This is a genomic window from Hymenobacter crusticola (assembly GCF_002154225.1).
In the GTDB taxonomy this organism is placed as follows: Bacteria; Bacteroidota; Bacteroidia; order Cytophagales; family Hymenobacteraceae; genus Hymenobacter; species Hymenobacter crusticola.
Genome location: NZ_MTSE01000004.1, coordinates 173,015 through 230,685 on the forward strand (window position 1 = coordinate 173,015; position 57,671 = coordinate 230,685).

General features: G+C 56.9%; 42 protein-coding genes and 1 pseudogene (2 of these 43 running past the window's edge). 21 read left to right on the top strand and 22 right to left on the bottom strand.

Annotation, left to right across the window (positions count from 1 at the left end; all coding sequences use genetic code 11):
* A protein-coding gene (locus BXP70_RS09985; protein WP_143436442.1) for a hypothetical protein crosses the window boundary here: on the top strand, window positions 1-264 show its final stretch. The gene continues 1,485 nt to the left of window position 1, outside the view; 264 of the gene's 1,749 nt are visible here — the last part of the coding sequence; its start codon lies off the left edge, out of view; the stop codon is at window positions 262-264.
* 42 nt (window positions 265-306) lie between these two features.
* Window positions 307-434, top strand: a pseudogene (locus tag BXP70_RS31030) (deoxyhypusine synthase family protein); the annotation flags it as partial.
* An 85-nt stretch (window positions 435-519) separates the two neighbouring features.
* On the opposite strand, the gene BXP70_RS09990 reads toward BXP70_RS31030, so the two are convergent.
* The 3 genes from BXP70_RS09990 to BXP70_RS10000 all read right to left on the bottom strand — a co-directional run bounded on the left by BXP70_RS09990 (window position 520) and on the right by BXP70_RS10000 (window position 3,453).
* The gene (locus BXP70_RS09990) at window positions 520-1,368 is read right to left on the bottom strand and encodes an SDR family NAD(P)-dependent oxidoreductase (RefSeq protein ID WP_086593925.1); all 849 of its coding nucleotides are present in this window, start codon (window positions 1,366-1,368) and stop codon (window positions 520-522) included.
* 261 nt (window positions 1,369-1,629) lie between these two features.
* Window positions 1,630-2,469, bottom strand: coding sequence for an SDR family NAD(P)-dependent oxidoreductase (locus BXP70_RS09995; protein WP_086593926.1), 840 nt, complete (start codon window positions 2,467-2,469; stop codon window positions 1,630-1,632).
* 81 nt (window positions 2,470-2,550) lie between these two features.
* The gene (locus BXP70_RS10000) at window positions 2,551-3,453 is read right to left on the bottom strand and encodes a helix-turn-helix domain-containing protein (RefSeq protein WP_086593927.1); all 903 of its coding nucleotides are present in this window, start codon (window positions 3,451-3,453) and stop codon (window positions 2,551-2,553) included.
* 102 nt (window positions 3,454-3,555) lie between these two features.
* Between BXP70_RS10000 and BXP70_RS10005 the strand changes: the two genes are divergently transcribed.
* Both BXP70_RS10005 and BXP70_RS10010 read left to right on the top strand, forming a co-directional pair.
* The gene (locus tag BXP70_RS10005; protein WP_086593928.1) at window positions 3,556-3,981 is read left to right on the top strand and encodes a helix-turn-helix domain-containing protein; all 426 of its coding nucleotides are present in this window, start codon (window positions 3,556-3,558) and stop codon (window positions 3,979-3,981) included.
* A gap of 66 nt (window positions 3,982-4,047) precedes the next feature.
* Window positions 4,048-4,809: an SDR family oxidoreductase gene (locus BXP70_RS10010; protein ID WP_086593929.1), complete on the top strand. Its 762-nt coding sequence runs from the start codon at window positions 4,048-4,050 to the stop codon at window positions 4,807-4,809.
* A gap of 66 nt (window positions 4,810-4,875) precedes the next feature.
* Here the strand turns inward: BXP70_RS10010 and BXP70_RS10015 are convergent, their stop codons facing one another.
* Entirely contained in the window at window positions 4,876-6,738 is a 1,863-nt protein-coding gene (locus BXP70_RS10015; protein WP_086593930.1) for a histidine kinase dimerization/phosphoacceptor domain -containing protein, read from the bottom strand.
* A 99-nt stretch (window positions 6,739-6,837) separates the two neighbouring features.
* On the bottom strand, window positions 6,838-7,632 hold the full coding sequence (locus BXP70_RS10020; protein ID WP_086593931.1) for a response regulator: 795 nt from the start codon (window positions 7,630-7,632) through the stop codon (window positions 6,838-6,840).
* A 333-nt stretch (window positions 7,633-7,965) separates the two neighbouring features.
* On the opposite strand from BXP70_RS10020, the gene BXP70_RS10025 reads away from it, so the two are divergent.
* The 3 genes from BXP70_RS10025 to BXP70_RS10035 are packed head-to-tail and all read left to right on the top strand — an operon-like array spanning window position 7,966 to window position 11,857.
* Complete coding sequence (locus tag BXP70_RS10025; RefSeq protein WP_086593932.1) at window positions 7,966-8,469, top strand: T9SS type A sorting domain-containing protein; 504 nt, start codon at window positions 7,966-7,968, stop codon at window positions 8,467-8,469.
* Between the two features lie 31 nt (window positions 8,470-8,500).
* The gene (locus BXP70_RS10030; protein WP_086593933.1) at window positions 8,501-10,816 is read left to right on the top strand and encodes a hypothetical protein; all 2,316 of its coding nucleotides are present in this window, start codon (window positions 8,501-8,503) and stop codon (window positions 10,814-10,816) included.
* A 51-nt stretch (window positions 10,817-10,867) separates the two neighbouring features.
* Window positions 10,868-11,857 carry an RHS repeat domain-containing protein gene (locus BXP70_RS10035; RefSeq protein WP_086593934.1) on the top strand — a complete coding sequence of 330 codons (990 nt, stop codon included), beginning with the start codon at window positions 10,868-10,870 and terminating at the stop codon, window positions 11,855-11,857.
* A 558-nt stretch (window positions 11,858-12,415) separates the two neighbouring features.
* Here BXP70_RS10035 and BXP70_RS10040 read toward each other — a convergent pair.
* From BXP70_RS10040 to BXP70_RS10050, 3 genes are all read right to left on the bottom strand, one after another.
* Window positions 12,416-12,880, bottom strand: a complete 465-nt coding sequence (locus BXP70_RS10040) for a hypothetical protein (protein ID WP_086593935.1) — start codon at window positions 12,878-12,880, stop codon at window positions 12,416-12,418.
* Between the two features lie 77 nt (window positions 12,881-12,957).
* Entirely contained in the window at window positions 12,958-13,509 is a 552-nt protein-coding gene (locus tag BXP70_RS10045; RefSeq protein ID WP_086593936.1) for a 2'-5' RNA ligase family protein, read from the bottom strand.
* A 21-nt stretch (window positions 13,510-13,530) separates the two neighbouring features.
* On the bottom strand, window positions 13,531-14,088 hold the full coding sequence (locus BXP70_RS10050) for a DUF1572 family protein (RefSeq protein ID WP_086593937.1): 558 nt from the start codon (window positions 14,086-14,088) through the stop codon (window positions 13,531-13,533).
* Window positions 14,089-14,338: 250 nt separating this feature from the next.
* Here BXP70_RS10050 and BXP70_RS10055 point away from each other — a divergent pair, with 250 nt between their 5' ends.
* Entirely contained in the window at window positions 14,339-16,483 is a 2,145-nt protein-coding gene (locus BXP70_RS10055) for a hypothetical protein (protein ID WP_086593938.1), read from the top strand.
* Between the two features lie 11 nt (window positions 16,484-16,494).
* Here the strand turns inward: BXP70_RS10055 and BXP70_RS10060 are convergent, their stop codons facing one another.
* The gene (locus tag BXP70_RS10060; RefSeq protein ID WP_086593939.1) at window positions 16,495-17,529 is read right to left on the bottom strand and encodes a hypothetical protein; all 1,035 of its coding nucleotides are present in this window, start codon (window positions 17,527-17,529) and stop codon (window positions 16,495-16,497) included.
* A 79-nt stretch (window positions 17,530-17,608) separates the two neighbouring features.
* Here BXP70_RS10060 and BXP70_RS29900 point away from each other — a divergent pair, with 79 nt between their 5' ends.
* The 3 genes from BXP70_RS29900 to BXP70_RS10070 all read left to right on the top strand — a co-directional run bounded on the left by BXP70_RS29900 (window position 17,609) and on the right by BXP70_RS10070 (window position 20,315).
* The gene (locus BXP70_RS29900; RefSeq protein WP_179197650.1) at window positions 17,609-17,773 is read left to right on the top strand and encodes a hypothetical protein; all 165 of its coding nucleotides are present in this window, start codon (window positions 17,609-17,611) and stop codon (window positions 17,771-17,773) included.
* A gap of 70 nt (window positions 17,774-17,843) precedes the next feature.
* Window positions 17,844-19,475, top strand: coding sequence for an amidase (locus tag BXP70_RS10065; protein WP_086593940.1), 1,632 nt, complete (start codon window positions 17,844-17,846; stop codon window positions 19,473-19,475).
* 219 nt (window positions 19,476-19,694) lie between these two features.
* A complete protein-coding gene (locus BXP70_RS10070) occupies window positions 19,695-20,315 on the top strand; it encodes a DNA-3-methyladenine glycosylase I (protein ID WP_179197651.1) in 621 nt (206 codons plus the stop codon).
* 24 nt (window positions 20,316-20,339) lie between these two features.
* Here the strand turns inward: BXP70_RS10070 and BXP70_RS10075 are convergent, their stop codons facing one another.
* The 3 genes from BXP70_RS10075 to BXP70_RS29905 form a co-directional block, all read right to left on the bottom strand.
* On the bottom strand, window positions 20,340-20,765 hold the full coding sequence (locus tag BXP70_RS10075; RefSeq protein ID WP_143436443.1) for a hypothetical protein: 426 nt from the start codon (window positions 20,763-20,765) through the stop codon (window positions 20,340-20,342).
* 240 nt (window positions 20,766-21,005) lie between these two features.
* The gene (locus BXP70_RS10080) at window positions 21,006-21,425 is read right to left on the bottom strand and encodes a hypothetical protein (RefSeq protein ID WP_086593943.1); all 420 of its coding nucleotides are present in this window, start codon (window positions 21,423-21,425) and stop codon (window positions 21,006-21,008) included.
* A 169-nt stretch (window positions 21,426-21,594) separates the two neighbouring features.
* Window positions 21,595-21,747: a hypothetical protein gene (locus tag BXP70_RS29905; protein WP_179197652.1), complete on the bottom strand. Its 153-nt coding sequence runs from the start codon at window positions 21,745-21,747 to the stop codon at window positions 21,595-21,597.
* A gap of 550 nt (window positions 21,748-22,297) precedes the next feature.
* Here BXP70_RS29905 and BXP70_RS10085 point away from each other — a divergent pair.
* From BXP70_RS10085 to BXP70_RS10095, 3 genes are all read left to right on the top strand, one after another.
* Complete coding sequence (locus BXP70_RS10085; protein WP_086593944.1) at window positions 22,298-24,850, top strand: outer membrane beta-barrel family protein; 2,553 nt, start codon at window positions 22,298-22,300, stop codon at window positions 24,848-24,850.
* A 227-nt stretch (window positions 24,851-25,077) separates the two neighbouring features.
* On the top strand, window positions 25,078-26,190 hold the full coding sequence (locus BXP70_RS10090; protein WP_086593945.1) for a sensor histidine kinase: 1,113 nt from the start codon (window positions 25,078-25,080) through the stop codon (window positions 26,188-26,190).
* Window positions 26,187-26,945, top strand: a complete 759-nt coding sequence (locus BXP70_RS10095) for a LytR/AlgR family response regulator transcription factor (RefSeq protein ID WP_086593946.1) — start codon at window positions 26,187-26,189, stop codon at window positions 26,943-26,945. The genes BXP70_RS10090 and BXP70_RS10095 overlap by 4 nt, the downstream gene beginning before the upstream one ends.
* A 94-nt stretch (window positions 26,946-27,039) precedes the next feature.
* Here BXP70_RS10095 and BXP70_RS10100 read toward each other — a convergent pair whose 3' ends face one another.
* From BXP70_RS10100 to BXP70_RS10120, 5 genes are all read right to left on the bottom strand, one after another.
* Complete coding sequence (locus tag BXP70_RS10100) at window positions 27,040-28,377, bottom strand: RagB/SusD family nutrient uptake outer membrane protein (protein ID WP_143436444.1); 1,338 nt, start codon at window positions 28,375-28,377, stop codon at window positions 27,040-27,042.
* Between the two features lie 30 nt (window positions 28,378-28,407).
* The gene (locus tag BXP70_RS10105; RefSeq protein ID WP_086593947.1) at window positions 28,408-31,476 is read right to left on the bottom strand and encodes a SusC/RagA family TonB-linked outer membrane protein; all 3,069 of its coding nucleotides are present in this window, start codon (window positions 31,474-31,476) and stop codon (window positions 28,408-28,410) included.
* Between the two features lie 263 nt (window positions 31,477-31,739).
* Window positions 31,740-32,591, bottom strand: a complete 852-nt coding sequence (locus BXP70_RS10110; protein ID WP_086593948.1) for an endonuclease/exonuclease/phosphatase family protein — start codon at window positions 32,589-32,591, stop codon at window positions 31,740-31,742.
* A gap of 226 nt (window positions 32,592-32,817) precedes the next feature.
* Complete coding sequence (locus tag BXP70_RS10115) at window positions 32,818-34,590, bottom strand: RagB/SusD family nutrient uptake outer membrane protein (RefSeq protein ID WP_086594184.1); 1,773 nt, start codon at window positions 34,588-34,590, stop codon at window positions 32,818-32,820.
* Window positions 34,591-34,690: 100 nt separating this feature from the next.
* Window positions 34,691-37,981 (bottom strand): SusC/RagA family TonB-linked outer membrane protein, encoded by a 3,291-nt coding sequence (locus BXP70_RS10120; protein ID WP_086593949.1) that lies wholly within the window; start codon window positions 37,979-37,981, stop codon window positions 34,691-34,693.
* 689 nt (window positions 37,982-38,670) lie between these two features.
* Between BXP70_RS10120 and BXP70_RS29450 the strand changes: the two genes are divergently transcribed.
* The 4 genes from BXP70_RS29450 (at window position 38,671) to BXP70_RS10135 (ending at window position 44,837) form a co-directional block, all read left to right on the top strand.
* Window positions 38,671-38,889: a hypothetical protein gene (locus BXP70_RS29450; RefSeq protein ID WP_143436445.1), complete on the top strand. Its 219-nt coding sequence runs from the start codon at window positions 38,671-38,673 to the stop codon at window positions 38,887-38,889.
* A gap of 342 nt (window positions 38,890-39,231) precedes the next feature.
* Window positions 39,232-42,084 (top strand): TonB-dependent receptor, encoded by a 2,853-nt coding sequence (locus tag BXP70_RS10125; protein ID WP_086593950.1) that lies wholly within the window; start codon window positions 39,232-39,234, stop codon window positions 42,082-42,084.
* A 50-nt stretch (window positions 42,085-42,134) separates the two neighbouring features.
* A complete protein-coding gene (locus BXP70_RS10130; RefSeq protein ID WP_086593951.1) occupies window positions 42,135-43,661 on the top strand; it encodes a hypothetical protein in 1,527 nt (508 codons plus the stop codon).
* A 135-nt stretch (window positions 43,662-43,796) separates the two neighbouring features.
* Complete coding sequence (locus BXP70_RS10135) at window positions 43,797-44,837, top strand: type IV toxin-antitoxin system AbiEi family antitoxin (RefSeq protein ID WP_086593952.1); 1,041 nt, start codon at window positions 43,797-43,799, stop codon at window positions 44,835-44,837.
* Window positions 44,838-44,923: 86 nt separating this feature from the next.
* On the opposite strand, the gene BXP70_RS10140 is transcribed toward BXP70_RS10135, so the two are convergent.
* The gene (locus BXP70_RS10140) at window positions 44,924-45,343 is read right to left on the bottom strand and encodes a hypothetical protein (protein ID WP_086593953.1); all 420 of its coding nucleotides are present in this window, start codon (window positions 45,341-45,343) and stop codon (window positions 44,924-44,926) included.
* 365 nt (window positions 45,344-45,708) lie between these two features.
* Here BXP70_RS10140 and BXP70_RS10145 point away from each other — a divergent pair, with 365 nt between their 5' ends.
* Both BXP70_RS10145 and BXP70_RS10150 read left to right on the top strand, forming a co-directional pair.
* Window positions 45,709-48,879: a SusC/RagA family TonB-linked outer membrane protein gene (locus BXP70_RS10145; RefSeq protein ID WP_086593954.1), complete on the top strand. Its 3,171-nt coding sequence runs from the start codon at window positions 45,709-45,711 to the stop codon at window positions 48,877-48,879.
* 20 nt (window positions 48,880-48,899) lie between these two features.
* Entirely contained in the window at window positions 48,900-50,372 is a 1,473-nt protein-coding gene (locus BXP70_RS10150; RefSeq protein ID WP_086593955.1) for a RagB/SusD family nutrient uptake outer membrane protein, read from the top strand.
* Between the two features lie 98 nt (window positions 50,373-50,470).
* Here BXP70_RS10150 and BXP70_RS10155 read toward each other — a convergent pair whose 3' ends face one another.
* Window positions 50,471-51,049: a Crp/Fnr family transcriptional regulator gene (locus tag BXP70_RS10155; RefSeq protein WP_086593956.1), complete on the bottom strand. Its 579-nt coding sequence runs from the start codon at window positions 51,047-51,049 to the stop codon at window positions 50,471-50,473.
* Window positions 51,050-51,269: 220 nt separating this feature from the next.
* The gene (locus BXP70_RS10160) at window positions 51,270-51,485 is read right to left on the bottom strand and encodes a hypothetical protein (protein ID WP_086593957.1); all 216 of its coding nucleotides are present in this window, start codon (window positions 51,483-51,485) and stop codon (window positions 51,270-51,272) included.
* Between the two features lie 120 nt (window positions 51,486-51,605).
* On the opposite strand from BXP70_RS10160, the gene BXP70_RS10165 reads away from it, so the two are divergent.
* On the top strand, window positions 51,606-52,478 hold the full coding sequence (locus BXP70_RS10165; RefSeq protein ID WP_245849592.1) for a YitT family protein: 873 nt from the start codon (window positions 51,606-51,608) through the stop codon (window positions 52,476-52,478).
* Window positions 52,479-52,583: 105 nt separating this feature from the next.
* Here the strand turns inward: BXP70_RS10165 and BXP70_RS10170 are convergent, their stop codons facing one another.
* Window positions 52,584-54,629, bottom strand: coding sequence for a HelD family protein (locus tag BXP70_RS10170; RefSeq protein ID WP_086593958.1), 2,046 nt, complete (start codon window positions 54,627-54,629; stop codon window positions 52,584-52,586).
* A gap of 137 nt (window positions 54,630-54,766) precedes the next feature.
* Window positions 54,767-57,671: the 3' portion of a DUF7619 domain-containing protein gene (locus BXP70_RS10175; RefSeq protein WP_179197653.1), read on the bottom strand. Its footprint extends 743 nt past the window's final position; only the last 2,905 of its 3,648 coding nucleotides appear in the window; the start codon falls outside the window, past its right edge — the gene reads right to left on this strand; it ends in the stop codon at window positions 54,767-54,769.

Below are 57,671 nucleotides of genomic sequence, written 5' to 3' on the forward strand. Positions count from 1 at the left end.
TACGCAGCCGTGCAGCAGCGCCTGAGTGCCCTGCCCGATCGTTGGGCATCGGTCGCATTCTTAGAGGAAAGCTTTTACCCATACTGGATGTATGTGCGCGATGGAGGCGTAGCTCCTCATCCTGCGCAACGCCCCACACCAGCCGCCGATTACTTCATAACAGCGCCCAATGACCGATTGCCAGGTGGTTTTATTCAACAGTATGCCCCAGTAGATACCGTAAATGGGTACCGACTTTTTCGCAGGCGCACGCTTAACCAGTAAGACTTCTAGAACTTAGACCCTCATGACGTACCATTGTGAGGTTACTCCAGCGCCGTGCCTAACGAGAAAACCGCTGGGGTAAACTAGGAGAGGACACGCCCAAGTTTATCATCGAATCGGACGCCACCATTGTTGCGCCGCTGATTTTTGCGGTAGTGCTGGGGCAATAAGTAGCCTAGGTTATATAACGAAAAAGCCCGCCGCTGATTTTCAGCGGCGGGCTTTTTTGTCACTGCTTAAATTGGTAGGTGAGCTTTACGCCTGCACAAACCCCGTCGCTGTAGCGGCTCCCTGCCACTGCTGCATGTCGTGGTGTACCGTCTCAATTTTGCGTTCAGCCATTTGGTAGGCGTCTTCTCCTAGAAGCAGATGCACGGGTGGATTTTCACTCTCGCTCACCTGAATCAGAAGTTCAGCGGCTTTTTGGGGGTCGCCGGGCTGGTTGCCGTTGATTTGTTGCTCGTGTGCCGTTTGCGAGTCGCGCACAGATTGGTAGGCGTCGATAGGCGCTTGGGGCTTGCCCATGGAGCCAGCTGACAGAAAATCTGTGCGGAAGTAGCCGGGGTATACCACTGTGGCATGGACTCCAAACGGCTTCACTTCAGCGGCGTACGATTCGGTGAGGCCCGCCACGGCAAACTTGGTCGCGCAGTAAATACCCCAGCCGGGAAAATCGCCCATGAACCCACCAATGGAGGAGATGTTGAACACGTGCCCCGCGCCTTGCTGACGCAGGTGCGGTGTAGCATAGCGAATCACGTTCAGCATGCCGAACACGTTCACTTCAAAGTTGTTGCGCGCTTCCTGGTCAGAGAGTTCTTCTAGCGCACCAACTTGGCCGTAGCCAGCATTATTGACCACTACATCCAAGCCCCCTAGGGTGCTAATGGTAGTTTCTAGGGCTTGCCGCACGCTGTCCTCGCTGCTGAGGTCCATTTGCAGGGGCAAGAACTGATCGGTATTAAGCGGCACGGCGCGCTTCAGTTCCTCCACATTGCGAGAGGTGGCCGCTACTGCGTAACCGGCGGTTAGGAGTTGTTGAACGAGTGTCAGACCTAGGCCTTTCGAGGCGCCGGTCACGAACCATATTTTCTTGGTAGTCATCGTGGTAAGTAAGAGAGTCGCTTAGCGCTAGTTGGGCAAATAAATAGAGCATAGTATGGAAGGAAGAAGGTTAACAGATCGGGACGCAAGCAGACATTCCTGCTGAGCTTGCTATTCGTTCAACGACTGCCGAAACACAATATTTTATGCCTCGCTATTGCAATAGACGAATAACATCGGCTTTTGCTTGATGCCGCCACATGATTTTTTTGTTACCTGTGCCGATACCCTCGACCTCCAACTCCGATGCTCTCTTGACCTTTAGGCGTCGAAGCTGGTGGAAATGGTGAGGGGTTGCCAGGTTTGGAATTCTTGTTGTAGGGTGTCGAGTTTGCGCAAGGCGCGTTGGTAGGCGTCTTGACCGAGGAGTAAGTTGAGGGGCGGGTTTTCTTCGGCCGCCAGTTGTATAATGGCCCCGGCCGCTTTTTCCGGGTCGCCCGCTTGGTTACCGTTCAGTTGGAGGTATTTCTCGTGCGAAGCGCGCACGGCTTGGTACGTCTCGATGGGCTGCTGCGGCAAGCGTAGCGACTCGGCGGTGAGGAAGTTGGTGCGGAAGGCGCCCGGCTCCACAACAGTAACCTTGATGCCGAAGCTTTCCACGTCTTGGGCTAGTACTTCCGTAAAGCCGACCATGGCAGCCTTGGTGGCGGCGTAAATAGCCCACCCTGTTGCGCTTGAAATACCCGCAATCGAGGAAATGTTGATGATGTGCCCGGCGCCGGCTGCGCGCAGGTGCGGCATGACTTTCCGAATGACGTTCAACGCCCCGAACACATTCACGTCGAAGGCCTGGCGGGTTTCGGCGTCGGTTAGCTCCTCAATGCTGCCGCCGATGCCGTATCCGGCGTTGTTTACGACCACATCCAAGCGGCCGAAGGCGTTGATAGTCTGTTCGATGCTTTGCTGCACGCTGACTTCGTTACCTAGGTCAACTTGTAGTGGTAAGAAGGCGGGAGAGTTATTAGCAACAGCTTGCACGAGGCTAGCTAGGTTGCGGGAAGTGGCAGCTACTTGGTGGCCTTCGTGCAAAAGCCGTTTGACTAAGCTAAGACCTAGGCCTTGGGAAGCGCCCGTGATAAACCAGGTTTTGGGGTTGTTCATCGTTGCTCTGTTTGTACAGTGCAAAACTAGAGCCCATGGGAGCCTAGGTGCTTACCCGGTTCAAACAGATACTTGCAAAAATCAAACAGTGCGTACGGCGGAGGGGGTAGCGCCTGCTCGTTTCTTGAAGAAGTTGCTGAAATGGGCCGGTTCCTCAAAGCCCAGGGAGTAGCTGATTTCCGACACGTTCCAGGCGGTGTGTTTCAGCAGGGCATGCGCTTCTTGCACCAAGCGCTCCGCAATAAGTTGGGAGGTGGTTTTACCGGTCACTTCCTTTAGGGCCCGATTCAGGTGGTTGACGTGCACGGCGAGTTGGACGGCAAAGGCGTTGGCGTTGCGTAGCTTCACCTGCTGCCCCGGCAGCTCAATGGGAAATTGCCGCTCCAGCAGCTCCGTAAACAGCGAAGCAATGCGCGTAGCGGCGTTGCTGTCGTGGTAGAGCGTGGAGGCAGGTTGCAGCTTCATGGCCCCGTGCACGAGCTCAAACACGTAGGCGCGCAGCAAGTCGTACTTGAAAGAGTAATCCGAATCAATCTCGGCAAAGATCTTCTCGAACAGTTGCTTGGTGGTAGCTAGCTGCTCGTTATTCAGGAAGTAAACAGGCTGACCGCCAGGCTTGAAGACCGGTAGCTCCTGCGCCAATACCGTCATGTGGCGTTGCAGGAAAGCTTCGGTGAAGATGCAGAAATAGCCGGTTTGGTTGTCGTCGAGCGGCTCCCAATGGTAGGGCACCAAGGGGTTGGCAAACAGCAGCGCATTGCCGTTTATCTCCACGGTTTTGTCAGCGTAGTGGTACCGGTTGTGCCCCGTGACGAGCGTTATCTTGTAGAAGTCTTTGCGGCTGTAAGGCAGCGCGCACGCATTCGGCCCCACATAGTCATCTAGCCGAAACACATTGAAGTGGCCGATGTCCTGCTGAAGGTTTTCGGGCATCCAGTGAATCTTGTGCTTGTAGAAGTCTTCGAGGGTCTGGGTCTTCGGCATAAGTCGAAGTTACGTAAATCAAACGATACTGAAATAATAGTACCTTAGCTGTTGTACTAATTAGTCTGAAGCATTCCGTCTTGCTTATTGCTGATCCTACTTATGCCCGCAACCCTCATCCCCAAGAAAATCCTAGCTCGCCAGCACGAGATAACCGCTGATTTTACCCGTCTCGTGCATGCGCACGTGGATGATTTAGTGGCTGGCCGCGCCACGGAAGCCTTAGAAATCCGTGACTTTGCCAGCCAACTCTGCATCCATCCTACGCACTTGAGCAACACGCTGAAGCTCACCACGGGCGAAGCGGCCTGCGCCATCTACGAGCGTAAGCTGGTGGCCGTTTCCAAGGAATTGCTGCTCGACCCGCGCCTGACAATAGCCGAGGTAGCGGCACGGCTCACCTACGATCCGTCTAACTTCACCAAGTTCTTTAAGCATTTCGTGGGCAGCACGCCCAAGCAGTTTCGGGAAGAGACGTGGGCCGAGCAGCGGGCGGCCGCAGCAGAACTACTCACCATTAATTCTTAACTACTCACCAGAACCTAGGCTAGCGTATACGCCATCTTTGCAGTGTTAATCTTAACAAGCAAAACGATGAGCACAAATAAAATAGCCTTGGTAACTGGCGGTAGCCGTGGCCTTGGCAAAAACATGGCCTTGAACCTAGCGCAAAAAGGCATCAGCGTTATTCTGACCTACCACACGCAGCAAGGGGAGGCCGAAGGCGTCGTGGCCGAAATCAAGAACCTAGGTCAGCAAGCCGTAGCCCTGCAACTCGACGCTTCCGACATCAAAACGTTCGATGGGTTCTTTGAGCAGGTACAAACTGCCTTGCGCGATACTTTCAGCGCCGATAAATTCGACTTCCTCATCAATAACGCCGGCACTGGCCTGTACGCGGCCTTTGCCGATACCACTGAGGAACAGTTTGACCAGGCGCTGAACATCCATTTCAAAGGACCCTTCTTCCTGACCCAGAAAGCCTTGCCCCTGCTCAACGACGGCGGTGGCATCATCAACATCTCGTCGGGCCTGACGCGCATTGTCTATCCTGGCTCCTCCACCTACGCTAGCATAAAAACCGCCATGGAAACCCTGACGAAGTACCAGGCCAAGGAGCTAGCTAGCCGTCGCATTCGGGTAAATATTGTAGCGCCCGGTGCCATCGAAACCGACTTCGGTGGTGGCCGCACGCGCGACAACAAGGAAATTAACAGTCATATTGCCTCCCTCACGGCCATGGGACGCGTGGGTTTGCCCGATGATATTGGGCCGGTCGTCGCCTTCCTCTGCACCGATGAAGCCCGCTGGATTGACGCGCAGCGCCTCGAAGCCTCGGGTGGGCAGGCCATCTAAACAGTAAAACCCAAAAGCACGGGGCCGACGTTAATGCGTCGGCCCCGTGCTTTTTTCAGGAAAGCCTTATGCTACTTCTTCCAATGCGTGCTGTGGAATATGGAGTCGGTACAAGGTGCCGGAAGCATTGCACAGCTCCAAATGGCCGCCTACTTGTTCGCTAAGGGAGCTAATCAGACGCTTGCCGAACGAACCACTCGATTGCTGCCACTGGTATTGGCTTAGGCCCGGCCCATTATCCTGCACTTCTAGCAGCAGCCCACCGTCTTGCGCCTCCGCATCATGACCTAGGTAGATGTGCAAGGCGGGGTAAGCTACTGCCTGATAAGCATGTTTAAAGGCATTCGTCAGTAATTCATTCAAAATCAACCCCAACGGAAGGGCTAGGTCTACGTCCAACATGGGCTGCTCGACTCGAACTGTCAAATCGAATCCATCTTTCTCGTAGCCATAAGCGGTCAGTAGGCTCTCTGCCAAGTCGGTGATGTAGCGGCGCATGTCCACGGTCGTCACGTTATCAGTCTGGTAAAGACGCTGATGAATCAACGACATTGCCTCCACGCGCTGCTGCCCTTCGCGGACGGCCTTGGTGGCTGTTTCATCGGTCAACCTATTGGATTGCAACCGCAACAAGCTCGACACGATGGCTAGGTTATTCTTGACCCGGTGATGAAGTTCTTTCATGAGGGTCTTTTGCCGGACAGCCTGCTCGCGCATGTGGAGGTTGTTTTCCAGAACGGTCTTGTTGGTGGCTTTCAGCTGCGCATTGGTGCGCTGAATGGTGCGGTACTGCCAAAGCGTGAGGCCGAGCAGTAGGCTCACCCCAACGCCCCCAAGGGTAACCAGCAGAAGCTCCTGGGCTTTCTGCGCGTTGGCGCCATGCAACCGAGTAATTTCAGCCTCTTTCTTCTCGGCCGCGTATGCGGCCTCTAGCTTGGCTACCACTTGGGTCTTTTCGAGGCTTACCAAGGAATCTTCGCGTGTTTTCCACTCGGCTAGGTAGTCAAGCGCTTGCTTGAAGTTGCCGGCTTCTTTGTGCGCCACATAGGCTACTTCCAGGGAGTTGAAAAGCCGATGCGGATCGTGCAGCGTGCGCGCTAAGGCTAGCGACTGATTGGCGGCAGCTAGGGCTTGTTGGCGTTTGCCCTGCTTCAGGTAAGTGCAGCTCAAGTTGCGGTAAGCATGCTCAAGGCCGGTTGCATTGTGCTCCTGCTTGTACAACGCAACGGCTTGGTTGAGGTACCTTACTGCCTTCGGCAACTGCTGCCCGGCATCCATAAATAGCTGCGCGTAGTCGGCGTAGCAAATAGCTAGGGTGGTGGCAGAGAGGCCGTATTGGCGTTCGAGGGCCATGACGCGCAAGTAGCAAGCCGCCGCCGAATCAGGCTGTTGCAAATCGCGGTAGATGATGCCGGCGTTGATATAGGCTTTGCCTAGTTCCTTTAAGTAGGGTCCTTTGCGAGCGTGCAGCAGCGCTAGGTGGGCAAACCCGAGCGCCTTGCGCGAAAGAAGCGCTACGTGTTGCGCATCGGCAATCCGCTTGTAGGTGAGGGCCATGGTGTTGTAGGCAATCGACTGCCCCATGCTGCTATGCTGAGTCTCGAATAACGTCAGGGCTTTCTGGCTGCACGACAAGCTACCCGAAAAATCAGCTTTGTTGCGCAAGGCACACGCCCGTAGGTTGTAACCGAGGGCCTCGCCGTAGGCGTAGTGGATCTGGCGAGATACCCGAATGATTTCCCGGCTGCGTACCTCCGCCGAATCGTTGTTGCTGGATAATAGGCCTTGCGTGGTTTTGCACCACTGCTGTACTTGGCTGGTGTCGGGTGGGCTGGCGCCAATGGCATTTGGGGTAGCACCTAGGTTCTGCGGGTCGGCGTAAGCAAAAAGCAGAACAAGAAAGCGAAGAGCGCGAAGGAGATGGCGCATAAAAAGCCGGGCCGTATGCTGAACTTTTGAGAGTAGAGTAGGGGCAATAAGTTGTTCTGTTCGTTGGGGCAGAAAATGGAGAAGAAAGCCGGCAGCGTATCAGTGGAACTGAAAGTGCCGCAGAAAGGCGTCTTTGTATTGACGGCCGAGCGGAACTGCTTGTCCGGCTAGGGTCGTCTCGTTTTCGTTGAACGACTGGATATGCTGAATGTTAACAGCATACGAGCGGTGGGTTCGTACTAGCTGCGTGTAATTCAACCGTTCGAGCACCGTGCTCAGCGTCAGCCGAAGGGCATACTTGCGGGCCGGCGTCACGAGCGTTGTGTAGGTGTTATTGGCCTCCAGCAATAAAATATCCTTGACCGGGATGCGTACAAACTGATAGTTGTCTTTGATAAAGACGTACTCACCTAGCTGCAAAATCGTCTCACGGGAAAGCGCATCTTTGCTGATGCTCGGCGGCTCTGGGGCAGAGCTAGGTCCGGCTGGAGCTACCGCCTCCGGTGTAGCCTGACGGACGAAGGCCCGTAAGGCCACTTCGATGGCCGCCCGCAGGCCAGCCGTGGTGGCAGGTTTGGTGAGGTAGGCGGCGGGAGCCGTGCCCAAGGCCCGATCGAGCGTTTCTTTATCTGCCAGCGCCGTCAGGTAAATAACCGGAACCAAGCGAAGCGCGAGTAGTCGGGCCGCCGTTTCAATTCCATCCCATTCTCCCTTGATGTTGACATCGCACAAGAGCAGATCGACCTGGTTTTTCTGGAATAGCTCCAGTGCCCGGCGCCCGTTGCTGGCCGTGCCAACCACCACATAGCCCTCCGCTTCCAAGGTGTCGCACAAATCCATGGCTAGCACGGCTTCGTCTTCCACAATCAGGATATGAACCCGATGGTCAACCATACGATTTATAAGTAGATAGCTGCTTCAACATCCTAAAGTATACCATTTGAGGCACAACTACCAGCACGCAAGGTCAACTTTAGTTTGCGTGAAATTTCTCAAGGTTATTAGCGGCCACATACCAAATACGGGCGTCTACTTACCAAAAATAGTTCTTGAAGAACTTTGATTGGTGCTATTCGAGGCAGTGCCGCACTTTTACTCAGTAGCCCCGTGGCTACGGTACACACCCACTTGCCCGGCTTGGCTTTGCCAGCGAAGCCAAGCTCGGCAGGGTGATGCAAAAGCTACTCTAATCGGAGTGGTAGAAGGGCCTTTTCCTCACTAGCTATTATGAAGCACACGCTACTCGTACTTATGGGCCTAGTTGGTTCTCACGCTGCCGTCAGCCAAACCAGCCAGCCACTTGTCGTGCTGGGGGCGGCCGGCCAGCCTTTCCAAGCGCTTGGCGGGGCTAGCCTCGACTGGACGCTGGGCGAAGTTGCCATTGCTGCCTATGAGAACCCGAAAGAAGGCCAGGTGCTGCTGGAGGGCTTTCATCGCAGCGACCTGAACCCCCTGCTGAGCCCCAAAATGGGCCCCGCGCTGACCAAAACCGAAGCATTTCCTAACCCGTTTCGCTCTACCCTCACCCTAAATCTGCCCGTGAGTCCGGCGGCCACACTCGTCCAGCTTTTTGATGTGCAAGGTCGCTTGGTGCGCAGTTTCACGCTGGCGCCTGGCACGGCCTCCACCAACCTAGATCTTGCTGATTTGCCGCTGGCGAATTACGTACTGAGCCTCCGCAACACCGTCACGCAGGAGCGCTGGACCCAGCTAGTCCAAAAAAATAAATAGCCCTTCGTCCCATCTTCTTTCTGTCCTTACTATGAAAAAAATACTACTCGCGCTTGGGCTAATGCTCGGCACCTCTTGGGCGGCCATGGCGCAGGTGCCGCAGGCTATGAACTACCAGGGCATCGCCCGCGATGAAGCCGGCAAACTGCTGCAAAGCAAAGTTATTTCCTTGCGCATCAGCGTATTGGCCGGCGGAGCACAGGGCGCGGCGGTTTACACCGAAACGCATAAGGCTTTCACGAATGCCTATGGCTCTTTCTCGCTGCCCGTTGGGCGGGGGCAAGCGGTGAAAGGCGCTTTTACGGACATCAATTGGGGTAGCGGCAATCAGTACCTGCAAGTAGAAATGGATGCTGCTGGGGGTACTAACTACAAGCTGATGGGCGCCTCGGAGCTGCTGTCGGTGCCCTACGCTTTCTTTGCCGGCACGGCCGCGCGCCTCTCGGGCGAAACGTCGGCCAAGGGCGGGCCAACGATCGGGCTGCAAGGCGCCAACGGGGTTCCTTCTCAAAACTGGTCGTTGTTCGGTAACTCGAAATCCGACCCTACTACCGACAAGCTAGGCACTACGGATTTGGCTGACTTGGTGATTGTGACGAACGATCTGGAGCGCCTGCGTATCACCAGCGCCGGCGACGTAAACATCAAGACGAACCTAAATGTGGGCAATGACTTTCGCGTGGGTCGCGATGCTGCCATCGACCGCAACGCGCTTATCGGCAACGATTTGACGGTGAAGCAAAATGCGTATTTCAATACCGTAGGTGGCTCCACTACGAGCAACGGCCCTTTCACCGTAGCCCGGACCAGCGCCACCTCTTTGACGGGTACGCTCACGGTAGATCAGGCAACGACCCTGAAAAATACCCTCAGCGTTAACGGGGCCACCACGCTGGGCAGCACCCTAGGGGTAGCGGGCAATACCACCATCACGGGTAATACGGTCATCAACGGCACGACCAAGTTGCAGAACCTAGCCGAGGCCACCAACGTCAGCAGCGGGGCCTTGGTCGTGTCGGGCGGTACGGGCATCGGAGGGGCACTGTACGTGGGTAAATCTCTGAGTGTGTACGGTAATACGGCCTTGACCGGCAACTTAAGCGTAGCGGGCTCTTCGGAGTTCGTCGATATTGTTGCCAAAAACAACGGCACTATCGGTAACAACCTAACGGTCAAAAACGCGCTGACGGTCAATAAGAACCTCAACGTGACGGCACCGTCTGATGCTTCTGTAGCGCCCCTGAGCGTGCAGGTTGGCGACGGTTCTGCCAGCAAGTTTTCGGTAGGAACGAACGGCCGCGTGACGGTAAAAAGTACCGTGGATGGCGCCGACAACGACTCGAACAATTACCCAGTTTACGTAGATGCTGCCCGCAACGGCATGGCCATCAAAGTGAACAGTAGCGGCCAAAGCACTAACAGCGATAAGAACTTCATTGGCTTCTTCGATAATGGAGGGCTGCGCGGGGCCGTGGAAGGCCAGAACTCTGCCGATTATGCCTCTGATCCGGAGTTCATTGCGGAGCTGGTTTATCAGGGTGTGAAAGTGGCCTCACTCGGCGTAGCCATTGCCGCCACGCCGTTTGAGGTGGCAGATATTGTCTGGATTACGGCAGATATTGCCTATTACGCGGCTGTGCAAGGTATTCGCGGCGCCAACATTGGCGTGAGTTACTCTTCGGGCTCCGGTGACTACGCCGAGTGGCTGACCCGCCTAGACCCGAAGGAGGAAATAAACGCTGGCGACATTGTAGGGGTGCAAGGTGGCAAAATCACGAAAGACACGCGCAACGCCCAGCAACTGCTCGCCGTCTCGACCGCCCCGATTGTGCTAGGGAATATGCCCAAGCCGGGCCAAGAGCACCTGAGCGAGAAAGTAGCCTTTATGGGGCAGATTCCGGTGAAGGTGCGGGGTGCCGTGCGCGATGGGGATTATATTATTCCTTCTGGCCTCTACGACGGCGTGGGTATTGCCGTAGCACCTAGCTCTATGACGGCCGATGAATACGCCAAAGTAATCGGGCGGGCTTGGGCCAGCGCCGATGGCGCCGAAGAAAAGCTCGTGAACGTGGTGGTGGGTTTGAATGCCGGCGACGTAGCCAAACTATTGCAGCAAGAAGTGCGCGAGCGGGATAACCTAAAGGCCATGTTGTCGCAAAACCGCGCCCTGCAAGAGAAAAACAGCCAAGAACTAACGCAGCTCCGCAAAGAAGTAGGACATCTGCAAGGATTGGCCAGTAAGCTCTCCGAATTGCAGCAGGCTACCGCTAAACAGCCCACTAAGCGCCGCGCCACCAAGCTAGCTCGCACCAAAGCCCCAGCCGGCGCCGTTACGCTGGTGCGCTAGTAAGCAACTCACGTTCAGTCAACTACTAACTTCATTTTTTCTCGGTATAGCATGTTCCGGATCGTAAACGTTACGTGGTTAGCGCGCTTTATAGGAGCTTGTCTGTTGCTAAGCTTCCTCAGCACCCATGAGGCGAGTGCCCAAGGCGGACCAAAAAAGCCTAAGAACGACCGCAAGACGGCATTGAACGGCAAGAAAAATAAGGTCAAGGCCGCTAAGATTAAGAGCGAGGCCGTGACGGTATATGATGCCCCGAATGGTATAGTATCCGAAACAGGGGTGAAGCAAGTGGAACGATCCTACGACCCCGAAGGCAACTTGCTGGAGGAAACCAAGTTCAAGCGGGATGGCAGCGTAGATCGGAAGCTGAAGAACCAGTACAACGCCAAAGGCAACATCGAGAAGACGGATGCCTCGCAAGGCAATGGTGGGGGCATAGACCATAAGAACCCCGCTCAAATCAGCTACAGCTACGATGAGCAAGATAATTTGGTCGAATCGACTAGTCTTAACGAGGACGGCTCGCTGCTGGTGAAAACCAAGAATAACTACGACGCCAATGGCAAGCTGACCGAAATGCTAACCCAGAACAACGAGACTGATCCGAAGCGCAAGCTCTATATCAAGCTAGAAATGTCTTATAACGAAGCCGGTGATGTGGTGAAGGCCGTTTCCCGGCAGGCCGATGGCTCCATTTTATCCGCCATCGACTACGTGTACGACAGCAACGGAAACATCATTGAACAGGTGAACCAGGTGCAAAACAAGAAGTTGCGCTTGCTTAATGCCTACGATGCCAAAGGCAACATGACGGAGACAACCCAGCTCAACGAGAACGGGGAGGTAAAGTCCAAAACCACGAATACCTACGATGACAATGGTAACAACACCGGCGTAGAAGTAGATTACCCAGCTGCTAATGTGAAGGTGAAAGCCGTCAACACGTTCGACGCAAAAGGCAATTTAACGGAGCAGCGGACTTACAACAAGCTAGGTGCTTTGGTTAGCAAATCTAAATACGAGTATCAATATTATGAATAGCCTGTGTTACTACTGAAGTGATAAGATAAGCTAGATAGATAATGCGATAACTATTTGTGAAACAGCCTTCTGTGTTAAGCGGGAGGCTGTTTCTTTTGCTTTTTGTTCAGCTACGCAAACACAGACTAGTAACCAACCGCTATTAGCGGTTCACAACCATCTTTGTCTTCTTATAATCTTCTAGATTCTGGCGGAGTGCCTCTAATACGCTACCGTACTGAGGCTGCGTATCCAAGCAGGTCTCTAGCTTTTGCAAATGCAAATCGATAAGATGACAAAACTCGTCGGGAGATAAGCGGGATTTGGTTACTGACTTTTGCACGTTACGTAGATGTGTTGCCGGTTAGAACTCAGAGTAAGTGTTGTGCTTGGTAGTAATACGAGCGGGAATACTAATAGTTATAGTTGAGTATTAGTATTATTTTATATAGTAAGCAATAATGTTGCGCTGATTCATAAAATACAAGTAAGCGCTAAATAAAGCTGGATAAAGATAATCGCATACTCTTAAAGTGCAAGAGCTGCGCCGTTTCTAGGAACGACGCAGCTCTTGAAATATTATAACCGGAACAAGGGGCGGGCCGGATTCCAAATGCCCCACGGAATCATGAGTAGTACTAGGACTAGGGCGATGGTAAACCAGACGAAAGCAAGTTTGTGCTTGCGTACAGGGTCTGTCGCCTTCTTAGAGAGCGTGCGGCCGACCTGGGCAAAGATGACGGCCAAAATCATGGCGGTGATGTGCTCTACACCCCAGAACCGTGTCACGGGGTTTTTCATGGCAGCGCCCCCCATGGCTTGCATCGTATGCAAGCCTAACGGACTCAGACCTAGGTATAAAATTAGCCCGAGTAGCAGCTGCAAGTGCATAGAGCCCACGAAAGCCGCCCCCATACCGTTGTCGGCGCCTAGGTAGGCCCGCCGGCCCTGCCAGCCGCCCAAGGCTCGAAACACGGCAATCAGGCCAAAAACGATAACCAGCCAGCGAGACCAGGAGTGCAAGGCGAGTACGATACTGTACATAAAAGAAGAAGGATTGGTTTGTGAGGGACCAAAGGTCGGGCACGGGCGCGAGAAAATCACCGCGCTCCGCTCAGGAGCTAGGGCGCAACGCCTTCACCGGTCAGGGTAAAGCATTCTTCGCGCACAAACTGGGTGCCCTCCTGGCGTAGAATGGTGATGTTGTTGATGACGATCTTTAGGTTGTAAGTTTCTCGGTTAAGAAACTGTAGTACAGGGCCCAGCAGATCGGGGGTTGTATCGTGGAGGGCCAGGGAAATATGCGGCAGCCAGCACTCTGGGTTGCTAAACTTATCGGTGCGGAGGCAGAGCGGGGCGGTAGCCGTCAGGATGCGGTGGTGGAGCTGGTTGAGTGCATCGGAGCGCAGCACCGGGATATAGATAACGGGATTAGGGCCCGGAAATACCCCTAGGCCCGTCGTGTGCACCGGAAAGGGCTTGGTGGTTGCGGCAATATCGTGCAACACATCTTTCAGGGCTTGTAGTTTGCTGACCCCGGCTAGCTGGTAGGTGATGTGCGGATCGGGGGTGGCTTGCACGTCGTCGAGACCAAAGTCAGTTTCCAGCCGTTTGATAATCTTGTTGATACGTCGGGCGTGCGGAGGGCTGAGCAGCGAAGTTATAGCGAGCATAGAGTGGTGTACTCTGAAAGACTAGTTGTTGTTGACTTGGCGCTGAACTTCGCGCGTAAACTGCTCGCTCTGACCCCGCGGAATGCTGAGCGTTTGCCACGCCCGGCCGCGTAAGTGTTTGGCAAGCTGTACTAATTGCCCCGTATGATACGCGTAGTGTGCTACTTGCCGTTGCAAGGCTGCCAAAGCCGTGTGGGCCTCGCCGCGGATTGTGACCGTGCGAAGTAAATCGTCGGGCTGAAGCGTATCAAACAAGGTGAGTAAAATGGCCCAGGCGGCCTCCCACTGCTGCTGCAGTTCCGGCACCACCGTTGGCGCAACTGGCTCCTCAAATTCCTGGTCGCGCCGACGATCGGGCTTTTCCCCGTCGCTGGTTAGAAAATCGGTGAAGCGGGAGCGAAGATTTCCCACCATGTGCTGCACAATCACGGCAGCACTATTAGCCCCCGGCGCCGGACAAAACAGCCACTCGGCGGGCGTGAGCTGGGCCAAAGCACGGTCGCAGAGACTCTTATAACTCGTGAAACTGTGGCGAAATGAGGCGAGCAGCGCCTGCGCTAGCGGATCGGAATCGGACATAGGAGCAGCAAGGTAGAGCTAGGTTATTCCGGATGAGGTGGTAAACATGGAAAGAAATAGCGAAAGTTTGGCCAGGGCGACCTTCGCTAGCTAGCATGGGGCGACGAACCTGGCCGGAGCTATGCAAAAGAAGCCATCCTGCTAAATTACAAACCCGAATAGCTAGCTTTATCGTTTAGGGAGTTTGTCTCTTACCAAAGTATAGTTCATCTTGTCTACGCTGCCAGTCACTCCCTCTGCCGCAAACGCAATGACTGTCCGCTCACGTAGCCACGGGCTGAAGTGGTTGCTAGTTGGCTTGCTCATCCTGGGCGGTTTGCTCACAGCTGCCTCGCTGTTGCTCGATCCGTGGTTGCGCCGAAAGCTGGAAGAACAAGTCACGGAACGCTCGGCGGGGCGTTATCAACTGCACGTAGCGGAACTACACACGAGCTGGTGGCGGCGCTCAGTACGCCTGCGCGGCGTGCGCTTAGAGCCCGGTTCGGCAGCTCGGTTTCGAGGAGCCGGGGCGCAATGGCCGCGAGCTACGCTTGAGCTCAAAGAACTGTTCATTACGGGCATCGGGGTGGGGGCGCTGCTCCGGCACGGGGTATTGCCCGTAGAACGCTTGCTGCTAGATGCCCCTCGCGTACACGTGCTGGCCTTGCCGGGCGCTGCATCCTCAAAAAATAACAAGCCCTTGTATGAGCAGCTGCCTTTTCAGCTAGCTGGCATACGGGTGCGCTCGTTGGAAGTGCGTGGCCTGGAAGCTAGGTATGGTCCGGGGCGGCAGCCGCTTGCCTTGTTACGCCGCGGCGACGTTCACGCCCGAGACATTCTGCTCAGTGCTGCTGGGGCAGCTGATACGCAGCGCATTGGGTACGCGGCAAGCCTAGAAGTTCGGGCGGCTGGTGTGGTCGCTGCCGTGCAAGCGCACCGGTTGGCCCTCGCCGCCGTGCGGTTTTCTTCCGAGGCTCACCGGCTTACCCTGGATTCGTTGCGGGTAGTACCGGCACGTACCGGCGGGGCAAAGGGAGCGATGCAGGTGGCGCTCGTGCTACCCCACCTAGCCCTAACGGGGCTGCAAACGGCTGATTTGCAACGCCGGCAGTTCCGCGCCGACTCCTTGCTGTTTGAGCGGCCCCGTATCACGTTTAAGCCGCCGGCCGTGCCACCGCCCGCCCTGCATAAGCTGCTAGCGCCTTACTTCGACCAGGTGCAACTCGCCCATGCGGTGATAAACCACGGCCAGGGGCGCATAACGGGCAACCGGCGCAGTCCGCAAGTGTACGACGTAGTACTGAGCGGGCGTAACCTGCGGATTGACGCCGTGGGCGCACGCGATGTCAGCCGCGTTTACTACGGCCAAGCGTGGGCCGGACAAACGGGGGCGGGCGCCGTGCTGCTGGACGCGCCTAACTACCGGCTGGCGTATCAGCGCATGCGCCTAGCCACCGAGCCTGGCCTGTTGCAGCTAGAGGAAGTAACGCTAGTGCCAACTCTTTCCCCGGCCGCCCTGAACCGGCGGAAACACCACCAGTCTCCGCACCTCACGGTGCGGCTGCCGTACCTGCGCCTGCTCGGGTTTAATTACGCCGCCCTAGCCAATCGGAAAACGCTGGCGGTGCAGCAGGTAGAAGCTAGGCACCCGCGCATCAAGGTGGCGGGCGACGGACGGTTTGCGCTCAACCCGGAAAAGTCGGTGGCCACGCCGGATGCCATCGGTAGGCTGCCTTTTCGGGTCGACATACGCCAGTTGCGCGTTACGGACTGCAACATGTATTTCACCTACTTGTCGCCACAAAGTGAGCGCGCGGGCTCCATGAGTCTGAACCGTTTGCAAGGCACCATCACCAACATCACCAACGACCCGCGCCGCATGACGAACACGCACCCCGTTGTGGCGCGTGTATCGGGGTGGATACAGAACCAGTGCCACGTGCGGGCCACGTTCTGGCTGCCCCTGCTCGACCCGCAAGGACGGCACCGGGTGGAAGGAATGTTTGGCGCGGCGCCCATCACCATGCTCAACTCCATCACGCAGCCTTGCCGCCTAGTAGGGTTCAAGAGCGGGCAAATAAAGCACGTGTTCGTACAGATGCGGGCCGACCGGCGCCACATCGAAGGCATTATGCGGGCGCAATACGCTGACTTGCAGCTTACCTTCCTGGCGAAAGACGGCGGCGCCGACCACAAAAACCTGCTTTCAAGAGTGAAGTCGAAATTGGTGAACGTAGTAGTAATTCGCGATGAGAACCCGCGCCGCCGCGGCACGCTCAAGCCTGGTTACATTCAGAGCCGCCGCGACCTGCGTTTATCGGTGTTTTCGTTGTGGCGCCAAGGCTTGGTGAGTGGCATGCTCAACAGCATCGGGGTGCCCCAAAAAATGGCGCAAACGTTTAGCGAGGCAGAGTAAACTAGCCTAGGCTAGAACCGTACTTTTTGAATCGTGAACTTGACAACTGGCGGCTGCTGGTTGCTCTGCAAAGCATTCAGGTGCGAGTACAGCACGTAGGGTTCCTGGTCCGTGCGCCGGGCTAGGGTAGTGGGGTACGCGTCGGGGGTAGTAAAGGTGCCCGTGGTGGTTGCCGTGGCCCAGTTGTCGGTGCTATGGAGCCGTACGACTTTGTTTTGCTTGTTGAGTACCACTAGCAGCGTGGAGTCGCCCTGGAAAAGCAGCCCGTCGCCGCCGGTCAGGTCTTGGTCGGTAGTGACTTTGGTGACGTCGCCGCCTGTGCCGTTGGTGTTAACCGGAATCTTGAACAGCACACCCGTGTCCGACTTAACCGTGACCACGTAGCCTTTAGCATTATACGCAATGCCGTTGAGCCCAATTATTCCTGGGCCGGACGGTGCGAATAGCGTATCCTGCTTGAAAAGGCTAAAAGCACTCTGGGTATTTATTCTATAAATGACTGGCGAATAGCTGTCGGTGACGTATGCGTTGCCCGAGCCGTCCAGGGCTATGTCGTTGGCAAAATGCGGCTGGCCTGGGCGAAAAATCTTGTCCAGAGCTAGGTAGTTGGTGCGTACGCCGGTAGTACTGTTGAAAATAACCACCCGAGCCGTCTTCCGCAGGGTGCGCGGCGTGGAGCGGGCGGTGTTGTAGCCGGGGTCCGAAACGGCTACCAGCAGTCGGGGGCGGGTTCTGTCTATGCTCAGGCCGACGCTAGATATCAGGCTAGTATCATTGATAAATGGTTCGTACGTGCCGTAGTCAGTCACGCGCCCAATCGTGCCAAAGCTTTCGGAGCTCACAACGAAGTAATTGTTTTGCGCGTCGAATTGTACGCCTTCGGGGTATAGCGCCTGCTTCGTTTCGGTGTTAGGAAACGTAATGGTTTCCTGGTTCTTCAATGATAAGTCGTCGGTGTCGTCGGTGCAGCTAGGGGCCAATACCAGCAGCGTGCTGCCGAGGAGCGACAGGGTAAGAGAAGAGCGGAGGAAACGCGAGATAAGCATTCAGGAACTGCGATAACTGGACGGAGAAGGGCTTGCAGCACAAGCAGACGGCAGCATAGCACCCACGCTTTTCCGACAAATGACGGGACTAGCTAGGTACAACACGAGCATAACGTTGGCCACCGTAAATCGGTATGTCCGCGTCGGCAACGTGCTGCTTGGTAAAAGTAATACCTGGAGCGGCAACCGCACCACCAGCGTCATGCTGCCGTCGAGTAAGCTAGGGCTGGCGGAAAGAAGTTGAGCGTCGAAAAAGCCAATGGCGGGTTAGCGGCGCACGGCCCTAGCGCCTATCTTACGAACAAAAACGCTGCATGGACCGAAGAATATTTCTGCGCACTAGTGGCCTCACTGGCCTTGCCCTATCCACTCTTTCCTTGAGTGCGTGCACCTCGGCGCCAGAACAGGGCAAGCAGCCGGACGGCGCGGGCCCACCCGAGGCTGCTGATTCGTTTGAGCTCAACGAGGCCACCGTTAACGACTTACAGACCAAAATGAGCGGCGGCCAACTGACGTCCCGCGCCATTACCGAGCTATACCTGAAGCGCATAGAGGCCATCGACCAGAAGGGACCTAGGTTGCGAGCCGTCATCGAGGTTAATCCTGACGCCCTATCCATTGCTGATGCCCTCGACAAGGAGCGCAAAGCCGGCAAGGTGCGCGGGCCCTTGCACGGCATTCCGGTGCTCATCAAAGACAACATCGACAGCGGCGACAAGATGCAGACCACGGCGGGTTCCTTGGCGCTGGCTGGACACAAAGCGGCGCAGGACGCCTTCATTGTAAAGAAGTTACGCGAAGCAGGCGCCGTGCTGCTCGGCAAAACGAACCTGAGCGAGTGGGCCAACTTCCGCTCCTCGCGCAGCACCAGCGGCTGGAGCAGCCGCGGCGGCCAAACTAGGAATGCCTACATCACCGACCGCACGCCCAGCGGGTCTAGCTCGGGCTCAGGCGTGGCCGTGTCGGCGAGCATGTGTGCGGTAGCCATCGGCACCGAAACCGACGGCTCGGTGGTGTCGCCGTCGTCGTGCTCAGGCATTGTGGGCGTAAAGCCGACGGTTGGGCTGCTGAGCCGCGCGGGTATCATCCCGATTTCAGCCACCCAGGATACGGCCGGCCCCATGGCGCGTACCGTGCGCGACGCCGCTATTTTGCTCGCCGCCCTCGCCGGCGTCGATTCTGCTGATGCTGTCACGCAGGAAAGCACCGGCAAAGCGCAGCCTGACTACACCAAGTTTTTGGATACTAATGGCTTGAAAGGCAAGCGCATTGGGGTAGAAAAAGGCCACCTGAAAGGCGAGTCGGATGCGGTGCCTCTGTTTCAGCAGGCCGTGGCGCTGTTGAAAGCGCAAGGCGCAACCATCGTGGAAGTTGACGTGGAAAAGCAAACCGACTCGCTCGGCGAAGCCGAGTACAACGTGCTGCTCTACGAGTTTAAAGATGGGGTGAACAAGTACCTAGCTACGGCTGGCGCGCCGGTGAAAACCCTGCAAGACGTTATTGCTTTCAACACCCAAAACAAGGCCAAGGCCATGCCGTTCTTTCAGCAGGAAACGCTGGAATCGTCGCAGAAGCTCGACGGCCTTGCCAGCCCGAAGTACAAGGAAGCGGTGAGCAAATCGCGCAACGGCGCCCGCCACGCCCTGGATTCGACGTTGCAGAAAGACAAGCTCGACGCCATCGTGGCCATCACCAATGGACCTTCGCCCTGCATTGATCTGGTGAATGGCGACTCATGGAAAGGGCCCGGCTTTTCATCGCCGGCGGCCATGGCGGGCTACCCGCACATCACCGTGCCGATGGGCCTAGCGCATGGGCTGCCGGTGGGCCTGTCTTTTGTAGGATCAGCCTACAGCGAAGCTAGCTTGTTCACGTTGGCTTACGCCTACGAGCAAGCCTCGAAGCTGCGCGTGGCACCCAAGTTTCAGGGCCCGCTCGTAGGTTAGGAACGAAGCCCAGCGTGTGTGCCTAGTCGGGCGCACCTGCGTCCGACCGGTTGTCGGCTGCGGGCGTCCGCAAAAGTTAGGTGCACGTACTTTCAAAACCCTGACCGGGGCTTCAAGTCCTGTCAGGGTTCCAACGGCAGCACGAAGCTCGTTCTAATGACAACCGGTCCGACGGCCTCAACCGTCGGACCGGGAAAGTCCATCTTATATTTAAGCAAAATGCTAGCCCCTACTTCCCTAAGCCTTCCGCGCTGCCCCTGGGCTGAACGCAGCGAACTGCTGCGCGACTTCCACGATCATGAATGGGGCGAGCCAGTGGCTGAGGCGAGCATCTTGTTTGAATACCTCGTGTTGCACACGTTCCAGCTAGGCTTCGACTTTCCGGTGGTGCTCAAGCGGCGCGAGGCGTTTCGGGAGCTGCTGGCCGGCTTCGACCCAGTGCGACTAGCGCGCTTTGGGGAAGATGACATCGCCGAACTGATGCAGGACGCGCGCATCATTCGGAATCGGCGTAAGCTGGAAGGCACCGTGCAAAACGCCCAGGCATGGCTGAAGTTGGAACAAGAGCTAGGGGGCGAAACGGGCCTGCTGCCGTTCTTCTATGAGTACGTGGGCGGCAAAACTGTTGACAACCAGCGGAGTGAACTAAACCCCGTACCGCTCTCCTCGCCCGAGAGTGAGGCCATGAGCAAGGATCTGAAACGGCGCGGCTTCGTGATGACCGGACCCATGACGTGCTACAACATCCTGCAAACGGCCGGCATCGTGAACGACCACTTGCTCACCTGTCCCTGGCACGCCACCTGCCATAACCTAGCTATAGCTGAGGGGCGTACCTAGGTTGCGCGTCTGTGCATCAGGGTTTTATTGCAGCTGCAACCAAGCCCGTGCCTCGGGCTCCGTGTCGAAAGAACGGTAGGGGAGATGCAGATGCTGCGCTTGGGCAATGACCGGCACGGCAGAGAGTCGGGCGAATACATTCGTGGCGACCACGCAAGCCACGGATTGGAAGCCACCTAAGCTAGGTAGGCGCGGCAGCCATTCGTTCACCATCCAGCTTTTGGCCGCTTCTGCGTAAGGCGCTGCCTCGTGCTCATCGAGGAGCAGCTTCGGGTAATGGGTAAGGTGCTGCGCCTGCAAGAGTTGGCGCAACAGCGGCTGGAGGCCGCTCACGTCGCGTAGCACGGGGTGCCAACATAAACAGATGAGCTGATGGTCAGGCTCTTGTGTTATGTGGCCAAGGGAGTTCTCAAACAAGAGAACGGAAGACGTGAGCTGCTGAGCAAGCATAAGAAACCCAATAAGACCGAGGAAAGAAAAGTGTGCCCGTTTAAGCATCAGGTATGCGGGTGCCGTAACGAAGATCGAGGTGAGAGGTGAGCTCCTGCTGAGCTTACTAGCAAACCTAGGTTCAGCTTCAGCGCTAAAGCTGAACCTACGCTTGGGGCAGTTTTGGCGAGCGAATAAACCTAGGTAGTTCAAACCGCTGGGCTTCCTTGCTCCGCAGTCTGAGCTTCTCGGGCTAGGTTCTTACTGGCTGTCTCGCGGCGGCGCATGCCCGTCTTTGGGCGGCCGCGGGCGGTCTTTTTTCTTGGCTTGGTACTTCGCGTACTGCTCGCTGGTTAGCGTCGCTTTCAACTGGGCATCGGCCTGACTTTCCAGCTTGCGCATGCTGCTCATTATTTTGTCGTGGTCGTGGTCGTTGCCGGTGCTGCTGCGCAGGTCTTCCATTTCCTGCTGTTGATTCTTGAAAATAGCATCGACGCGCTCCTGCTGATCGGCCGATAAGTTCAGATCCTTCAGTAGCTCGGCCGACATTGGACCGGGGCCACCCGGCGGGCGACGACCAGGCGTTTCCTGCTCAAGACCTTGCCGCAGGCTAGAGGCAACATGGTGCGCGGGCTTACCAAGCACGCTAGCTAGGCACAAGCCCAGAAATAAAAGCTTCATAAAATAGAGATGGAAAGATGAATAGCCGCCGGGTGAGGCACTCGCGGTAGGGATGATGCCCCCAAGCTACCGGGAAGGCTGGCGCAAAAGGAGGGAAGTCGGCCGAGGGGATGATTTTCCCGATCAAAGCCGCTTTTTATCATTGCTGGCGGCAGAGGCAAATGCTGCGCTAGCGCCGCGGCGGCCGGCGCCCCGACATGCCATTATACTTATGTTTGCCCGCGGCTTGCTGGCTCTGGTATTTGGCGTACTGATCGGCGGAGAGTACGGCCTGAAGCTGCATTTCATCCTCGTCTTTGGGGCGCTGCTGGCTGTTTTTCATGACGAAAACCGTTTAGTTGTTAGTAAGTAGAGGCAAGCAGGTAGAAAGGACGAGAACCACCATGAAGTAAGGGTGAACTTCCTTGCTGACCTGGCCAAAGCTAAAGAGCAGCTTGGCTGCGCTCCACGCTAACTCGGCTATATAACCACTTCGCTCGACCGAAAGCCGCTTTTTATCCTTGAAGCGGCTGCGGCTTGCGGCGCTTTTTCTAGGTCAGTTGCGGCTCTTAACCACCGACATTTTGACCGAGAAAATCCGTGTAGAGACGCAATACTTTGCGTCTCCGCGTTGAAAGACTCACTGAGAACAACCTAGGCAAACAACAGCTGCAACGACGAGACGCAAAGGGTTGCGTCCCTACACGGTTCCGGCATTCCTAATCGGTGTGGTGGGCTGCTCGGAGGCTAGGTGCTTCACCGCTCGGGTCCGTATCCTGCGGGTTCAGCTCCCGAAAAACGCCATTCGGCATGATTGATTTTAGGAGCCAGTAGCGCGCTGGTAGTTTCGTGCCGTCATCCTTCTGCTCGACATAAGCTGGATGATCCTTTCTATGAAAAAAGCGCTCCTCTACCTAGCCCTGGCTAGTTCTCCACTCGTAACCGAAGCCCAAACGGCCGCCCCCGGTGGCGCCCCGCCCGCCGGCGTCACCCCGCCCACGGGTGCCCCCGCTGCACCAAAAGGCAGTGGCAAAGTCACGGGGACCGTGCTGGATGCGGCCACCAAGAAGCCCGTGCCGTTTGCCACGGTCGCGCTCCTGAATATCGCCACCGGCAAAGCCGTGGACGGCACCGTGTGCGACGACAACGGCAAATTCATCATCAATAGCATCGGCGCGGGTAGCTACACGCTGCAAGTCAGCTTTTTGGGATACAAGCAGACGGATAAAACGGGCTTGGTATTCACGGAGAAAGGCGAGTCAGTGAACCTAGGTCAGCTCACGCTGGCTAGCTCTACTACGCAGCTCGGGGAGGTGCGCGTGGAAGGCCAGCGGGCTTTGATTGAGGAGAAAGTCGACCGCACCGTCTACAACGCCGAGAAGGACGAAACCACCCGCGGCGGCGACGCCACCGACGTGCTCAAGCGCGTGCCCCTGCTCAGCGTCGACCTCGACGGCAACGTGTCGTTACGGGGCTCTAGCAATATCAAAGTGCTGATTAACAACAAGCCCAGCACCATTGCGGCCAGCAACCTAGCTGACGCACTGAAGCAGATTCCGGCCGACCAAATCAAGTCGGTGGAGGTCATTACTTCGCCCTCGGCCAAGTACGACGCAGAAGGCTCGGGTGGCATTATCAACATCATCACCAAGAAAGACAATCTGCAAGGCAAAACCCTGGATATGCGCCTAAGCGGCGGCCTGCGCGGCTCCGACCTAGGGTTAAACGCCAGCTACAAGGTGGGCAAGATGGGTTTCTCGCTCGGTGGCGGCGGCCGCACCGGCTACAACACGCCTGGTCACTTCAGCAACACCCAGCTCACTACCAACCCCCTCGACGGTAGCCAGCTGCGCACCACGCAGGAGGCCGACACCCGCTCACGCTACACCTTTGGGCGCTACAACTTCGGCTGGGATTATGACATCGACAAGCAGAATTCGTTGTCGCTGGGCGCGCAGGTGGGGGTGCGCAACTTCAACTCGTACCAAACCGGCCTGCTGACCCAAACCTACGCCGAGGACGTGCTGCGCTCAAGCAGCTTGCGCAACGTGCGCGTGGCCGACGAAACGAACAACCTGGACGTGAACCTCACCTACACCCACTTGTTCGAAAAGCCCCAGCACGAGTTCAGCTTCCTGACGCTGTATAGCCGCACCAATGCCACGAATAACTTCACCAACAACATCCTAGGTGCAAGCAGCGAAACGGCGCAGCGCCTCAAAAACGAGAACGACAGCTACAACCAAGAGGTCACGGTGCAGGCCGATTACCAGGCGCCCATCGGGAAAAACCAACTGCTGGAGCTAGGGGGCAAGGACATCATGCGCCGCGTGCGCAGCGAGTACGCGTATCTAGCGGCTGCGGGCGATAATGGCGAGTTCCTGCCAATTGTGAGCAGCAACCTCTCCAACATATTCACTTACAACCAGAATGTGGCCGCCGCTTACGTGTCGTACACGCTCAACTTCCTGAAGAACTACACCCTGAAGGCCGGCACGCGCTACGAACACACCACCATCGACGCCGACTTCCAGACGAACGAAACCGTGAGTTTGCCCTCTTATGGCGTGCTGGTGCCGAGTGTGAACTTGTCGCGCAAACTCAAGAACGGCAACCTGGTGAAAGTGGCCTATAACCGCCGTATTCAGCGCCCCTCGTTGCAGTTTCTAAACCCGAACTTGCAGGCTTCCAACCCACTAAACGTCACGCAGGGTAATCCGCTGCTGCGTCCCGAGTATACCAACAACGTGGAGGTGTCGTACAGCACGTTCCTGAAGGGCACCATGCTGAACTTCAGCGCCTTTGCCCGCAACACCACGGGCTCTATTCAGGCGGTGCGCAACGTGCTGGGCGGCGACACCATCCAGACGACCTACGCTAACATCGGGGAGGAAAAGGCGTACGGCCTGAGCGCTTTTGCCAACGTGAACCTCAACAACAAGCTCACGCTCAACGGCGGCCCCGACCTCTACTACGCCGTGTTGAACAACAACGTGAGCGACCCGCTTTACAACGCCAAAAACCGCGGTTGGGTAGTCAGCGCCCGTCTGTTTGGTAACTATACCTTCGCCAAAAACTGGGGCCTGCAATTCTTCGGCTTCTACCGCGGGCGGCAGGTGCAGCTGCAAGGCTACCAGAGCGGCTTCGGCATCTATAGCCTGAACATCAAGCGCGACCTGTGGGATAAGAAAGGCAGCATTGGCTTCGGCGCCGAAAACTTCCTGACCCCTAGGTTCAAGATGCGCAACGAGGTGGTGTCGCCGCTCATCACCCAAAACAGCGTGAACGAAATGCGCATGCTCAGCTTCCGCGTCAACTTCAGCTACCGCATCGGCAAGCTGACCGTCGACCAAGCCCCACGCCGTAAGAAGTCCGTAAACAACGACGACCTGAAAGGCGGCGGTGGTAACCAAAGCACCACGCAGCCCGGCGGTGCTGGGCAGTAGCAGAAGAACGTCATTCCGACCCTAGGAGGAATCTCGCTTGAAGTCGTTGTGGTGGTAAATTCCTGCCGACTGAAGCTAGCCCGGCACGCAAGATTCCTCCTAGGGTCGGAATGACGTTCTGAGGGAGCACACGAGGTTCCTCATATTGTCGGCAAAATCGTAATTAGCTGAAAACCTAGTACTTTCTTGGGTAGCTTTCAGCTGATGCTACTCTTCTTTTCGCCCGAATGCCCTTACCCACCGAAACCTACCACCTGAGCAGCCGCCAGAAATGGAAGCTAGCCCTGAGCCTAATCGTCATCTACTATCCCATTCTGACCTACGTCAACTTTCCGGAGTGGGACCGGAGCTGGACTGGCGTGCAACGCGGCCTGCCGCTGTTTTTCATCGGTAGCGTGGTCATGGTGCTATTTTATTTTGTGTGGCTCAGCCTAGTTGAATGGATTCAGCACCGGTTGTTCGGGTGGTTTGGGGAAGACTTCTTGCTGGAACTGCGGTTGCCGGCGCAGCTGATTACCCTGCTTACTTCCACGGCGCTAGCGGCTGCTTTTTTGATGGCTTATGGCAGTGTTATGTACTTGCTCACCAGGTTCTTGCCACACGCAGAGCACCGGTCACCCCGCATAGCGCTCAGTCCCGAACACATATCGTTGTTTCGCCGCGCCAACGAAGGCTTCTTCCTAATGCTGATGTTGTCGGCGTTTTATCTGATTGCCAATAGCCGGGCCTTGCTGCGGGTGCGTGCCTTCCACCGGCGCACCGAGCAGCTGGAAAACGAAAACCTGCAAGCACAGTTTGCGGCGCTCAAAAACCAGGTCAACCCGCACTTTTTGTTCAACAGCCTTAGCATTTTGTCGTCGCTGGTGTACGTGGACGCGGAGCTATCGGAGAAGTTCATCGACCAGCTTTCCCGCTCGTACCGCTACACGCTAGAGCAAAAAGACAACGACCTAGTACCACTCAGCACCGAGCTAGACTTCATCAAGTCGTACACGTTTCTGCTCAAAATTCGCTTCGAGGAGAAGTTCGACGTGGTGCTCGACATACCCGAAGCCGACCGGCAGCACTACCGCGTGGCGCCGCTGACCTTGCAGCTGCTCGTCGAAAATGCCGTGAAACACAACCAGATGTCGGTCGAGAACCCGCTGCACGTGTGCATCGGCCTCGAGGAGCAGGAGCTGGTGGTGCGCAACAGCCTCCAACGCCGCCCGACGGTGACGGCCTCGACGGGGCTAGGCTTGCAAAATATCCTGAACCGCTACCGCCTCCTCACGCCGCGCCCCGTGCGGGTTGAGGAAACCGACGACACCTTTGTGGTCCGCATTCCGCTTTTGTTATGAGAGTACTCATCGTTGAAGACGAAAACCTAACGGCCCGCCGGCTCGAAGGCCAATTGCTCAAGTACGACCCTAGCATTGAGGTATTGGCCAAGCTGCCCTCCGTAGCAAAGGCCGTGGACTGGCTGCGCACCCACCCGGCCCCCGACCTGCTGTTCCTCGACATTCACCTGGAAGACGACCTAGGTTTCCGCATTTTCGAGCAAGTGCAGGTGAGCACGCCCGTCATTTTCACCACGGCCTACGACGAATACATGATCCAGGCCTTCAAGGTGAACAGCATCGACTACCTGCTCAAGCCCGTTAATTACGACGACCTCGTGGCCGCCATTGAGAAGTACAAGGCGCTGCGCCAGCACTTCGCCGCCCCCGATTTGTCGGCGCTGTTGCAGCTGGTAACGAAGCCCAGTGAGCAAGCCTACCGCGACCGGTTCATGGTTAGCATTGGCCCCAAGCTGCGCAGCGTGGAAGTATCCGATATTGCTTACTTCTTCCTCGAAGAGAAAGTCGTTTTCCTGACCACGCAGCAGGGCTCCATGCTGCCCCTTGAATACAGCCTCGATAAGCTCACCCAACTGCTCAACCCGCGGCAGTTTTTCCGCGTGAGCCGCCAATACCTCGTGAGCCTAGGTTCCATCGATTCCATTCACACCTACTCAGCTGGCAAGCTCCGGCTAGAGCTGCGCCCCACGCCCCGCCACGAGGTATTCGTGAGCGGCGACCGGGTGACGGATTTTAAGGATTGGCTGGGACGGTAGCTAGGTTTGCTATTAGGTAACGTGCCCACTTGTAAATAAAGAAGCCCGTACTGAGTATTCAGCACGGGCTTCTTTGTTAGAACCTAGCTCTTGATTAAATAGCCGGGTCGGGAGGCGTATTGGTATTGTTCACGCGCTCCTGCTGCGGGTACGGGTAGAAATTGCGCGTGCGCTCGGTGAGGTTAGCAGGCGGCGTGGGTCGGCCGAACCGGCGGCTGTCTTCCAAGCGCTGCCCGCTGAGGTACAGCTCGGCGCAACGCTGCTTGTACACTTCTGTGAGTAAAGCGCTGGCAGTCACCGCACCGGCATACGCTGGCAAATTCGCATTCACCCCAAAAGGGTCGCCGCTGGCTTGCGTGCGCACCGCATTGATGTCCGTGAGGGCTGCGGTAAGGTTGGGAGTAGAAGAGCGAAGGTTGCACTCCGCACGAATAAGGCGCATTTCGTCGGGCAGGTAGGCCGGAATAGGGCTGTCTATTCTGTTGAAGAAGCCTGCCAGCGTGCGGATATTGTCGGTGCTGCCGTTGTTAGCATCCGATACCACAGCGCCAGCGAGGTAAAATGCTAGGCGCCCGTCGTTAGCTTCTACCAAGCTAGTGGGTAGTCCGAACCGGTCGCGCGGGCGGAAGTTGGTGCCGGCTAAGGCCGTGAATTGGTAAACAGGATTTGGGTTTTGCGTCGAGTAAGTGAAGATCGAAGTCTTCGTCAGGTCGACTAGGTTTGCGGCAGCTAGAGCCGCGGCATAGTTGCCCGCTACTAGGTTGATGCGCGCCCGGTAAGCTTGCACCGTGTTGGGTAAGTCGAAAGTAGAACTCAGCACCTGCGTGTTAAAGTCAGTCGACGCGGGCGTGGTGGTCAAACTTTGAGCCGCTAGGTCGAGCAGGCGAATAGCCTCTTGCAGCAACTGCTGACGTGGTACAAAAGTAGGAGCAGGGCCAGTTGCCAAGGGGCCCTGCTCAAACCCGAGGGCTACCCCGGCCAGCGCTGCCGCCTTGAACAAATAGGAGTGCGCAAGGACGCCGCTCTGAGTCGCTGCATCGGCGGCAAGTACCGCTGGAGCCGCTGTAATCAGCTGGTCGGCAACCTGGATTACACGATAGTTGCGAGCAAACAAGGCCGAGGTATTCGCGTTGCTCGGAGAGAGTTGCGCTCCACCTTGCTCCAATTCGGTGATATTGAAGAAGGTGGTAATGCCTTTTAACTCGCGGCTAGTGGTGCCAGTAGTGAGAATAATAGGCTCTAGCGCCGATGTAGAATACAGTTGACGCAAGCCAACACTTAGAGCCAACACGCCTTCCCGAGTGGTTAGGGTTTGCTCGTCGGTGGCAGCATTCGGGTTTGGTAAATCTATGTTGCAAGCCGTACTGCCTAGCAGCAAACTGCTCAGCAGCAGCGTAGCTAGCCGGCGCGGCCAAGTAAGTAGCAGATTCATATCAAGAGAGAAGAAAAAGCGGGAGAAAAATTAAAACGACGCATTGAAGCCCACCGAAACGGAGCGCGGAATCGGAACCTCTACAAAGTCGAAGCCGCGTACCGCGTTGCTTTGTCCGGCGGCATTTACTTCGGGGTCGTAGCCGCTATAATCCGTAATAACCCACAGGTTGCGAGCGGCTACGGAGAAGCGCAAGTCGCGCATTCCCAAAAACTTAGGCCGGATCTGGTAGCTTATCGAGGCTTCGCGCATTTTGATGAAGGAACCATCCTCAATCCAGCGGTCAAACGTGTTGTAAATGGCCGTGCTAGTACCCTTCGGTACTTCCCCGCGTAGCTCTCCTTCGTAGCGAGCTAGGCCGCCGAATATGTCGCGAGACCCCACCCGCTGAGTGAAGTTGAAGACGTCGAAATCCTGCTGGGTGTCAAACTGAACCCGGAACGACAGACGCCCGTTGAGCAGGCTCACTTCGTTGATGAGCGAGGCAATGTAGCGTGGGTTTGGGTCACCCAAAACGCCATTCACGAGGTTGCCCGAGGGCTGGCCATCGGCGGCGCGCTGGGGCGTATTGTCCGCGCCAAAAGTACCCTGGATGCCTCGCTCGCGCTGCGGCAAACCGGCGCTGGTAAGAAGCAGAGAGCCATCGGGGTTGCGAGCCGAGTAAGTGCCGTAGTAGGTGCCAAGGGGCTTACCCTCAACGGCTGCCACCAAGCCAAACCCATTCGGGAAGGTCACAAGGCCGTTCGGAATGTTGGTGATGCGGTTCTTGTAATGAGTGAAAGTGCCTGTAATGTTCCAGCGTACGTTGTCCGTCTGCACGGGCGTGCCTCGCACCAGCAACTCCACCCCACGGTTGCGCATATTCCCTACGTTATCAAAGCGGGTGCTAAACCCCGAACTGAAGTTAAGGTCACGGTTCAGAAGCAGATCCTGCACGCGCTTGTCAAAGTAGGAAAACTCGATGCCGATGCGGTCTTTGAACAGGCTCAAGTCGGTGCCAACTTCAAACTCCTTTTGCCGCTCTGGCTTCAGGGTGTTATTGCCCTGTAGCGTGGACGTAATTAAACCGGGCAGCGTACCTACCGTCACCGGGTCGAAGTTGGTGAATCGGTCGTAAGGGCCAATAGCCGTTAGGTTGCCGGCCTGACCATACGAAGCACGCAGCTTCAGTTGTGGTGCTATCGTACCTAGGGCGCCGTTCTTCCAGAAATTCTCATCGGATATCACGTACGACCCGCTTAGCTTGGGGTAGTATTGGCTGCGGTTGCTAGCCCCGTACACCGAGGCTTCATCGACGCGCAGAGCACCAGTAATAAATAGGCGGTTGTAGAGGCCAAAGGTTTGTTGTACGAAAGCGCCCCGAATGGTGCGCTCCGTGCGGTAATCGCCCAAGTAGCGCGGATTCTGAGACACGATAGTGCCGCTAGCCGTCGTCTGAATTACTGGCGACAACGTGATGCTCTGCTGAACCGTGCTAAAGGATTGTTGATACTGTAAGGTGCCGCCCACGGTGGTCGTGCTAGCAAGCCACTCCGTGAAATCATGACGGTAATTGGCCGTCACGTCGTTGTTCACCAAAATGCTGGTTTGGTCGGCGCGGCGCGCTAGGCCGGTGCTATACGTGGGGGCTGTGCTATTTGTCGGAATGAAGCCGGTAGCTAGCTGTGTGCTAGCATCATAGCCGAGCACGTAATCGAAGGTGAAGCCAGTAAAAGGAGTGAAGTTGAGCTGAGCGTCGCCAATGAACCGAGACGTGCGCTGTTGAAACTTGAAACGGTTGATGGCTTCAAGCGGATTGGTGCGGGCAATGTTAAGTGCTGTGCTCGGGTAACGCCCCGTTACGGGGTCAGGGCTTGGGTCAATGAAGTTGTTGGAGAAGATAAGCCCCGTTAGCGCTCCGTAAGCCTCATTGATACCACCGTTCGGTACTTCGCGGCTGCGACTCAAGGTGTAGTTAGCGCCAGCACTCAAGCTTACTTTCGAACCTAGGTTTTGCTGCAAGCGGAGGCGGCCACCGCCCCGGTTGAAGTCGGTGTTGTCGACAATGCCTTGGTTACGGAAGTAGTTGCCCGAAGCAAAATACTTGGTTGTGCTGTTGCCGCCCGTTAAGGACACATAGTTGTCGGTGCCTACCGCCGTGCGGAAAATACGGTCTTGGTAATCATAGCGCTGTACGGGTTCTTGCGTTAGATCGGCATTGTTAGCGGTGTTGGTAAAACGAAACGGATAGTCGTTGTAGTCCAGCTTTTTGCGGATCTGCGAGGTTAGAAACTGCGACGATACCGTTACCTGCGGGGCGCCGTCGCGGCCGCGCTTGGTGAAGATCTGCACCACGCCGTTGGAAGCCCGCGACCCATAGATGGCCGCTGCCGCCGCGCCTTTAATGACCTCAATGCGCTCCACGTCGTTGGGGCTGATGTCGACGAGGCGGTTTTGGGCGTAGCCACCTAGGTCGAGGAGCTGGGGCGAGTCGTTATTCACAATCACGCCGTCGATGATGTAGAGCGGATCGGAAGAGCCGGCCACGGTGCTAGGTCCGCGCAGGCGCACCGAGATACCACCGGCGGGATTGCCCGAGTTTTGGGTGATCTGCACGCCCGCGAACTTGCCCTGCAAGGCTTGGTCGATCTGGGTGGGAACGGTGGTGCGCAGCTGGTCGCCGCTTACCGTGGCAATGGTGTTGCCGAGTTGGCGCTTGCTGGTGGCTACCGACGTGCCCGTGACGACTACTTCGTTCAGGCCTACTTGGTCTTCGCGCAAGGCTAGGTCGGGTACGGCCACGGTGGTTTCGGCGCCGAGCGTGAGCGTGGTGCGCTGGGGCCGGGAGCCGATGGAGCTAGCTTCGAGCTGGTAGGTGCCGGGGGCTAGGTTGGCAGTCAGCTCAAAGCGCCCTTCGGCGTTAGTGCTGGCGCCGAGCACGGTGTTGAGCACGCGCACGGTGGCGCCAGGCAGCGGGTCGTTGTTGGCGTTGGTGACGCGGCCGCGGAGCAAATAGCGTGTGTTTTGGCCTATCGCTGGCTTGACCACCAAGGTCAGCAGCAATAGTAGGGGGCCGATTAGCCAGCTTCGCCGGCTCAAAACGGGGTACAGGTACGGCATAGAGTGAGAGAAGGGGTATAGTGAAAAAGAAAAGAGGAGACGTTTCGCCCTGGTGAAGGCCTTGGCTTGAAGGCCATTAACGCAAAGTAATCAGCGGCGCAGTTGAAACCTAGCCTGCGGTGGGGCTGGATAAGCTATATTCTTCCCCAGAATACTGCTACCCCGGAATAGACACCTAGCTTCCACAAGCCAACGAACCCAAACAAAAGCAAAGCGCCCGGCGAGCAAAGCTCACCGGGCGCCGGCCGTGTAGAAAAGTTAAGTTACTTCTTCGCGCTATACTGTACCTCAATGGCCACTGGGTAGTGGTCGGAGGGTGTTTTGCCGCCGCCGTAGGTGTCCGTCAGGATGCCGTAGCGAGTAGGAGTGAAGGCAGAAGTCAGGAAGATGTGGTCGATGCGGGAGTCGGTTTTGGTCTTCGTGTTGAAGTTGTTGAAGGTGCCGTTGGGGGCGTACACTACCTTGGCCGTGGTAAAGGCATCCTTCATCACGCCCGACGTGTTGAGCAGCGTATAGCTTTCGTTGCGCTGGTCCACGTTGAAGTCCCCGCTCAGGATGGCGGGCGTGGTGCCGGCCATCTGCTTCACTTTCGCCAAGATCAGCTTGGCGCTTTCGCGCCGCGCTTCCACGCCCACGTGGTCGAAGTGGGTATTGAACATGTAGAACGTGAAGCCCGTCTTGGTGTCCTGAAACTGCCCCCAGGTGCAGATGCGGGGCAGGGCGGCATCCCAACCTTTCACGGGAGCCGTGGTGTTCGGGGCGAGCCAGAAAGTGCCCTGTTTCAGCAGCTTGTACTTGTCTTTCTTGTAGAAAATGGCTGAAAACTCGCCCGCTTGCTTGCCATCGTCGCGGCCCACCCCAATGTGCGCGTAGCCGGGAAGCTTGCCGGCCATATCCTGGAGTTGGTTGTAGAGTACCTCTTGGGTGCCAAACAGGTCAAAATCCTGAAACTTAATCAAGTCCGTGAGGTAGGGGAGGCGCTTGCCCCAGGCATTGGTGGTGTCCTGCTTGTTGTCGTAGCGGATGTTGTAGGTGGCCAGCCGCATGGTTTGGGCCGATACGTTTGCCGCGCCACAAAGCAGCAACAGCGCGACGAAAAAGAGCTTTTTGAGCATGATGAGGAAAGAAGAGTGATTCAGGTTGGGGTAAAGATACCGGCTAGGTTCGTTCTGGCGGGGCGCTTCACCCCCGGCCCCCTCTCCGAAAAGAAGAAGGGGAGCCAAACGACAGTTATCAATTACTCATTACCGTTCGGCTCCCTCTCCTTTTCAGAGAGGGGCCGGGGGTGAGGCTCCTGCCAGAACGATTCACAAAGGAGCGGCACAAGGATAAGCGTTTCCGCTACCAGCCGGGGTTCTGACCTAGCTTGGGATTAATCAGGCGGTCGGCCTCGGGAATGGGGTAGAGGTAGTACTTGTCTTCCCAGCGGCGCGGCACGTTGTTCAGCCAAGTGAGCTCGCCGGAGGTACCGTTGCTGAGCTGCTGCGGATTGGTGCCGCCGCTGATGGTGGGCGCTACGTTCACGTAGGTTACGCCGGCGGGGCGGTTGGCGGGCAGCGTGGTGTAGAAGGCCACATCGGCGGTGCCGTCCTCGTTCAGGTCGAGGGGCTGGTTGAGGGCGGGCACGTAGAAGCCGTTCCAGGGCATGTTCATCAGCTCACCCCGGCGCCAGCGCACCAGATCATAAAAGCGGAAGCCTTCCAAGGCTAGCTCGATGCCCCGCTCGCGGCGCACTTCCAGCAGCGTAGGGTCGGAGAGGTTGGGGAAATACTTGCTTTGCAGGTACGGGTCAACCACGGTGGGCTTGGTGGCGAGGCCACCCGTGATGCCGGCGCGTTGGCGTAGCGCACCCACGGTTTTAGCCCAATCGGCGTCGGTGAGGGTACCTAGCTCGGCTTTGGCCTCGGCATAGTTGAGCAGCACTTCGGCGTAGCGGATGGTGGAGATGGAGTTGATGTTGCGGCTGCCGCCGTCATAATACGTGTCGTCCAGGGTCCACTTGATGGGCTGGTAGCCGGTGTAGGTGTAGGAGAAAACCGGCGGAGCCGCTTCCCGTGCGCCACCGTTCAGGCGCTTGTAGTCGCCCATCCGAATGGTTTGTTGCAGGCGCTTATCCCGGCCTTTCACCTCCTGGGCAAACGTCATGGTCTGGTAGCCCGGCTTGTTGGTGAACGGCGTGCCGTCCTCATTCAAATAAGTATTCACGAACGTGCGAATTAGGCTCACGCGCGAGCCGTAGGTGGCGCTGGTCCACCACCAGTTGGCGTCGTTATAGATGCTCAGCGCGGGGTCCGACACGGCCGCCAGAATGATTTCGGAAGCTACTGGCGCTTGGCTTGTGAATAATTGGCGGTACGACTGGGTATTGCCGCCCGCCGTATTCAGGCTGAAGCCGCCCGTCGTCATCACCGTATTAGCCGCCGAAACGGCTTCGTTTAGCCACGTGTTAGCACTGCTGCCTAGGTTGTAGCTGGTCTGATACTTCCGAAACGTGCCTTCAAATAAGCACACCCGCGACTTGAACGCGTAGGCCGTTTGCTTGGTGATGAGGCTGCGGCTGTTGTCGGCGGCGGTGGTGATGTTGCGGCAGGCAAAGTTCAGGTCGGCCAGCACCGAATCCATCACAGTGGCGCGCGGGTCGCGGCCGTTGTAGAGCGCCTGGTCGTTTACGACCATGGGCTTGTTGATCCACGGCACATCCCCAAAGCGCTGTACCTTATTGAAGTAAAACCAAGCCCGGAAGAACCTAGCTATACCTAGGTAGTTGTTGCGCACGGCGGGCGCAATAGCAGGGTTGTTGCAATTGGCAATGAAGTAGTTGATGTTGCGCAGCTGCCCCCAATCCCAACCGCTGCTCTGGCGGGCGCTGAAAGCCCCGGGCGTCAGAAAATCGGGTACTTGGGTGCGGGCGGCGTAGTCGGCCATGGCGTCGCCGCGGTGGATGTCGTTGGCCGTGGGCAGCACGTCGTAGAAGGAGTTGGCGTAGAGCTGCAAGCCCGTTTCGCTGCTGAATACGGCCTCGTTCGTGACGGTAGCCTGCGGCTCCTGATCGAGCTTTTCGCAGCTGGCAAAGGCTATGCTAAGGAAAACGAGCCAACCTAGGTGTCGCTTCATGATAGTGTAAGTCAAGGTGTAGCGCGGACTGCAAAGTCCACGCTTAGACAAGCTGTTGTTCAAGTTTGGCTGGCACGGACTGCAAAGTCCGCGCTACCCGTTAGAAAGTCACCGACAACCCGAGCGTGAAGCTTTTCAGGATGGGGTAGTTGTTGGCGTTGCCGCTGTTGCCGCTGTTGGGGTTCGAGGCGGTAGCATCGGGCGGGGTCAGCAAGACGTCGGAGCGACCAATGTTCTCCACATCGATGTCCTTCGTGATTTTGTAGAAAGGCGACCACGCCCACAGATTTTCACCTGAGAGGTACACCCGCGCCGCGTTCATCTTGATGCGGTTGATAAAGGCCACGGGCAGGTTATAGCCGATTTGCAGGTTTTTGAGGCGGATGTACGCCACGTTTTGCAGGTACTTCGTCTGAATCTGGGTCAGTTCACCAGCGCCGTTCTGCGACACGTAGCCGCGGTAGCGCGGGAAGTAAGCGTCGGGGTTATCCTCCGACCAGATATTGCCGAGCTGCGACTTCGGAATCTTGTTGTAGGGGCGGTTGTACTGGCCCCAGAACGTGCCCGCCTCGGCGCCAGGGTACCAATCTTGGTGGCCCACGCCTTGGAAGAAGATGGATACAAAGAAGTTGTTCCAGCTCGCGTCGGCCATGGCGCCGTAAGTGTAGCGGGGCAGCGTGTTGCCAATCACGCGCCGGTCGCCGGGGTTGGCCACCGTGTTGTCGCCGGGGTTGATGACCCCGTCCCCGTTCACGTCCTTAAACTTGATGTCGCCGGGCAGCAGCTTGCCGCTAGTCGAGGCGCGGAACAGTGCCTGCGAAGGCGAACCGGCAATCTGGTCTTGCGAGGTGAAGAAACCATCCGTCGTGTAGCCCCAGATTTCGCCTAGCTTTTGGCCTTCGTAGTAGCTCAGGTTGGCGGGGTTGCTGTTGGGGTCGTTCAGGCGGCGCTCGGGGTTGTTGTACTTCGTTACGCGGGCCGTGTAGTCGGCTAGCGTTAGGCGCACGCCGTAGTTCAGTGGCTTAGCCCCTAGGTTCAGGTTGTCGCGCCAGTTCAGGGCTACTTCCCAGCCTTTGGTTTTCAGGTCGGCGTAGTTGCCTTTCGGCACGTCGGTACCAAATACGGCCGGCAGCGTCATGCCCACCGTGAACATGTCGGTAGTGTTGCGGATGTAACCGTCGGCGTTCAGCGTCAGACGGTTATTGAGCATGCTCAGGTCCAGACCTAGATCTTGGGTAGTCGACTTCTCCCAGGTCAGCCCGTCCGGAATAACGCCCGGCTGGCTGGTGTACTGGGGACGCACGCCGTTCAGCACGCGCCCCGACTGTGCAATTCTAAACTGCTCCTGGAAGGCATAGGAACTGATGTTACCGTTGCCGAGCGCTCCGTACGAACCCCGAATCTTCAGCTCCGAAATTAGGTTGGGCGACACATGCCAAAACGATTCGTTGGAGAGGCGCCAGCCCGCCGAGAAGGAGGGGAAGAAGGCAAAGCGCTCATTCGAGGGAAACTTCGACGAGCCGTCGTAGCGGCCGCTGGCTTCCAAAAGGTAGCGGTCCTTAAAGGAGTAGTTCAGGCGATAAAAGCCGCCCATGATGTTCCACCGCTCCCAGCCGCCGGATGTCGAAATCGACTGCCCGAGAGCTAGGTTGATATCCTTGGCATCGGGGTAGATGAGGCCGTTGCGCTGGGTTTGGAGGCCGCGGAAGGTCGACTGCTCGTAGTTGTAGCCCACCATCGCCTTGAAGTAATGATCCTCCCGGAAACGGTTTTCGTACTCGCCGTAGAGGTTGGCAGCTAGGTAGCGCGTTTGGCCGAAGTTGCGGAGCAGGTCGTTGGTGTTGGTGCCTACGTACTCAATCACGCCGGGCTTGCGGCTGTAAGGCACCGGCACGCGCGTTTGGGTACGGTCGTTGTCGGTGTTGCGGAACGTGAAGTTGCCGTTGATGCGGAATTTATCCTGGAAGAAGTGCGCCAGGAAAGCCGACGTGTTGCGCGTCACCCGCTCATCCAGGTCGATGCCGTTCTTGCCGTACCACATGTCGCCCACGGTGTAGGCCGCCGAGTAGGTGAGCGTGCCGTCGGGGTTAAACATGGGTGCTACCGTGTGGCCTTCGTCGGCGATGTTGCGCCAGATGCCGCCGCCCTCGCCCACGTTCAGCGGGTTGTGGTAGCGCATGCTGGAGTAGTCGGTGTTGTTGTCGATGTGCAACCACGGGAACAGGTCGATAGCGCCCTTCGCCCGGAAGTTATACATGCGGTAGTCGTCGGAGTTATAGCGAAACAAGCCGTCTTGCCCAAAGTAGCGCCCCGTCACGTAGAAACTAGCTTTGCCGCTGCTCCCCGACAGGGAAAGGTTGTGTTCCGTGGAGCTCGTGCGCTTTTTGTAAAGCTCTTTGTACCAGTCGGTATTGCCGTAGTATACATATTCGCCGGCGGCATTCACGTCGACTTTCGGGAGGCTAGGGTCTTCGGAACGGCGCTTCAGCTCAGCCAGGTATTCGGGCGAGAACTTCACCGTTTTGTTGATGTTCTGGGGCGTCTGCGAGTAGTCGTTCCACGCCGACCAGCCCTCGTTGAACATGTTGGCAAACTGGTAGCCGTCCGTGACGAAGTCCGGCACTGTGGTCGGGCTCTTGATGGATTGGTTGAAGGAGTACGTGACGCTGGTTTTCTCCTTCGAGGGGTTCTTGGTCGTAATGAGCACCACGCCGAACGCGCCCCGCGCCCCGTAGATGGCGGCAGCCGAGGCATCCTTCAGCACCGTCACGGTGGCCACGTCGTTGGGGTTGATGCGGCTCGGGTCGCCCTCCACGCCATCAATCAGCACCAGCGCGTTGCCGCCCTGCCCGATAGACGTGGTGCCCCGGATGTTATAGGCTGGCGACTGGGTCGGCTTGCCGTCGCCGGGCACCAGGTTCAGGTTGGGCAATACGCCCTGCAAGCCCTGCGTGAGGTTGGGTACCGAGCGGTTTTCCAGCACCTGCGAGGTCACTTGATCGACGGCGCCCGTCAGGTTCACTTTCTTTTGGGTGCCGTAGCCCACCACCACTACCTCGTCCAGCGCTTTCGTATCCTGCTCCAGCGTCACGTTGATGGCCGTGCGATTGCTGATGGCTACTTCCTGCGGCTTATAGCCTAGGTACGTCACCACGAGCGTCGTAGCTCCGGCGGGTGCTTGCAGCGTGTAGGTGCCCGTGCCGTCGGTGGTGGCGCCCGCCGAGGTGCCCTTCACGAGCACCGTGACGCCCGGTAGTCCTTCGCCCTTCTTATCCGCGACCCGCCCGCTGATCGTTTGGGCTTGCTGTGCTAAGGCTGCGACGCTGTAGCACAGGGCTACCGGGGTCAGCAATCTTCGCTTCCAATTAAAAGCGCCAGTAAATGTTTCCATGCAGTTGCTAGGTTATTTGACAAAAAGCAAGAGGATATAGTAAGCACACGGTGCTTCTAGCGCTAAGTATATACTGCGCTCGTAAGGTGCTCTTCGTAAATCGGGTGGGAAAGCAAATGGGATTTGCTCAGCAGAACGAGAGGCGGTAAAATGACGCACACTGCTATAGGGCCTCTCGACGGCGCAAATATAGAAGCAGGGGGTATGGTTTATTTGATATAAAATAGACTTTACAAATTGGTAATACTAACGCTGTGATTCCTTCTTATTTTGGTAATACTTAGATAACAATCGGTTGCATAAGTTTGCTGAAAGAAATGCCAGCGTCGTGCTACGCCGTGTTAAGCATTTTTTGCACGATACACCTAGCTTATAGTAGGCCTTAGCCATTACAGTAAAAATGTTTCGTGGGAATTTGTATGGTGTTTATGTAATTCCAAAAAGCCTTTGTTTATTTTAAATGATTCTGTGTTAATTGTTGCTAAGTTGTGTAGTGGTTATTTGATAATACGGCTGTAATATTTAATTAATGGTAATGCTATAATTTTGATGCGCTGAAGATATTTATTGCAATGCCTAGTAAAGTATAGTAGCTACGCTGTTTTTAATTATGCTATAGAAGACTAATGAGCGAGCTAGCGATATTTCGTGATGGCTCGCTCATTTTATTTGACGCTCATTTAAATCGCATGCGCAACATTTCACCTGAGCACCCGGCGCAATTACTTCCTGATGCATCCGGGATACTACCGGCATCGCAACCTAGCATTAGCAGACGGCTGATGAGTATCCGTATTGCCTTGCAGCTAAGCGGAACGCCGCCACTCTCGACCGTGGGGCACATTCTGCTAGCGCGTTACGTGGCGGGGCACATTTCCCTCGCCGATCTTATTCCGCGGCTCTTGTAAGTGTCTTGCTGGCGAAGCGTGGCATGCTAGGCGAGGAGGCCGTCGGCTCTTTCTAATAATAGAGTAGTTGGCGCTAGCTGATTGGAAGGCGGCACGTGCTTGCGACGCTCAGAAAAAGTGGGGGCAGATAGCCGCTTTTTGCTAGGCTAGCTAGAGCGTAGTTACACGTGCTAAAGCGCGCTAACGGTCTTTCGTAGCTAGTTAACAATTCGATAATCTTTCTTGATATATAAAAAATTGGTTTAAAGCAACTTATGTATAAGCTGCGAAAACATGAAGTAACAATTAGATAAAGAACGCGGCACATTGAGGTAACGCAGGGGCTCTAGTTTTGCCCCCACTATGCAGAACACACCTACCAAGATTCTCCTCGTTTTTCTGCTGAGCTGCGGCACCGTCGTGGCGGCAGTGGCCCAAGGCACTGGCAGCATAAAAGGCATTATCAAGGACGCCAAAACTGAAGAAACTGTCGTGGGCGGCACCGTCCGGCTAGAAGGCACGACGCTCGGCGAGCAAACCGACGCCGATGGTAACTTCACCATCAAGCAAATACCCGCCGGCAAGTACACGGTGATTATTTCCTCGGTGTCGTACAAAAACCGCACGATACCAGACGTAGTGGTGAAAGCCAATGAAACCACCGTGCTGAACTCCACGCTGCAATCGGACAGCAAGCAGCTCAGCGACGTGGTGGTAACGGGCGTGCGCCGCACCAACACGGAGGTGTCGGTGATTAACGAAATCCGGCAGGCCAACGTGGTCGTGAGCGGCGTTTCGTCGGAGCAGATTGTAAAAACCCAAGACCGCGACGCGGGCGAAGTGGTACGCCGCATCCCCGGCGTGACCATCGTGGATAACCGCTTTATCCAGGTGCGCGGCCTCAGCGACCGATACAACAACGTGTGGCTGAACGACGTGACGGCCCCTAGCTCCGAAACCGACCGTAAGTCGTTCTCTTTCGACGTGGTACCTAGCTCCCTGCTCGACCGGGTGCTGGTGTTCAAGGACCCCTCGCCGGAACTGCCCGGCGACTTCGCCGGTGGTCTGGTAAAAGTGTACCTGCGTAAGCCCGTGTTCAATGAGCGCGTGCTGAACATCAACTACGTAGCTGGCTACCGCGACGGTACCACCGGCAACGACTTCTTCACTGATAAATCGCAGGCGGGTGACGCCTTCGGCTTCGGGGCCCGCAAGCGCGAGTACCCCGGCGGCTTCCCGCCCCTGACGACGGCTTACCAGCAGTACGAGCGTGACTTCTACGCCAAGCAGCTAGAGAATACCTTCGGGATGTACCGGATGAAGGCCATGCCCGACATGCGCTTCAACCTGTCGTACTTCGACCAGATCAAGATTGGCGGCCGGGAAATCGGAAGCGTGTCGTCGCTGAACTATACCAACACGTTCACCCGCTTCAACATCGACCGCAACCTGTTCGAATCGTCGGGTGCCCGCACCGACCAGTTCAAGGACGACCAGTCGACCCAGAATATTCGCCTCGGCGCCATCCAAAACTTCAGCTACGTGCTGGACAACGGCGACCGGCTGGAGTTCCGCAACTTGTTTAACCAACAGTCGCGCAACCAGCAGGTAACGCGCCAAGGGTACGACAACGATGGCGTGCTGAACCGCCGCAGCTACTTGCTAGGCTACCAAGGCCGCACCACGTACTCTGGTCAGCTTGCCGGCACGCACAGCTTCAACAAAGAGAAAACGCACTTTGAGTGGGTAGGCGGCTACGGCTACTCCAACCGGAATGAGCCCGATTTGCGCCGCGTTTCGTACGCTATTACCCCGGCTAGCGCCGATGGCACGCCCGAAACGCAAACCGTACTGACCCCAGCCGCGGGTGGCGTCGACGTGAACAACGCGGGCCGCCTGTACCAAAAGCTCGACGAGCACATTTACACCCTCAATGCCAACCTGAAGCATAAGGTGACTGTGGCCGAGCGGGACGTAGAAATCGGGGCTGGCACGTACCTAGAGTACCGCCGCCGTCATTTCAACGCTCGGGCTTTCGGCTACTCCTTGAACGCCGGTAGCGACCCTCGTTTGCTCAACGAAGAAGTGGGCAACATCTTCGCTCCCGACAATATTGCCAAGAACGGTTTCCGCGTCGACGAAGACGTGAACTCGACCTACCGCTACGGAGCTTCGAACGAACTGGAAGCTGGTTACCTGAGCTTCAACATTCCGTTCACGAGCAAGCTGAAGCTGCTCACCGGCGCCCGCTACGAGCGCAACGTGCAAAACATCAAAACGGGCATCAACGGCCAGCCGATCGACCAAGATGTGACGACCAACTTCGTGCTGCCCTCAGCTAACCTGAGCTACAACTTCACGGAGCGCAGCCTGGTGCGCGCCTCGTACGGTCGCAGCCTCAACCGCCCCGAATTCCGCGAATCGGCGCCGTTTTACTACTACGACTTCGACTTCAACGTGCTAAACTTCGGTTCGCTGTACCTCAATCCGAACACGCCGCTGAAGGTTGCCACCATCGACAACTACGACCTGCGCTACGAGTTCTATCCGTCTGCCGGCGAGTTGATCCACGTTGGGGCGTTCTACAAGAACTTTAAAAACCCGATCGAAAACTCGGTAGTACTGACTACCAACCTAGCCTACACTTTCCTGAACGCGCCTAGCGCCTACGCTTACGGGGTAGAGGTAGACGTGAAGAAGAGCCTAAGTTTCCTGGATGATGCGTTCGGCACGGGTGCTTTCAAAAACCTCTCGGCCGTGTTCAACGGTGCGTTGATCAAGAGCCAAGTGAAGCTCGGCGACAACTTCGTGTCGTGGAATGGCAACCGCGCCCTGCAAGGCCAGTCGCCCTACACCTTCAACGCCGGTCTTTACTTCCAGACGCCCGAGAATACCTGGCAGGTGACGGCGCTCTACAACGTGTTCGGCCCGCGCATTGTGTTTGCCGGTAGCAACGACTACCCCGACGTGGTAGAGCTGCCCCGCCACACCGTCGACCTGTCGCTGACCAAAACGGTATCGAGCCGCGTGTCGATCAATGCGGGTATCCAAGACTTGCTGAATCAGAAAGTGAACCTGGTGCAAGACTACAACCGCGACGGCAAGTACCAGTCGAGCGACCCATCGCTGCAGGGTTACCGCCGTGGCACTTACTACACCCTAGGTCTGCGCTTCAACATTGAGCCCCGCAGCACGCCTAGCATCCCCGTGCCATAATCGGCTAGGGCCACTTTCCTCCAACTCTCGCCTATTTCACTCACTCTTGTATGAAAAAGAATACCCTTTCCCTGGCTTTCGTTGCTTCGCTGATGCTAGGCCTCGGCGCGTGCCAAAAGGACGCTGTGACGCCCGCCCCCAATGTGGTAGGCAGTGGCACAAACGAGCCCTCGACACCAATTAGCCAACTGCCCACCACCACGGTGCAGGGAGACATCACCACCAACACCACGTGGTCGGCGAGCAACCGCTACTTGATGAAAGGCTTCGTGTACGTACGTTCGGGAGCTACGCTGACGATCGAAGCCGGTACGGTTATCAAAGGCGACAAAGACACCAAAGGCACGCTGATCATTGAGCCCGGCGCCAAAATTATGGCGGCAGGCACGGCAAGCAAGCCGATTATCTTCACCTCCAACCAAGCTAAAGGCTCGCGCAACTACGGCGACTGGGGTGGGGTAGTAATTGCGGGTAATGCGCCTGTGAACTCCATCGACGGTGCCAACCTGCCACAAGCCGAAGGCGGTATCACAACCAAATACGGCGGTAGCAATGCCGCAGATAACTCGGGTACGCTCCAATACGTGCGCATCGAGTTTGCTGGGGTGGCCCTCACGCCCAACAACGAGCTGAATGGCCTGACCTTCGACGGCGTAGGCAGCGGCACAACGGTCGACCACATCCAGATTTCGTACAGCGGCGACGATGCCATCGAGTGGTTTGGCGGCACCGTGAACGCGAAGTACTTGGTAACGCACCGCACTTTCGACGACGACTTCGACACCGATAACGGCTTTTCGGGCAAGGTGCAGTTTGCGGTAGCTTTGCGCGACCCGTTGCAAGCTGACCAATCGGGCTCGAAGGCGTTTGAGTCGGACAACGACGCGAACGGCTCGACCCGGACGCCACTTACCTCGGCCGTTTTCTCTAACGTAACGACCATCGGGCCGATCCTGAACCCGAGTGCTGGCGCCTACAGCCCGCAGTACACGGCCGGCGCGCACATTCGCCGCAACTCCTCTCAGACCATCATGAACTCGGTTGTGATGGGCTTCCCCACAAACATCCTGATTGATAATGCCACGACTGCGGGCAATGTGGTGAAAGGCGACTTGCGCTTCAAAAACAACATCACGGCCGGTAGCCTGGCGGGTTCTAACTCGAAAGGTGGACAGCGGGCTATCATCTACGTAGGGCCCAATGGTGGCGCGGGTAGCTTGACGGCCAACAGCGTGATGAGCACCGACACCGCCGCTTGGAGCACTACAATCGGTCCGCTGACCTGGTTTGGCTCGAACACCAACCGCCGCTACACGACTTCCGACGAAGTACGCCTCGCCAACCCGTTCAACCTGACGGCTCCTAGCTTCGTGCCGCTGTCTACGTCGCCGATTGTGTACACTGGCACGGCTGCGCCTACTACACCCGTCGTAGCGCCTAACTTCACAGATAGCAAGACTTCGGATAGCTTCTTCACCAAGGTAGCGTATATCGGCGCCTTTGCTGGCTCGGGCACATCGGCCGACAACTGGCTGGCTACCTGGACGAACTTCGATCCGCAGAATACAGATTATTAATTTCTATCGAATAATAACGCCTACAGAAGCCGGGGCTGCGTCACAGTCCCGGTTTTCTGTTTCTGACCAGTTCGGGTAGTCTGCCTACAGACTGCCAGCTCCGCCACTGGCTCGGCACAAACCTAGCTACTACCGTTGTCTGCCTCTAGCTTCTTTCATCCTACCACGTTGTTCGAGCAGGTGCGCAAGCGCTTGCAGACGATCCTGGCGACGAACATTACGGCCTCGCCTACTGGCTCCGAGCCGACGGGGGCCGATACGCAAGTGTGGCAGATCGGGTCCGTTATTCGGTTTCTGGCCACGGTACCTAGCCCCGGCGCCGCCGAAAACCTGGTGCTACCTAGCTGGCGCGCCTCCGCCGAGTGGCCCCTGCTGGTCATCTACGATTACGTGTCCAATGAGCTAGGCAAGCAGCTGCGGGCCCGCGGCCTGTGCTACGCCGACGCCGTTGGCAACGCCTGGGTGAAGCACCCGGCCACCGAGCTGATGGTCGTGATCCAAGGGTGCGCCCGCCCCAAAGAGGAACTGCGGCTGCCAAGCGCCAACCTGCCCGCCGACCACATGCGGCTGCTGTACCAGCTACTGGTCGAGCCGACGATTGCCAAGTGTTCGGCGCTGGAGCTGGCCGCCATCACTAACATGGCCCCGGCCGTGGTGGCGCGCGTGCTGCGCACCTTGGTGGCGCAAGGCTTGTGGCTCGACGACGCAACGCCGTCCCCGGATAAGCTCCGCGACCTAGCCACGTATTGGCTGGAGCATTACGGCAAAACCCTGCGTAACCGCCTGAACGTGCATCGCTACCGTTGGCGCGACGCGGCCGCGCAGACCAGTTGGCACCGCCTCTCCTTGCCCGCCGACTGCCTGTGGAGCGGCGAAGCCGCTGCGCACCAGCTGCTCAACAAGCCTGAGGTGCCCAACTGCTTTACGCTGTACAGCCGCATGCCCCGCGCCAAGCTCGCCCACTACCTAGGGTTGGTGCCCCACAAGCACGGCAACGTGGAGCTGTTGAATACCTTTTTCTCCGTCCATCCTACGCCACCTCCTACGCCTGGTTTGCAGCGGTGCGCGCATCCCTTCTTGGTGTACGCCGATTTGCTGGAAAGCCAGAACGCCAGCAGTCAGGCCCTAGCCCAGCAGATGCACGCGAAGTATCTACTAAACCTGTTGCCGCAGTAGCATTGTTGTTCCGCGCCTGACACTCTATTCTTCAAAACAGTAAGAGCCTCCACATGGAGGCTCTTGCTGTTTCGGGCACTGGCGCTTTAAGAAAGCAGCCTAGCTTGGTGGGCGGCATTGATGAGGGCTGGGGCATTTTTGAGGGTGGCCAGCACGACTTCTTTGGCGGCTTGCTTTAGCTCGTCTTGGCTGATGTCACGGGTTTCTTCCTTCACCAGTTCACCTAGGGCGTGGAAGGCATGGGTTAGAGCCTGGCGCTTGGGGCGTTCCTGCTTCAGCTCCTCGTATACCTCGGCAAAGTGCGCCTGAATCTTCTTGCGGCGCGTGTGAAACACCGATTCGCTGGCTACCTGCGGCTGGATAGCTTCCACCAACTTTACCAGGGGCAGCAACTGGGCCGTTTTGTTTAGCACAGCCCCGCTCAATCGCTCGCGGCGGCCCTGAGACGCGTTGGGGGAGGGTGGACTAAATGGCTCACCGAGTGGCTCAAGCGGGCTGAAATCCATGCAAAGCGGTAGTTAGGAAGAAGGGCGTACGTTTCTCTAATATACAGACAAAGCTGGCAAAATACCTAGCCGCGAATATAGCGGTAAGCCGAACTAACAAGTTAAGCAAGTACACGAACGAGTACGGTAGCGCGCGAAGGGCGTAACAGCTGTTGAAGTATGCTGCTAAATTTTATTGCTTTTTAAAGCCGAGTTTCTAAAACAAGCTTGATTCTAACTTAGTTAGCAATTACCTATCACCTTGGGCAATAGTGAAGTGATTTGCTCGTGTCCCTACTGATTCTATGCTGGCAATAGCTCATTACCTGCGCAGTAGTGAGGTGTGGCTACCGCTTTATTGTAACCTGTTTAACTAATACATATGTATGAGAATTCTACTGTTTTTAGGCAGATATAATCCGTCTGCTCGCTGGGCTACTGTGCTGGTTTCGGGGCTAAGTTTGAGCCAAGCTAGCTTGCTTACCGCCCAAGCCGCGCCAAGCTGGCAACAGCAAGCACCCCAAACCGGCACCCCCGTTACGGGCCGCGTGGTGGATGAGAAGGGCGAGGCGTTGCCCGGCGTGAACGTGGTGGTGAAAAACACGAGCATCGGCACGGCCACCAACGTGGAGGGGCAGTACTCGCTCAACGTACCCGCGGGCGCGACATTGGTGTTTTCCTTTATCGGCTACTCGCCCCAGGAGCTGGTAGTAAATGGCCGCAGCACCCTCGACGTGCGGTTTGCTTCGCCGCAAGCGCGCAGCCTCGACGAAGTGGTGGTGGTGGGCTACGGTACCCAAACCAAGCGCGAAGTGACAGGCGCCATTGCCTCGGTGAAGGGCACGGAACTGGTGAATCAGGCGTCGCAGAACCCCGTCAGCTCACTGCAAGGCAAAGTGGCGGGCGTGCAGATCACCAACGCTGGCGTGCCCGGCACTGCCCCCCAGATTCGGGTGCGCGGCACGGGGTCGTTGGCGGGCGTGTCGCCGCTCTACGTGGTGGACGGCACGCTGCTGCCGGCCGGCTCCGACCTAGCTTTTCTGAACCAAGATGATATTGCCTCGGTGGAAATCCTCAAGGATGCAGCCAGCGCTTCCATCTACGGCATTCAGGCGGCCAACGGCGTGGTGCTCGTGACCACCAAGCGCGGGCAGGCCGGCAAAACGCGGGTGAACTACAACGGCTTCGGCGGGGTGCAAACCGTGACCAACCGCATCAAAATGGCCAACGCCCGGCAGTACGCCGAACTGCTCAACGAGAAATACGTCCTCACCGGCATCGACCCTAGCAACAAGCTAAGCCCTGAGCTACCCTCCACCGATTGGCTCAAAGAAGTGACCCGCACGGCGGCCACCCAAAACCACCAACTGAGCTTAAGCGGAGGCAGTGAAAAAGCTTCTTACACCTTCAGTGGCTCGTATCTGCGACAAGAAGGCGTTTTGCAAAAGAATGATTTCGAGCGGATTACGGCGCGCCTGCAAACGGATTTTGCTCTCAACGACCACATCAAAGTCGGCTACTCGGCTAGCTTCGCCAACCTCGACGCGCACGACGCGCCGGGCCTCGCTTCCAGCATTTTTCCTAGCTACAGTGGGCTAGGGGGAGCGGCCACGGGTACCTCGTCCAACTTCGCGCTGGGCGGCTCCAACGTGTTTGCGCAAGCCTACGTGGCGCCGCCGGTGCTACCCGTCTTTCAAGCCAACGGCCGCTACGGCGACCCGGGCCTGATTGGGTCGGGCCTCGGCAATTTCGGCAACCCGCGCGGCACGCTTGATTACTTCGTGCAACGCTCGCAGGGGCAGACGCTCGTGAGCAACGCGTTTGCCTCATTCAACTTCCTGCAATACCTTACCCTGCGCACTAGCGTGGGTATCAGTTACAACGCGGCCAAGTTTTACAACTACCAGAAGGCCGATTCGCTCACCACGTTTCAAGTGTACCGGGGCAATACGCTGCGCAAAGGCACGAGCCAGGGCAACCAGTTGCAGTGGGAAAACACGCTCACCTTCGACCGTACCTTCGGCACCGACCACCACCTGACGGCCTTGCTCGGCACCACGGCCCTGCGCTACCGCACCGAGCAAATCATTGGTGCCGTCAACGGGGTGCAGGCTGGAAGTAGCGACAGTTACTACTTCAACCTAGGTACGGTGGGCACCGCCACGCTCGCCAACCCAGTCGATTTGTACACCATCTTCTCGCTATTTGCCCGCGTAAACTACGCCTATAAGGAGCGTTACCTGCTCACGGCTAGCTTCCGCCGCGACGGTGCCAGTAAGTACACCGGCTCCGACCGCTACGGCAACTTCCCGTCGGTGGGCCTAGGGTGGGTGGTTTCGGAGGAGGATTTTCTGAAGGAAAGCTCGGTGTTCAACTTCCTGAAGCTGCGGGCTAGCTACGGTTTGCTCGGCAACAGTCAGGTGCCCAACAACATTGCCGTGTCGGTGGTCGATTTTTACCCAACGTACGCCGGGTTCTTCGGCATTCCCAGCACGCCGATTACGGGCGCCAACATTAGTACCCTAGCCGCCGGGCGCGTGCGGTGGGAGAAAGTGCGCGAAGCGGATGCGGGCCTGGAAATGGGCTTCATCAACAACCAGTTATCGGTGGAGTTGGACTACTACAACCGCCGCACCATCGACGCGGTTTTTCCGGTGCCCATCCTCTCGGGGCCGGGCTACGCCAACAGTATCGGCTACCTCGACAACAACGCCACCTTCCAAAACCAGGGCGTAGAAGCGGCCGTGCGCTGGAACTCGGCCAGCACCGGCGACTTCTCGTACTCGGTGGGCCTCGTGGGCGCTTACAACCAGAACAAGGTGATTTCCACGGCTAGCGGCGCCCCGCTCTTTTCCGGCGCCTTGCCGCTGGGCGACTACCGCACCACCATTTCGCAGATTGGCGCACCTATTGGGGCATTCTACGGCTACCAGGCCGTGGGCGTATTTCAGAACATGCAGCAAGTAGCGGAGTCGGCGCAGAGCAGCACGGCCAAGCCCGGCGACCTGCGCTACCAGGACCAGAACGGCGACGGTCTGCTCGACGCCCGCGACTACGTGGTGCTCGGCAACCCCAACCCGCGCTTCACCTATGGCCTGAACACCAACTTCCGCTACAAAGCCTTTGACTTACAACTTGATGTGCAGGGCGTGGGTGGGGTGGAGCTGTTCAACGCCCTGCGTTTGCTGCGCGTGGGCAACGAGAACTACACCCAGGATTTCTACAATAACCGCTGGCGCGGCGCGGGCACCTCGAACAGCTACCCCTCGGCCGACCTCTCGGGGCGCAACCTCGACCCTAGCTCGTACTATGTGGAGAAAGGCGACTACATCCGCCTGCGCAACGTACAGCTCGGGTTCAACTTCCCGAAGGGCTTGGTCAATACGCTGCGCTTGCAAACCCTGCGCCTCTACGCCAACGCCCAGAACCCCCTGACGCTGACCAAATACAAAGGCTTCACGCCCGAAGTGGGCGGCACGCCCACCTACGCCGGCCTCGACCAGAACGTGTACCCGTTGGCGGCCACCTACAATCTCGGTATCAATATCGGCTTCTAACGACCTAGCCTCTATCCGCTATGAACAAGATTACACCTGCGTACCCGGCCCGGCGCCGGCTATGGCCCACGCTGGCCGTGCTAGGTCTTACGCTCGGCTTGAGCGTGTCGTGCAGCGACTTCCTCAATGTGCAGCCCCAAGGGCAGCCCGTGGTGGCCGAATTTTTCAAAAACCAAAGCGACGCCGCGGCCGCCGTTAGCTCCTGCTACGCCAAGCTGCGCGAATACAACCTAGTCGCTTTCAACTGGCTATCCGTCACAACATTGCCCTCCGACGACGCTGATAAAGGCAGCGTACCCGGCGACGGCGACTACCTTAACGATTACTCTTTCTTCCGCTTCACGGCCACGGCAGGCTCGGCCGAGGGCTACTGGCTCGGGCAATACCAGCAAGTGCTGCTCTGCAACCAAGTTATCCTGAACGTGCCCAACATCGACATGGAGGCTAGCTTGCGCAGTCGCTACGTGGCCGAAGTGCAGTTTCTGCGGGCGCTGGCGTACTTCAACCTAGTTCGGGCTTACGGGGGCGTGCCGCTCTACACCAAGCCGGCTGTTACGATAGAGGAGCAGAACATTCCGCGCGCCAGTCGCGAGGAAGTGTATGCGCTTATTATCAGCGACCTGACCGCCGCCGCTGGTGTTCTGCCCGTGTCGTACCCCAACAGCGACGTGGGGCGGGTGACCAAAGGTGCGGCCTTGTCGTTGCTGGCGAAGGCGCAGCTCTACCAGAAAAACTACACCGCCTCGCTAGCCGCCTCCGACCAAGTGCTGACCCTAGGCTACTCGCTGGTGCCAGATTTTTACCGCATGTTCCGCATCGAGGGCGAGAACGGGCCGGAGTCGATTTTTGAAGTGCAGTGCACCTCCTTGCCCGGCAACTGCGACGTGGCCAACTCCTACTGGGCCGAAGCCCAGATGGCGCGGCCCCAACTCGGCTGGGGTTTCTGCACGCCTTCGGCCGACCTAGCCGCCGCCTTCGAGCCCGGCGACAAACGCAAGCTAGGCACCATCATGGAGCGCGGCACCACCACCCCCGACGGCGACTCTATCTATACGAGCAACTCCAACGAGCGCTACAACATGAAGGCTTACGTGCCCAACTCGGTGGATAAATCGTGCGGCTACGGCCGCGACCAGAACATCCGGGTGCTACGGTTTGGGGAAGTTCTGCTGCTCAACGCCGAAGCCGCCAACGAGCTAGGCCAGACTGCCAAAGCCCTAGCCACCGTGAACCGCGTGCGCGCCCGCGCTGGCCTCACGGCTCTCAGCAGCAGCCTCTCGCAAGAACAGCTGCGCCAAGCCATCTGGCAAGAGCGCCGCGTGGAGCTAGCCCTCGAATACGGCGACCGATATTTTGACCTTGTGCGCCAAGGCCGCGCCGCCACCGTGCTGAAAAGCCGCGGCTTCGTAGCCGGTAAAAGTGAAGTTTTCCCCATTCCGCTCAGCCAAATCCAACTCAGCGGCGGTAAGCTGACCCAAAATCCAGGGTATTAAGTCACTGACCAGTTAGCAGCTTTTCAGTTATTAGTTAAGGAACGTCATGTCGACCAACGGGAGACATGACGTTCCTTAACTAATAACTGAAAAGCTGCTTATTCGTGGCCCATTTTTGCGCGGATCTTGCTTAGGAACTCGGGTGTGAAACCTAGGTAGGAGGCGAGCATATATTGCGGTACGCGTTGCACAAACTCCGGCTGGGCTTTCGTGAAAGCTTGGTAACGTGCCTCGCCTGATAAGCCGAACAGAAACTTGAACCGAAACTGCGCCGCGGTCATGGCGCGTTGGAAAATGATGCGGAAGTAGCGTTCCAGTTGCGGCAAACGCCGCAAGACCTCCTCCTGGGCTTGTGGGTCGAGGGCGGCCACCTCCACGTCCTCTACGGCCTGAAGGTAGAAATCGGAAGGAGAGTGGGCGCTAAGGCTAGCGTAGTCGGCTACCCACCAGTTCTCGATGCTGAAGTAGGTGGTGTGCTCCTTGCCGGCTTCGGTGAGAAAGTAGGTGCGCACGCAGCCCTTCAGCACAAAATAATTGGCCGGGCACACCTGCCCGGCAGTCAGCAGAAAGTCTTTGCGGGCAATAGCCTGGTGGCGTAGGTAGCTGAGCAACAAGTCGATTTCGGCGGGTGCGAGCGTTACGTACCGGGCAATGTGGGCAAGCAGCGGAGCATACATGGCGGTAAAATAGCGGAAAGCTTCGCCGAACAGTAACCTAGCTCGGAAGCAAAGCGGGTAGATGCATTGTATAAAAAAAGCCCGTCGCAACACACGTTGCGACGGGCTTTTTAGTGGGTGAGCCTAGAAGCTAGCTTACTGACAAGCAGCTTTGTTGAACGTTTTGGAAGCATCGTCTAGCTGCTTTTACCAGTCAGGATTGAAGCCGGCGGTGATGCTTCTAAACTTCGGATACGGAATCACAATGGGGGGTTTGCTCCAGTGGCCACCGCCAATCGAGTGGGATGAGGATGCCGTTGGGGTACACTTCGCCGTTATATAAGTAGGTGTTCGTGCTACCTAGCCCCGAAACTTCGTACACGTACAGGTCATAGGAGCTGCCGTTATCGTGAATTTCTTGCAGGAAAATGCTGCTAGCCGTCAGGTTATAGGTCACGAGTACGTCGCCACCACTCCAAACCGGCGCGCAACCGCCTGTCTCTACAATCTTGTGTACTTTCAGCCGCGCTTGGCTCCGGCCAAGTTCAGAATCTATTACTGTTTATCATCGCTACCTATGGCTACTACTTCGATGAAGGGTGAGCACGTGAAAAATATTGGCCTAGTAGTGCTAGGTATTCTTTGTGCTGCCACGGGGCTGAAAAGCTTTTTGCTGTCGAGCCACTTCATTGATGGGGGCGTGACGGGCATTTCGATGCTTTTAGCCCAAATCATGGGTGTGCCGCTGGCGTTGCTGCTCCTGGTCATCAACCTGCCTTTTCTAGCCCTAGGCTACCGGCAGATCGGGCGCGGCTTTGCCCTAAAGAGTGCCGCAGCTATTGGAGGGCTCTCGATAACAGTAGCCCTGGTGCCCTTTCCCGATATCACGCCCGATTTGCTGCTCACGGCTGTGTTTGGCGGCTTGTTTATTGGGGCAGGTATCGGCTTGGCTATGCGCGGGGGAGCGGTATTAGACGGCACCGAAATTGCCGCGCTACTCATCAGCAAGCACAGCCCGCTGCTAAAAGTCAGCGACGTGATTTTGCTGCTCAACGTCTTTATTTTCGGAGCGGCCGCTTTCTTCCTAGGTACGCAAGCGGCTCTGTATTCTATTCTGACCTACGTGGCGGCCTCCAAGGCTCTGGATTTTTTGCTCAATGGACTTGAGCAGTACACTGGCGTCACCATTGTGTCTGAGCACAGCGAAGCCATTCGCCAGACTATCACGCAAGAGCTAGGTCGGGGCGTCACTATTTACCAAGGCAAGCGCGGGTATGGTAAGCGAGGGGAGCAGCAGGAGGCGCGCGACATCGTGTTTACGGTTGTCACGCGGCTGGAACTGCCGCAACTGCGCACAACTGTGCGGCGCATTGATCCCCATGCCTTCCTAATCCAACAGAGTATTGACGATGCCGAAGGTGGGATGGTCAAAAAACGCCCTCTGCACTAAACCACGGTGCTACTACAGCACGCGTCTTACGCTAGTTCTTCCTGCTTCTCATAGCACTGCTCTTGGGGCTGACTGTGCCGTTCGTAGAAGTTAGAGCTAGGTTGCTCAAGCAGGTAAAAAAGGGCTGATTGTCCCAAAATACGTGAGCGTGAGCTGGTGCATGGCCCGGGTGCAGGCTACGTAGAGCATACTTTTATCTACCTCCGTTTGGTAAGTACGGACGGAGGCGAAGGGCACAATCACCTCATCGAATTCCAGGCCTTTTGCTAAGTGGGCCGTGGTAATAATAATCCCTTCTTTGAAGGACGTAGACTCAGCCGTGAGCAGCTGCACACCGGCTGTTTGAAGCGCCTGATGCGTATTCTCGGCTTGCCGCTGGGTTTTGCAGATGATGCCCAGTGAGCGGTAGCCTGAAAGGGTAAAGGTCGCCAGCAGTTGCTTGATTCCTATCAGCTCCTCTTCTTTGCTCGTAAAGCGAACTACCTGGGGCTCCCGTCCATGCCGTTCGAGCGGGATAATGTCGGGGTTGGGAATGATCCGTTGCGCGAAGGCCGTAATCTCGACGGTCGAGCGGTAGCTGCGGTACAGCTTGACCACATCCGCCTGCGGGAAGACGCGCTCGATGGTTTCGGCGGAGGAGGCGCTGTACGGATTCACCGCCTGGCTGACATCCCCTAGGATGGTCTTTCGGCACCGAAACAACCGCGACAACACGGCGTAGTGCACGGGGGTATAATCCTGCATCTCATCCACCAGCAAATGCTTGACCTGCTCGTAGGCCGTAAGGCCTTCTAGGCGTAGGCGCAGATAAATCAAAGCAAAGACATCCGCGTATTCCAGCCGCAGGTGGTGGTCAAGCTTTAGCAGTTCGGGCCGGCCGATCCAGCGGTAAAAGTCCCGGTAAAGGTCGAGTACCTGGTGAAACTTAAACATGCGGGGAATGGCTTCCCCAATCTTGCCTTTCTCCGCCCCCGTGAGCTTGCGGTCAGCCGCGCTCCGCACGTGGTCTCGAACATCTTGTGCGACCAGCGCAAACCGTTTTAAGAGCGGAATGCGATGGTAGGCCTTGAACCTGCTCTCTATGAAAGAACCAGGAACCAGGGTTTTGCCAACCCGAAGTTCGGTAACGGTGAAGTAATGGTTCTCAACGTGAAGCAAGTATTGGTTCAGCTGGCTGAGGAAGTCAAACGAAGATTTGAACCGGATGCGCTCAACGAAAGCGAGGTCGTTTGTTTCCAGTAGCGCGGATACCTGCTCAAAGAAGGTCTGAAACGTGTATCGGTTGTCGAGCAGATCAGCCGCCAGCTCTTCCATGCCCAGCTCGGGAATGTTTTCTTCCCCTAGTTCGGGCAAAACGTTCGAGATGTAATCCGCAAAGACTTTGTTGGGCGAAAGAATAAGAATGTCTTTGGCCGCGATGGTTTCCCGGTAGCGGTACAGCAAAAACGCAATGCGGTGCAAGGCAATAGACGTTTTGCCCGAGCCGGCCACGCCCTGGATGACCATCACCGGTGCGGTTTCGTTGCGAATCACCGCGTTCTGGTCCCGTTGGATAGTCGCGACGATGTTTTTCATCTTGTCGTCGGAAGACCTAGCTAGCTCTTGCTGCAAAACGTCATCGTGGATGTTCACGTCGTTTTCGAGCATGAACTCCAGACGACCGTCCCGAATCTTGTATTGCCGTTTTAGCTCGATGCGCCCCTGAATTGTGCCGGAAGGAGTCGTGTAGGCGGCTTCCCCTAGCTCGAAGTCATAGAACAAGGAGGAAATGGGGGCCCGCCAATCGTAAATCAGGTTTTGGCGCTGCCGCTCATCGAAGAAGGAATGCACCCCAATATAAACCGGGGATTTGCCCTGGGTTGGAGAAACAAAATCGAGACGGCCAAAGTACGGGGATTGCAGTAGCTTGAAGAGGTTGCGTTTCCGGGCCACGGCGGCTTCGCCCGTAAAGGCCATGCGGTCAATGGATTGACCAGCGGCAACCATATCGGCTTCGTCCATGCCAGATTGGTGCTCGTGGATATAGCTTTTCTTTTGCCGGAGCTCGTCGGAAAACTGCTTAACGGCATCATCGACCCGGCGGATCGCCAACGTAAGCTTCTCCTTCACCTCTTCTAGGTATTCTCGCTCTTCTTGTTCAGTAATATTCATCCCGCGCGGCGCATGTAAAAGAACCCCAAAGGTGGCATCAAATTCTGGTTGAGAGAAGCAGATGGCTTTGATCGGCCATTTGATTGTAAGGTAGCAACCCTGTACGGCTTGTACTCCATTACGGCCGCTGATTGCTGTTACAACAAGGTGATGCGTTTTACAATCCTGCCTACCGGCGTTTCGATGACTGCTAGGTAAAGGCCGGCTCGGCAATGTGTTAGGGCTACGGTAAGCTCATCGGAAGTAGCAGCGGGTACTAATTCAGTGGCAATCAGATCACCGATAGGAGTATAGATGTGCACTCGCTCGACCACAAAGTCCGCGTGCCGCCAGCTAATCGTGACCTTATCCTGGGTGGGATTAGGGTAAACCGTAACTGCTTCATTTAGCGGTAAGGTACTAACGCTGAACGTCTCTGCCGACTTTCCTGTGCCACCAGCGCCCGCCGCAAACAATGCGCCCGTGCTAGCTCCACGAGGTACTACTACGTCCACGCTCGTGGCAGTGGCTCGCAGAATGTGGGCAGCTAGCCTCCCAAACAGAATCGTGTCATTCAGCCCTTCCTCGCGAAAGTTGCGCCCAGTGATGGTAACCGTCGTGCCAACGGGGCCGTGAGTAGGGCTAAAACTCGTGATAAGTGGCGCCGGAATAATAAGCAAGTCCGTAGCCGTCGTGGCCTGCCCACCGGGCGTCTGCACCTGGATAGGCCCAGTTTGAGCTGTTGCTGGCACCTTCACGGCTACGTGCGTTGCCGATGCTTGTAGCACTTGGCCGACTTGCCCCCCACCGAACGTAACCACGTTTCGCGAAGCAACAGGGGCAAAATTGGTCCCCGTCAAGGTAACAATGGCGCCGGTACGTGCCCGACCCGGCAGGGCACTAGTGATAGTAGGGGGATACCATACCTGAAAAGGCTGCGCGCTTTCTACCGACCCGCCTAGGGTCCGCACGCTGATGGTACCGAGAGTGGCACCCATTGGCACTACTACTTGCAAACTGTTGGCGGTAGCCGCAAGCACCCGGGCCGGAATGCCGTTGAAGGCAACGGTGTCTTGCGCCGTCACTGCTGAGAAGTGCGTACCACTCAAGATAACTGTAGAACCAGGTTGCCCCTCTCCCGGAGTAACGCTGGTGAGCGTGGGCGGTTGGAACACGGTGAATGGGATGCTATGCGCTCCGCCGTCTGCTGTGGTCAGCGTAACCGCGCCGGTGGCGGCCCCGGTAGGTACCCGCACCGTGAGGGTCGTGCTGGTAGCGCTTTGCACTTGGGCCACTACCCCATTGAATGCTACCCGATTACCCGTTGTAGTTGGAGAAAAGTTGCGGCCGGTGAGCGTAACCAAAGTGCCAAAACGGCCTTGGGCCGGCGCAATAGCAGTAATAGTAGGCGAGGCTAGCACCTCTGAGTACTGAAGGGCTATGGCCGGCACTACATTCAGCGGCAGGTCATAAATTCGATTAGTCGTTGTGTCCGTCCGGACAGGTTCGTTGTAATCGAAGAAGATGTCAGCGAAGTTGTCGATACGCGTACGGGCTGGCAAGGCCGCTTTTGGCTTGATGCTAAACTGCACAAAACCATGGCTGCCCGCCAGATTGTGGGTGCTATCTGGCAGCATGATATTGTCGAACGTAAACGTGAGCACCGGGCGCTGATGGCCAGTAATGGTCAGCAGATACGGGTGCGACACTGCGCCTACCTGTAGGGTGCGCAGGTCCAAGTTGGCGGCTAGCGTATCTACTACAGCCACTCGGTACGCGACGTCGTTGCCTGTATTCTGGAACCGGATTTGATACCGCAAGGCCTCCGTGGTGGGCGTATAGTGTTGGGCCGTGACCCCCTGTGGTACCACTTGTTTATCATTAGGATCGTACGAGTCGAGAATCGGTTGGCAGTCTTCTGCTACTTCCGGGTACGGGTCGTTTGGCGACATCGACAGCATGGCCGCACTGGGCAACGTAGTGGTACGTAGGGCGGGCAATTCTACGGTAGCACTCGCTTTTTGCCCGTAAGGATGGTTGGTAGGCTGATCTACTTCCACCCGCACGACTGGCCCAGTAGCGCTCCAGCGCAAAACCAGACTGTCGCCAGCAGCCCGGGAAATATTGCGAATCATAGCTAGCTGTGCATCCTGGTAAATTCGGAGCGTTAGGCTATCGGAGGTCGCACGGCTACCACGGTTGCTTACCGCAAAGCGCACCTGATTGCTCCCCACGACTTGGCCAGTGACAGCCATAGACGCTTGGTTCCAACCCGAAGGGGGCGCGTAGGTGGTTACGGGGGTAATCCAGGCGCGGGTGCACACGGTCAGACCGCGGATTGCAGGGTTGCCGCACGACACCGAGTCTTGAATGTGGATCGTTCCGTGCTGGTTCGGTGGCAGCGCCCCTACCTGAAATACGTAGTGGCCCGCCGCATCTCGGGTATGCGGTACATCGGCCCGCACAAAGATAACTTCTGGTGGCAACGCTACCGTGACGGTGGCATTCGGTGCGGCCGCGAAGCCGGTATTGGCGTAGCTTACGGCCGTGTTGTTGCGAAAGCAACGTCGTCGCCGATCCGAGGCTACGCTCACCGTCAGGTGCGGAGCAGTGGTGACCTGATTGCCAAAGTTGGGGCCACCGACAGCGTTGCCATACGAGCGGAAGAAAATCGCAGCCGTGCTGGCGCAGCGTTGCTGCACTACCCGGCCGGGCTGCGGGGCCGGCAGTAGTTGTTGTACAGTGTATGCACCCGTATCCACAGCTACCGTGTAGTTGCCGTTTTCATCGGTCAGCCCGTAAAAACTTCCTGGCTCGGCTACCACAACCATATTCGGCAGCGCTGGCTCGTTGGCTTGCTGCACGCAATCGTTGTTCAGATCCTGAAACACCTTCCCGCTAATGAGATTCTCGAGGGGCTGCGTGGTAGCCCCGTAAAACTCCAGCTTATTCTGTCCTTGGTAAGCACAAGTCAGTCGGGTTCCACGTTGATTGACGGTGATAATACCCGCACCCCCTTCCAGTTTCACCTGTCGAGTGCTGTTGCCTTCAAACATGGTGATA

Coding starts and splice junctions, on each gene's coding strand:
- BXP70_RS10105 (WP_086593947.1), bottom strand. CDS start 31,476: ATGCCGTACCTGTACCCCGTTTTGAGCCGGCGAAGCTGGCTAATCGGC.
- BXP70_RS10010 (WP_086593929.1), top strand. CDS start 4,048: ATGAGCACAAATAAAATAGCCTTGGTAACTGGCGGTAGCCGTGGCCTT.
- BXP70_RS10025 (WP_086593932.1), top strand. CDS start 7,966: ATGAAGCACACGCTACTCGTACTTATGGGCCTAGTTGGTTCTCACGCT.
- BXP70_RS10125 (WP_086593950.1), top strand. CDS start 39,232: ATGCAGAACACACCTACCAAGATTCTCCTCGTTTTTCTGCTGAGCTGC.
- BXP70_RS10085 (WP_086593944.1), top strand. CDS start 22,298: ATGAAAAAAGCGCTCCTCTACCTAGCCCTGGCTAGTTCTCCACTCGTA.
- BXP70_RS29900 (WP_179197650.1), top strand. CDS start 17,609: ATGACGGGACTAGCTAGGTACAACACGAGCATAACGTTGGCCACCGTA.
- BXP70_RS10045 (WP_086593936.1), bottom strand. CDS start 13,509: ATGCTCGCTATAACTTCGCTGCTCAGCCCTCCGCACGCCCGACGTATC.
- BXP70_RS10090 (WP_086593945.1), top strand. CDS start 25,078: ATGCCCTTACCCACCGAAACCTACCACCTGAGCAGCCGCCAGAAATGG.
- BXP70_RS29905 (WP_179197652.1), bottom strand. CDS start 21,747: ATGAAAAACAGCCAGCAGCGCCCCAAAGACGAGGATGAAATGCAGCTT.
- BXP70_RS10145 (WP_086593954.1), top strand. CDS start 45,709: ATGAGAATTCTACTGTTTTTAGGCAGATATAATCCGTCTGCTCGCTGG.
- BXP70_RS10100 (WP_143436444.1), bottom strand. CDS start 28,377: ATGAATCTGCTACTTACTTGGCCGCGCCGGCTAGCTACGCTGCTGCTG.
- BXP70_RS10130 (WP_086593951.1), top strand. CDS start 42,135: ATGAAAAAGAATACCCTTTCCCTGGCTTTCGTTGCTTCGCTGATGCTA.
- BXP70_RS09995 (WP_086593926.1), bottom strand. CDS start 2,469: ATGAACAACCCCAAAACCTGGTTTATCACGGGCGCTTCCCAAGGCCTA.
- BXP70_RS10000 (WP_086593927.1), bottom strand. CDS start 3,453: ATGCCGAAGACCCAGACCCTCGAAGACTTCTACAAGCACAAGATTCAC.
- BXP70_RS10070 (WP_179197651.1), top strand. CDS start 19,695: ATGCTAGCCCCTACTTCCCTAAGCCTTCCGCGCTGCCCCTGGGCTGAA.
- BXP70_RS10065 (WP_086593940.1), top strand. CDS start 17,844: ATGGACCGAAGAATATTTCTGCGCACTAGTGGCCTCACTGGCCTTGCC.
- BXP70_RS10120 (WP_086593949.1), bottom strand. CDS start 37,981: ATGGAAACATTTACTGGCGCTTTTAATTGGAAGCGAAGATTGCTGACC.
- BXP70_RS09990 (WP_086593925.1), bottom strand. CDS start 1,368: ATGACTACCAAGAAAATATGGTTCGTGACCGGCGCCTCGAAAGGCCTA.
- BXP70_RS10080 (WP_086593943.1), bottom strand. CDS start 21,425: ATGAAGCTTTTATTTCTGGGCTTGTGCCTAGCTAGCGTGCTTGGTAAG.
- BXP70_RS29450 (WP_143436445.1), top strand. CDS start 38,671: ATGCGCAACATTTCACCTGAGCACCCGGCGCAATTACTTCCTGATGCA.
- BXP70_RS10140 (WP_086593953.1), bottom strand. CDS start 45,343: ATGGATTTCAGCCCGCTTGAGCCACTCGGTGAGCCATTTAGTCCACCC.
- BXP70_RS10020 (WP_086593931.1), bottom strand. CDS start 7,632: ATGGTTGACCATCGGGTTCATATCCTGATTGTGGAAGACGAAGCCGTG.
- BXP70_RS10095 (WP_086593946.1), top strand. CDS start 26,187: ATGAGAGTACTCATCGTTGAAGACGAAAACCTAACGGCCCGCCGGCTC.
- BXP70_RS10035 (WP_086593934.1), top strand. CDS start 10,868: ATGTTCCGGATCGTAAACGTTACGTGGTTAGCGCGCTTTATAGGAGCT.
- BXP70_RS10050 (WP_086593937.1), bottom strand. CDS start 14,088: ATGTCCGATTCCGATCCGCTAGCGCAGGCGCTGCTCGCCTCATTTCGC.
- BXP70_RS10155 (WP_086593956.1), bottom strand. CDS start 51,049: ATGTATGCTCCGCTGCTTGCCCACATTGCCCGGTACGTAACGCTCGCA.
- BXP70_RS10115 (WP_086594184.1), bottom strand. CDS start 34,590: ATGAAGCGACACCTAGGTTGGCTCGTTTTCCTTAGCATAGCCTTTGCC.
- BXP70_RS10170 (WP_086593958.1), bottom strand. CDS start 54,629: ATGAATATTACTGAACAAGAAGAGCGAGAATACCTAGAAGAGGTGAAG.
- BXP70_RS10015 (WP_086593930.1), bottom strand. CDS start 6,738: ATGCGCCATCTCCTTCGCGCTCTTCGCTTTCTTGTTCTGCTTTTTGCT.
- BXP70_RS10110 (WP_086593948.1), bottom strand. CDS start 32,591: ATGCTCAAAAAGCTCTTTTTCGTCGCGCTGTTGCTGCTTTGTGGCGCG.
- BXP70_RS10150 (WP_086593955.1), top strand. CDS start 48,900: ATGAACAAGATTACACCTGCGTACCCGGCCCGGCGCCGGCTATGGCCC.
- BXP70_RS10005 (WP_086593928.1), top strand. CDS start 3,556: ATGCCCGCAACCCTCATCCCCAAGAAAATCCTAGCTCGCCAGCACGAG.
- BXP70_RS10030 (WP_086593933.1), top strand. CDS start 8,501: ATGAAAAAAATACTACTCGCGCTTGGGCTAATGCTCGGCACCTCTTGG.
- BXP70_RS10165 (WP_245849592.1), top strand. CDS start 51,606: ATGGCTACTACTTCGATGAAGGGTGAGCACGTGAAAAATATTGGCCTA.
- BXP70_RS10055 (WP_086593938.1), top strand. CDS start 14,339: ATGACTGTCCGCTCACGTAGCCACGGGCTGAAGTGGTTGCTAGTTGGC.
- BXP70_RS10060 (WP_086593939.1), bottom strand. CDS start 17,529: ATGCTTATCTCGCGTTTCCTCCGCTCTTCTCTTACCCTGTCGCTCCTC.
- BXP70_RS10040 (WP_086593935.1), bottom strand. CDS start 12,880: ATGTACAGTATCGTACTCGCCTTGCACTCCTGGTCTCGCTGGCTGGTT.
- BXP70_RS10075 (WP_143436443.1), bottom strand. CDS start 20,765: ATGCTTGCTCAGCAGCTCACGTCTTCCGTTCTCTTGTTTGAGAACTCC.